This is a genomic window from Streptomyces sp. NBC_01463 (assembly GCA_036227345.1).
Classification (GTDB): domain Bacteria; phylum Actinomycetota; class Actinomycetes; order Streptomycetales; family Streptomycetaceae; genus Streptomyces.
Genome location: CP109468.1, coordinates 2,127,169 through 2,184,839, shown reverse-complemented (window position 1 = coordinate 2,184,839; position 57,671 = coordinate 2,127,169). Strand labels below are relative to the sequence as shown.

The window sequence follows — 57,671 nt, the reverse complement described above, 5'->3', positions numbered from 1 at the left end:
CGCCGGCTGGTCGGCTATCTCCTCCAGTCGTTCCGGGCCGACCGCACCGCACCGCTGCCCCCGCCCGCCCCACTGGAGCTGCACCGCATCCACCCGTCGCCGCCCGCCCGCTGAGACCTGGCACGAGGACGGGTGATGCGGAGGGGGCGGCGGGCGGCCGGCGCGCTCACGCCTCCAGGTAGCGCAGCACGGCCAGGATCCGCCGGTTGTAGCCCGTGGTGTGTGCCAGGCCCAGCTTGTCGAAGACCGTGTTCAGGTTCTTCTCGACCGCACTCAGCGAGATGTGCAGCTGCTGCGCGATGGCCGCGTTGGTGTGGCCCTGCGCCAGCGCCTCCAGGACGGTGCGCTCGCGCGGGGTCAGGCGCCCGAGCGGGTCGCCGTGCGCGCTGCGGATGACCAACTGCCGTACGACCTCCGGATCGAAGACCGCCCCGCCCGCGTGGATCCGCTCCAGCGAGTCGAGGAACTCCTCCACCTGCGCGACCCGGTCCTTGAGGAGATAGCCCACCCGTTCGGCGTTCGAGGCCAGCAACTGGGCCGCGTAGGCGCGCTCCACGTACTGCGACAGGACCAGCACCCCGATCTCCGGCCGCCGCCGGCGGATCTCCACCGCGGCGCGCAGGCCCTCGTCCTTGTGCGTGGGCGGCATCCGGATGTCGGTGACGACGATGTCCGGCGACTGCGCCGTCACCTCCGAAAGCAGCGCGTCGGCGTCCCCCACGGCAGCGAGGACCTCATGGCCCTCCTCGGTGAGGAGCCGGACGAGACCCTCCCTCAGCAGGGTCGAGTCCTCGGCGAGAATCACACGCACGGCAGCTCCGCGGTCACGGTGGTGGGGCCCCCGGCGGGGCTGTGGACGTCCAGCATGCCGTCGAGTGCGGCGACCCGGCCGCGCAGCCCCGTCAGCCCGCTGCCCTCCGGGTCCGCGCCGCCCGTGCCGTCGTCACGGACGAGCACGGTGAGGACGCCGCCGCGCCGCACGACGCGCACGAGGACGTCCCCGGCACCCGAGTGCTTGGCGGCATTGGTCACGGACTCCGACACGACGAAGTACGCGGCCGTCTCGACGGACCGCGGCAGTGGCCCGGACGCGTCGTACGACACCCGCACGGGCAGGGAGCACCGCTCCGCCACCCCGCCCAGCGCCTCACGCAGGCCCAGGCTGTCGAGCGCCGTCGGATAGACCCGCCAGGCCACCTCGCGCAGTTCGGCGAGGACCTCGCCGGACTCCTTGTGCGCCTGGGCCAGCAGTCCGTCCGACTGTGCGGGGTCGCGGGCGCGGCGGGCCCGGCCGAGCAGCATCGCGAGCGCCACGAGCCGCTGCTGCACCCCGTCGTGCAGATCGCGCTCGACGCGCCGCCGTTCGCTGTCCACCGCCCGCACCACCGCGGCACGGCTCGCGGCGAGTTCACCGATGCGCCGCTCCAGCAGCTCCCGCTCGCCGGGCCCGAAGCACGCGCGGGCGAGCCGGGCGTCCAGCGCGGCGAGCGACAACAGCCCCTGCACGTCGAGGAAGAGGAGCACGGAGCCGAGCACCACCTGGGTCAGCAGTTCCTGCCAGCTCAGCGTCGACCGGAGGACCCCGGCCGCGAGCAGCCCGGCCAGCACCAGACCGAAGACGAGCAGCCCGGCCACCACCGTGCACAGCAGTCCGGCACAGGTGCGGGAGGCCAGATAGCGCAGGACCTGCTGGTCGGATGCGCGGTGCTCGGGGAACCGGTCACCGAAGAAGAACGACCGCCGCCAACGCTCCACCTCCGTCAGCTTCCTGGCGCCCGTGACCAGGAGGGCCCGTGCCCCGGACCGGGTGCGCGGCCACAGCAGGAAGGCGCCCAGCAGCGCCGCGGCCACCGCGAAGCAGAGGAGTCCGGCCAGCGCGGTCAGGCAGCCGAGCAGGGTGCCCGCGATCGCGGACAGCCGCCCGGCGGATCCGCCGTCGGTGTCTGCCGGGTCGTCCCTCACGTGCACCGACCCTAGTGCGTGTTGCGGAGGTCCCGCCTGCTCGGCGGCGTCCGGCACGCACGCACCGGACGCCGCCGGGCCCGCCCTCCGGGCAGGCGGCGCTGCTTTCGGAACACGCCCTGGCCGCTGCCCCCGCACCCGGTCCGCCGTCATCGGCGCACCTCAGGGCGTACGGCGGTGCTGGGCCCGCCCGTTCGAGGACCGGACGCGGACGACGACGTACAGCGCGAGTGCCGCCAGGACCAGGATCAGGACGGCCTTGGAGAGGAACCCGACGTACGTCCCGACCGTGTCCCACCGGTCGCCGAGCCAGTAACCCGCCATCACCAGCACGGTGTTCCAGACCAGGCTGCCCACGGCCGTCAGCCCGAGGAACAGCGGCACCGGCATGCGCTCCAGGCCCGCGGGCACGGAGATCAGGCTCCGGAAGACCGGCACCATGCGTCCGAGCAGCACGGCCTTGGTGCCGTGCCGCGCGAACCACGCCTCGGTGCGCTCCAGATCGGCGGCCCCGACCAGGGGGAGCCGCGCCCACAGCGCGTGCATCCGCGCGCGGCCGAACAGCATCCCGATCCAGTACAGCGCCGCCGCCCCGGCGACCGAGCCCAGCGTGGTCCAGAACAGCGCGGACGCCAGGGAGATCACGCCCTGCCCCGCGGCGAACCCGGTCAGCGGCAGGATCACCTCGCTCGGCAGCGGCGGGAACAGGTTCTCCAGCGCGATGGCCAGACCGGCGCCCGGACCGCCCAGGGTGTCGACGAGACCGGCCGCCCAGCCGGCGACCCCGCCGGCGGGTTCCTGCGGAAGGGCGAGCAGCACGGCATCCATACGGGGTCTCCAGACCGGACGGCGGCCGCGGCACCGCACCACGACTCCCCGCTCACGCTAGGAATCCCGCAGCGGCGGGCGGTATGCGGATTGCCGCCCGGCGGGGTGCGGCGGCCCGTACGTCCGTACTGCGGTTTCCCGCAGGGTGCGGGCCTTCGGGCGTACCCGCGCGCTCGACCGGCGGCTCCGGAGCCCGGCCGAGTCACGTCCGAGTCATCCGATGAACCCTGTGCACCACCCTTCTCGCGGCGGGTTGGCGCCGCTACCATCGGGACGCGTATGGGAGCGCTCCCACATCCGTACCCGCCCCGTACCGCCGCTCTCGGCGGTCTCGTTCGGAGAGGACGTTTCCGTGCGCTCAAGCGCCAGACCCCTTGCCGCCCTGCTGGCAGCACTCACGCTCACCGCCGGTCTTTTCGCCACCGGCGCCCCGGCATCGGCGCGCGCCCATGAGGCCGCGCCCGCCGCCGAAGCATCCGATGTGTCCCTGGCCGCGGACACGTACGACTGGAAGAACGTCCGCATCGACGGCGGCGGTTTCGTCCCCGGCATCGTCTTCAACCGGTCGGAGAAGAACCTCGCCTACGCCAGGACCGACATCGGCGGCGCCTACCGCTGGGACCAGACGGGCAAGCAGTGGACCCCGCTGCTCGACTGGGTGGACTGGGACCACTGGGGCTGGTCAGGGGTGGTCAGCCTCGCCTCCGACTCGGTGGACCCCGACAACGTGTACGCCGCCGTGGGCACGTACACCAACAGCTGGGACCCCACCAACGGCGCGGTCCTGCGCTCATCGGACCGGGGCGCCAGCTGGAAGGCGAGCACGCTCCCGTTCAAGCTCGGCGGCAACATGCCGGGGCGCGGCATGGGGGAGCGGCTCGCGGTCGACCCGAACAGGAACTCCGTCCTGTACCTCGGTGCGCCCAGCGGCAACGGCCTGTGGCGGTCCACCGATTCGGGAGCGACCTGGTCGGAGGTGACGGCCTTCCCGAACCCGGGCGACTACGCCCAGGACCCGGCCGACACCAGCGGATACGGCAGCGACAACCAGGGCATCGTCTGGGTGACGTTCGACGAGCGCACCGGCAGCGCGGGCAGCGCCACCCAGGACATCTACGTCGGCGTCGCCGACAAGGAGAACACCGTCTACCGCTCGACCGACGGCGGCGTCACCTGGTCGCGGATCGCCGGCCAGCCGACCGGGTACCTGGCCCACAAGGGCGTGCTGGACGCGGACAACGGCTACCTCTATCTGACGCTGAGCGACACCGGCGGTCCGTACGACGGCGGCAAGGGCCGGATCTGGCGCTACACCACCGCGACCGGCGAGTGGAAGGACGTCAGTCCGGTCGCCGAGGCGGACACCTACTACGGATTCAGCGGACTGTCCGTGGACCGGCAGCATCCCGGCACCCTGATGGCGACGGCGTACAGCTCCTGGTGGCCGGACACCCAGATCTTCCGCTCCACGGACAGCGGGGCGACCTGGACACAGGCCTGGGACTACAGCAGTTACCCCAGCCGCACCAACCGCTTCACCCAGGACGTCTCCTCGGTGCCCTGGCTGACCTGGGGTGCCAACCCCTCGCCGCCGGAGACCACGCCCAAGCTGGGCTGGATGACGGAGGCACTGGAGATCGACCCGTTCGACTCGGACCGGATGATGTACGGGACCGGGGCGACCGTCTACGGCACCGAGAACCTCACCGACTGGGACTCCGGCAGCCAGTTCAGGATCACGCCGATGGTGAAGGGCCTTGAGGAGACGGCCGTCAACGACCTGGCGAGCCCGCCGTCCGGCGCCCCGCTGCTCAGCGCGCTCGGCGACATCGGGGGCTTCCGGCACACCGCTCTCGACGCCGTGCCGGGCATGATGTTCACCTCGCCCAATCTCACCTCGACGACCAGCCTCGACTTCGCCGAGGCGAGCCCCGGCACGGTCGTCCGGGTCGGCAGCGCCGACGCCGCCCCGCACATCGGCTTCTCCACGGACAACGGCGCCAACTGGTTCCAGGGTTCCGAACCCGCCGGAGTCACCGGCGGCGGCACCGTCGCCGCGGCGGCCGACGCCAGTGGCTTCGTGTGGAGCCCGGAGGGCGCGGGCGTGCATCACACCACGGGGTACGGGAGTTCATGGTCGGCTTCCACCGGGATACCGGCCGGGGCGACCGTCGAGTCCGACCGGAAGAACCCGAAGAAGTTCTACGGGTACAAGGCGGGCACCTTCTACGTCTCCACGGACGGCGGCGCCACCTTCACCGCGAAGGCGTCCAGCGGTCTGCCCGCCGAGGGCAACGTCCGCTTCAAGGCGGTGCCGGGCACCGAGGGCGATGTGTGGCTCGCGGGCGGCAGCGCGACCGGGGCCTACGGGCTCTGGCATTCCACCGATTCGGGCGCGACGTTCACCAGGCTGTCCGGGGTCGAGCAGGCGGACTCGGTCGGCTTCGGCAAGGCGGCCGCGGGAGCCTCGTACCAGACGCTGTTCGTCACCGCGAAGATCGGCGGCGTGCGTGGCGTCTTCCGGTCGACGGACGCGGGTGTCTCCTGGACCCGGATCAACGACGACGCGCACCAGTGGGGCTGGATCGGCGCCGCCATCACCGGTGACCCGCGGGTCTACGGGCGGGTGTACGTCTCGACCAACGGCCGCGGAATCATGTACGGCGACTCCTCGGACAGTGACGGCGGCGGTACGGACCCGGGCACCGATCCCGGTACGGACCCCGGCACCGATCCGGGGAACCCGCCCGGGGACGCGGTCTGTTCGGTGACGTACAAGGTCACCAACCAGTGGTCCGGCGGCTTCCAGGCCGATGTGACGCTCACCAACACCGGGACGGCGGCCCTGGACGGCTGGCGGCTCGGCTGGACGTTCCCGGACGGCCAGAAGGTGAGTCAGATGTGGAACGCGGCCGCCGCGCAGGACGGGGCGAAGGTGACGGCCTCCAGCATCGCGTGGAACGGCGCGGTGGCGCCCGGTGCCTCGGTGGGCTTCGGCTTCACCGGCACCCTGACGGGCGGCAACGCCGCACCATCGTCGTTCGCCCTGGGCGAGGAGGCGTGCACCACCGGCTGAGCCCGGGCGAGGGGAGGGGCGGGGCGTGCCGGGGGCCCGCCCCGCCCCTCCCCTCCCGGAGGTGGTGAACAACGGCTCACTGGCCCCGTACAGGTTCGTCGGCCATACTGCCCGCCGTGGAGCAGCGCATAGATCCGAACACTCAGCCCGCGTACGCCGCAGGGACAGACCCGGCGTACATCCCTGGTCTCACGGCCCCCCGAACCGCCGGCAAGGCGGAGGAGGGCCAGGAGGAGACCGAGGGGCCCGCACCCGAGGATGCCGCGCCCGACGACGCCGTGACGGAGGCCGTGTCCGAGGACGTGGAGTCCGACGGCGAGCCCGTCGCAGGCACGGCGGCGGACGACGAGGAGGACGAGAGCAGTCACAAGGACGAGGAGGTGGCCGAGGACGGACCCTCCTTCGAGGTGAGCGACCGGCGCGGCTCGATCTCCGCGGACCGCACGGGGATCCGGTTCACGCTGGACGACCAGGAGGCCGACTTCCACTGGGACGAGATCGGCGCCGTCGAGCTGAAGCCGGCCCGGTTCGGGCGGCGGTTCACGATCACGGTCCACATGTCGACCCGGCGCTGGTTCAACGCCGAGGTCGAGGCGGCCGCCAGGAGCAGCCTCAAGGAGTGGACCGAGGGCTTCGACGCGGTCCTGGACGCGTACTTCGAGGAGTCCTGACCCTGGACGGAACCCGCGGCGAGAGCTCGGTCGGCACCTCCCCCGAAACCCAAGTCGGCCCCGGGTAACCCCGGGGCCGCGGGCCCTGGCGCCAGCCTGCCCGGGGCTGCCGACGCTGCGATGAGCGACGCCGGCCGGGACGGGCACTGGGGCCGATCAAGGCGTCAGCGCCGGAGTCCGCCGCGCACCGTGCGTTCGGCGATCTCCACAGCCGGCTCAGGCGTCCGCGAGGACCACCGAACGGGTCAGGTGGCGCGGGCTGTCCGGGTCCAGGCCGCGGGCGGCGGCGCGGGCGATGGCCAGGCGCTGGACGCGGACCAGTTCGGCCAGCGGGTCCAGGCTGCTCTCGACCCAGCGGGCACCGGTGGCGAGGACCTGCTCGCGCAGCCCCTCGGGGGCCGCGCCGAACGTCCAGGTCGCGGTGCCGGTGGTGGCGATGCTGATGGGGCCGTGGCGGTACTCCATCGAGGCGTACGCCTCCGTCCAGGACAGCGAGGCCTCCTTCATCTTCAGCGCGGCCTCGTTGGCCAGACCGGCTGTCCAGCCGCGGCCGAGGAAGGTGAACTGGGTGCAGTCCACGAGGCCCTCGGGCAGCGGCTCGGCCAGCGCGGCCTCCGCGTCGCGGACCACGGCGTCGGTGTGCAGGCCGAGGTGGGCGCGCAGCAGTGTCAGCAGCGTGGTGGCGAACCGGGTCTGCACGACGGACTTCTCGTCCGCGAAGTCGATGACCACCACCGCGTCGGCGGCCGTCATCACCGGAGTGTCCGGATCTGCGGTGACGGCGACCGTGGGGGTGGTCCCGCGCAGCCGGCCGAGCAGTTCGAGCACCTCGGTCGTGGTGCCGGAGCGGGTCAGGGCGACCACGCGGTCGTAGCGGCGGCGGGAGGGGAACTCCGAGGCCGCGAAGGCGTCGGACTCGCCCTGCCCGGACTCCTCACGGAGCGAGGCGTATGCCTGAGCCATGTAGAACGAGGTGCCGCAGCCGACCACGGCGATGCGCTCGCCGGGGGCGGGCAGGACGTCGGCGTGGCGGGGAGCGAGCTCCGCGGCACGGCGCCAGCAGTCCGGCTGACTGGCGGTCTCGATCTCGACAAACGACACTTTTGCACTCCGTACTGGTGATGGGATGCTCGATTAAGTACGTTACTCGTGATGTACACGCATTATCAAGCATCCACCGTGCAGGTGGCTTGACTCGCCGTTGCCTTGTGCGACGCTTGCGCGTGTCCGGTGATCGCGCCCAAGGGGATGGGCGCTCGCAGACCGGACCTGTGAGGAGAATTCACTTGTCCAGGGACGCCCGGTGGAGCGCACTGCTGGAACTCGTCGGCAAACACGGCCGGGTGGACGTCGAGGACGCCGCCAGGACGCTGGACGTCTCGGCCGCGACCATCCGCCGGGACCTGGACCAGCTCGCCGAACAGCAGCTGCTCACCCGTACCCGGGGCGGCGCCGTCGCGCACGGGGTCAGCTACGAGCTGGCACTCCGCTACAAGACGGGGCGCAACGCCCCCGAGAAGCAGGCCATCGGCCGTGCCGTCGCCGAGCTGGTCGCGGTCGGCGAGGTGGTGGGGCTGACCGGCGGCACCACCATCACCGAGGTGGCGCGCTCGCTCGCGGTGCGGTCCGACCTGGTGGGTGAGGGCGCCGGCGGCGCGTCCGGCCAGCCGACCCTGACGGTGGTCACCAACGCCCTCAACATCGCCAACGAGCTGGTGATCCGGCCGCAGATCAAGATCGTGGTGACCGGCGGTGTGGCCAGGCCCCAGTCGTACGAGCTGACGGGCCCGCTGGCCAGCGGGGTGCTGGGCGAGATCACGCTGGACGTCGCCGTGCTGGGCGTCAACGCGATCGACACCGAACGCGGTGCGTACGTCCACCACGAGGGCGAGGCCAGCATCAACCGGCTGCTCGCCCAGCAGGCCCAGCGCGTGGTGGTGGCGGCCGACTCGTCGAAGATCGGCAAGCGGGCGTTCGCCAGGGTCTGCGATCTCGGCCTTGTCGACTTCCTGGTCACCGACCGGGGCATCACGGCCGACGCCACCGCGCGGTTCACGGAGGCGGGCGTCACGGTCGTCGCGGTCTGACCCGAGCCATCGGGGCCACCCGTGCCGAACGATCCGTACCGGGGCAAGAGAATGACGGAAGATGTTTGTTAGGGCCGGAAAACAAGCAACTCTTGCCATTTCGGTGCGCGGTCGTGAACTATGTGTATGCCGCTGCGATCTGACGGCAGTCGGCCGGGGGACCGCCGCGCCGGGATGCCGGTGCGGACAGCCCCGCCGGGCGGCTCCGTCCGCACCCCGTACAGACTGAAGGGACTCCCGTGTCAGACCTGCGACTCGGCGTCATCGGGCTCGGCCTGCGCCGTTCCATCGCCACGTCCGCCCACCACCCCGGGCAGGGATCGGCGATCACCGCCGTCTGCGACCTCGATCCCGAGGTGCGCCGGCGCGAGGCCGAGCACTTCGGCGCCGATGTCGCGGTCGAGGACTACAAGCTCCTCCTCGAACGGGACGACCTCGACGCGCTCGTCATCGCCACCCCGGACGACACCCACGAGGTCATCGCGGTCGACGCCCTCCGGGCCGGCAAGCCGGTCTTCGTGGAGAAGCCGCTCGGGATCACCGTCGAGAGCTGCGACACCATCCTGCGCACCGCGTACGAGACCGGCACCCGGCTCTACGTCGGCCACAACATGCGGCACATGGGCGTGGTGCGCCTGATGCGCGACATCATCGCCCGCGGCGACATCGGCGAGCCCAAGGCCGTCTGGGTGCGGCACTTCGTCGGCTACGGCGGTGACTACTACTTCAAGGACTGGCACGCCGACCGGACCCGGACCACCGGCCTGCTCCTGCAGAAGGCCGCGCACGACATCGACGTCCTGCACTGGCTGGCCGGCGGCTACACCCGGCGCGTCAACGCGCTGGGCGACCTGCTCGTCTACGGCGGACTGCCGCGCCGCGAGGCGGACACCCCGCGCCCCGACAACTGGCTGCGCGAGTTCGACTGGCCGCCGACGGCCCGCAAGGACCTGCACCACGTCGTCGACGTCGAGGACGTGTCGGTGATGAACATGCAGCTCGACAACGGCGTCGTGGCCGCCTACCAGCAGTGCCACTTCACCCCGGACTACTGGCGCAACTACACCGTCATCGGCACCGAGGGGCGGCTGGAGAACTTCGGCGACAGCCCCGGTGACGAGGTGAAGGTCTGGAACACCGGCCCCAGCGGCTACCGCGCCGACGCCGACATCACCTACCGGGTGCCGGAGGCGGGCGGTTCGCACGGCGGCGGTGACACCCGGGTCATGGCGGAGTTCTGCCGGTTCGTGCGCGACGGGGGCGTCACCGACACCTCACCGGTCGCCGCCCGGATGAGCGTCGCCGCGGGTGTGCTCGCGACCCGCTCGCTGCGTGAGGGCGGTGCGCCGTACGACGTGCCGGCCCTCGATCCCGAGATGGTGGCGTACTTCGAGCGCGGTCAGGTCCGCGCCTGAGGCCCAGACCGGGAGTTCCGGCCGCGGGCCGACGGTGGGAGTCACGAGTCGTCGGCCCGCGGTGGAAGTCCCGAGCCGTCCGGTCATCATGACGTCTGTTTCCGGCCATGCTCGGTGGGTAATCGGCCTCTGCCGGTTTGACGGCGGGCCGCCGCGCACCGGTGACAGGGGTGAGCTGGGGCGGGGTATTTCTGGGCAGATGTCCCGATGATTCCCCGCGGGGACCGGCCCGGCCGCTCTCGTACCGTCACCGGTCGGCCGACATTCGGCCGACCATAGGGCGATTTCACGCCAACGGAGGCCGGATATGACTGGGTTCGAACGCGCGGCCGGATCGCGGTCGGCATAATCGCGTCCATGTCGATCACCGGTGGGGACGTCGTTGACCTGGGCCGGGGCCTGTACGCATGGCTCCCGCCGAAACGGGGCTGGGGTCTGGCCAACTGCGGCCTGCTGGTCTCGCCCCGCGGCGCGCTCTGGATCGACACCCCGTACGACGTGGTGCTGGCCGGCCAGTTCCTGGCCGAGAGCTCGAAGCGGCTGCCCGACGGTGTCTCCGTCGACCGGGTGATCGTCACGCACGCCAACGGGGACCACTTCTGGGGTGCGGGGGTGCTCCCGGACGCGGAGATCATCGTGACCCGCGAGGCGGAGAAGCATATCCACTACGAGCCCACGCCCCAGCAGCAGCACGCGCTGGTCAACAACAGCGACCCGGCCACCGCGCTCGGTTCCTACCTCGGACGCCACTTCGGCCCCTTCGACTGGTCGCGGACCGAACCCGTCCGGCCCACCACCTACTTCAGCGGCGAGCTCGAACTGACCCTGGGGGACTACCCCGTCCGGATCACGTCCCTTCCCGCCGCGCACACCACCGGCGACCTGATGGTCCACCTGCCCGCGCAGGGCGTCGTGTTCAGCGGCGACATCATCTTCTCCTCCACCCCGCAGCAGCCGGGCGACCACCCGATCCACTGGGCGGGCCCGCTGAGCAACGTGATCGCGGCCTGCGAACAGGTCCTGGCCACCGGCGCCGAGACCGTCGTGCCCGGCCACGGACCGGTCCTGGACCGGGCCGGCGTCCGCGACCACATCGTCTACCTCGAATACGTACGGGAACGCGCCCACGCCTTCCACGCCGCCGGGGTGCCCGCCCCGGAGGCGGCCCGCCGGGTGATCGGCGAAGGCCGCCACCCCGAACTGGGCCTCCCCGAGCGGCTGGTCGTCACGATCGGCAGCGAGTACCGCAGCCTCGACGGTTCCGAACTCCCCAGCGTGGTCCAGGTCATGACCGAAGTCGCCGCGCTCGCGCACGAAGTGGAGCAGGCCCGTGCGACGACAGGCCTGGCGGACTGACCGCCCGGTCCCGCGCCGCCCCGGCCGCGGGACCGACCCGACGACAGAAACGCGGTAACGGCATGGCATGGATCGTGGCGATGGTCGCCGTCATGGCCGCCGTGGCAGCGACGGCACGCTCGTACCGGGCCGCCCGCTCGGAACAGCTGGCCGTGGCCCACGCCGAGCTGACCGAACGCCAGGCGAAGGCCGCCGAGGCCCGTACCGCGGCCCTGGTCGACGAGATCCGGCAACTCGCCCGCAAGCGCATCCCGGCCGCCGCGCTCGCCCTCTCCCACCCCAGCGCCCAGGTCCCCGGACTGCGCGAGGCGGCCGAGATCGACGGCGGCGCGGCCCGGCTGCTCACCGAGGCCGTGCAGGCCGCCCGTACCGCGGTCGTCGAGGAGCGGCAGCGCGTCGACGCGGCCGCGCGTGCGGCGATGCGCGGCACCTCCGCCAAGATCCAGTCCCTGCTCAACCAGTCCCAGCAGCTGCTGCACGAGCTCCAGCACGAGTACGACGACCCGCGCATCCTGCAACTGGACTTCCGCAACGAACTCGCGCTGCGCCGCACCCAGTCGACCGCCGTGCTCTGCGACGCCTGGCCGGGCCTGGCCCGGCAGAACTCGCCCCTCGTCGAGATCGTCCTGGGCGCCCAGTCCCGGGTCGCCGGCTACGAGCGGATCAAGGTGGCCAACCACCTGCGCGACGAGCGCCTCGCGCTCGCCGCCCGGGCCGCCGAACCCCTCGCCATCGCACTCGCCGAACTGCTCGCCAACGCCACCGCGTACTCGCACCCCGACACCGACGTGCAGGTGACCGTCCAGCAGAGCGGCGGCCGGGGCGCGTTCCTGGTAGTCGACGACGCGGGCATCGGCATGGACGACGACGCGCTGGAGCGCGCCCGCGCCCTGCTGGCCGGGCCCTCCGAAGTGCTCCTGACCGAGCTGGGCGACCCACCGCAGACCGGATTCGCGGTCGTCGGCCGGCTGGTGGTGCAGTACGGCTTCCACTGCCACATCGAGGCCTCGCCGTTCGGCGGCATGCGCACCATCCTGCGCGTCCCCGCCCACCTGCTGACCGTGCTGGAGGACGACCGCGGCCTCTCCGCCCTCGCCCCGGCACCCGTGGCGGCGCACCCCGCGCCCGAACGTCCGGCCGGCCCTCCCGCCGAGGAGGCGCAGCAGGAAGCGCCGCCCGCGGCGGAACCCTCCGGTCTGCCCAGCAGGCGCCGGCGCGCCCCGCGTCCCGTGCCGGCCGCCGCGGCCCCCGCAGCCCCGCCCGCGGGACAGGTGCCCCGTACACCCGAGCAGGCCGAGTCTTCCTGGGCGGCACTCCAGCAGGGCACCCTGATCGGCAGGAGCGTCGCCGGGCGGGCACCCGCACCGGATTCGGACGGCCACGACCACCTGGGAGACCAGGACGACCAAGGAGACGACGAGAAGTGAGCGCCCCCAGCCCCACCACCGGTGACCTCGCATGGGTGCTGACCCCGCTGCTGGAACTGCCCGGAGTCCAGCACGCCGTGGTCGCCACGGGCGACGGTCTCGTCGAGGGCGCCTCGCCCGGCCTCGACCGGGCGTCCGGCGAACGCGTCGCCGCGATGACGGCCACCCTGCATGCCGCGGCCCGCGCCTTCACCACCGCCTTCACCGACGCCGAGGCCCCGCAACTGGCCCAGACCGTCGTCGAGTCGGACCTGGGCTTCGCCATCGTCGTCCCGGCAGGGCGGAACACCACACTCGCCCTGTTCGCCGAACCCGGTGCCAAACTCGGCGACATCGCCTACCAGATGCAGGTGCAGGTCACCGCGCTGACGCGGGCGATGCACGCGCCCACCCGCCAACCGGACACCGCCGCCCGGCCATGACCCCCGGCCCAGGACGCCGTCTGATCCCCGCCTACCTCGTCACCGGCGGCCGCTCCCGGCCCGCCGGTCCCGCGCTCGACCGGCTCGCCGTGCTCGTACGCACCGAGGAGGCCCTGCCGCAGGACACCGGTTCGGAGCAGCGCAGGCTGTGCGAACTGCTGGAGCCGGGCGCGCTCACCGTCGTCGAGTGCGCGGCCCATCTGGACCTGCCGGTCAGCGCCACCGTATTCCTGGCCACGGATCTCGCGGCCGCCGGACTTCTGCTCACGCGACCACCGATACCCAGTGCCGGGGAGATCGACCGGTCGCTCGTCGAGAGGCTGCTCGTTGGACTCCGCTCCCTCCACTGACCGGACGGGCGTCGGCTATCTGCCGTCCGGTGCCCGGACCCTGATGAAGCTCGTCGTCACGGGTCCCTTCGGCGTGGGCAAGACGACCCTGATCCGCACCCTCTCGGAGATCCCCACCCTCCACACCGAAGAGGCGATGACCCAGTCCAGCACCCTGCTCGACGACACCGCCGGGCTCCCCGACAAGACCACGACCACGGTCGCCATCGACTTCGGACGGCTCACCGTCCTGGACGACCTCGTGCTCTACATGTTCGGCACACCCGGCCAGGAGCGGTTCCTGCCGCTGTGGGAGGACATCGCGCGCGGCGCGCTGGGCGCGCTCGTCCTCGTGGACACCCGCCGGCTCGCCGACTCCTTCGCCGTCATGGACATGGTCGAGGAGCAGGGACTGCCGTACGCCGTCGCCGTCAACCGCTTCCCCGACGCCCCCGCCCACAGCGACGAGGTGCTGCGCAAACACCTGGACCTCGACGCCGGTACCCCGCTGGTCCAGTGCGACGCGCGGGAGCGGCGCGGCAGCATCGACGCCCTGATCGCCCTGGCCGAGCACGTGCTGACCCGCATGCCGCAGCCCGAGGACCCGTCATGACACCGCATCCGCAGCCGCCGCAGCATCTCGCGCTGTACGGACCCGACTTCGCCGCCGACCCGCACGGCCACTACCGCAGCCTGCGCGCCCACGGCCCCCTCGCGCCGGTCCGGATCGCCCCCGGCATCGAGGCGATGCTCGTCACCGACTACCAGGCGGCCGTCGACCTGCTGCGGGACACCCACACCTTCAGCAAGGACCCGCGCACCTGGCAGGCGACGGTCCCCGCGGACTCGCCGGTGCTGCCGGTGCTCGGGCACCGCCCCACCGCGCTGTTCAGCGACGGCCCGGAGCACGCCCGCTACCGCGAGGCCATCAACGACACCCTGGCCCTGATCGAGCCGCACGTCCTGCGCGCCGAGGTGGCCCGGGTCGCCCAGCGGCTGATCGGCGATTTCGCCGCCACCGGCAGCGGCGACCTCATCTCCCAGTACGCCCGGCTGCTCCCGCTGCACGTCTTCGTCACCTGGTTCGGAGTCGACCCCGCGGACGGCAAGCGGATCGTCGACGGCGTCGGCGGCATGATGAACTCGGCCCAGGGCGCCGCTGCCGCGTACGCCGGCCTCGTCGACGTCGTCACGCGTCTGGTCGCCGACCGGCGGGCCCGGCCGCGCCGCGATCTGACCTCGTACTTCCTCGCGCACCCGGCCCGTCTCGACAACGACGAGACTGTGCGTCAGATCACGTTGCTGATGAGTGCGGGCCACGATCCGGCGACGAACCTGATCGGCAACGCGACCCTGCACATGCTCACCGACGAGCGGTACGCGGGCTCGCTGCACGGGGGCGCGATGACCGCTCACGAGGCGATCAACGAGGTCCTGTGGCAGGACCCGCCGATGGCCAATCTGGCCGCGCACTACCCGCGCCACGACACCGAGTTCCACGGGGTCCGGCTGCGCGCGGGACAGCTCGTCCTGGTCTCCTTCGGAGCGGCCAACACCCAGTCCGGACCTGCTACTTCGTCCACCGGGGTCCGGTCCGGGGGCAGTGCTCACCTGGCCTGGTCGGCCGGTCCCCACCGCTGCCCGGCGAAGCAGCCCGCGCTGCTGATCGCGATGACCGCCATCGAGCAGCTCACCAGTCAGCTGTGCGATGCGGAGCTTGCCGTTCCGGTGAGTGAACTGCTGTGGCGGCCCGGCCCGTTCCACCGTGCCCTGGTGCACCTTCCGGTACGTTTCACCCCCCTGGACACCACGGCGGCAGCGGCCCCGGAGCGCGGGCGTACGGGTGAGCCGGCGGCTTCGGTCGGCTCCTGAACCGTGTCGCTGGTAGGCCGAACGGGTGAGGGGCGAGAGAATTGCCCGATGAACAGTGAGCGCAGCCGGCGCAACGCCAACCGATGCACAGACGGGGTGGTCCGGTGAGCAGGTACGACAGGTATGACGTCACGGACGAGCAGTGGGAGGGACTGGCCCAGGTCGTGCCGTTGCGCAGCCGCAACGAGTGGCCTTCCCGGGTCGACCACCGCACGGTCCCGGACGAGCAGGAGAGCGCCGAGCAGCGGCGCATGGTGGTGCTGCGGGTGCAGGTCTTCGCGGACGCGCGCGAGGTCGCCGAGTACCTGGTCGCGCAGATTCCGGTGCTCCTCGACCTGACCGGGGCCGAGGGCGACGTGGCGAAGCGGATCCTGGACTTCACCAGCGGAGTCGTCTTCGGACTGGGCAGCGGGATGCACCGCGTCGACCGGAACGTCTTCCTGCTCTCTCCGATGGGCATGGAGGTCGAGGGTGTGACGGCGGCCGGGGTGCCCGGGGCGTAGTACCCGCGTGTTGCCCGCGTGGCGCCCGCGCGGCGCCCGCGCGGCGGGCTCCGCACGCCCCCGCGAGGGGGCCTCACCCGCAGAGGGGCCTCACCCGCGAGGGGGTCTCAATGGCGGTGGTAGACCTGGGGCCGTGACAGAACTCGATGTACGCGCACTCCAGCAACGGCTCGCCGCGTTCGCGGCCGCACGCGACTGGGGGCAGTACCACACCCCCAAGAACCTCGCGTCGGCGCTGAGCGTCGAGGCCGCCGAACTCGTGGAGATCTTCCAGTGGCTGACGCCGGAGCAGTCGGCGCGGGTCATGGCGGACCCCGCGACGGCGCACGCGGTCGAGGACGAGGTCGCGGACGTCCTCGCCTATCTGCTGCAGTTCTGCGAGGTACTCGGCATCGACGTGCTGGCCGCGCTGGCGGCCAAGATCGAGAGGAATGAGGGCCGCTTTCCGGTGCCGGAGCCGACGGATCCCCCCTTCCGTCACTCTTCGGAGTGATCGATTTGTTAACAGTCGATTGAGTGTCCACAGATTTCCGAAATCCCCTGGCCTTTCGGTACCACCACCCTCACTGTGGGTAATGGAAGAGGTGAGCGGGTTTTCGCGTCGAACGGGGGCAACGGATGGAAGCGGAGCGGCTTGTAGCAGTCATCCGGAGGGCACTGGCACAGAGCCGGGGCACGCCGGACATCATCGCCGAGGCCTGGCAGGCCCAGGCGCTGGCCCAGGCGGTCGGAAGCCGGCTTGCGGCGAGCGGCCCCAAGGAGTTACGCGGCGAGGCGAGCGGACTCAGCGAGATCGGCGGACGGAGCAACGGGGCGCTGGACCACCCCGCGGCCCGGGCAGGGGTGGCCCGGGCGGCACAGCTCTCCGAGGTGGCCGATCCGCGCGCGGCCCTCACCGGTCTCGGCGCGCTGCTCGGGGAGGTGGGGATAGCCCTGGTCGGAGTGGCGTGCGAGACCGACGAGCAGGGCCTGTACTGGCAGTGCATGGAGGCGATCGACGCCGCCGACGAGTCGACGGACCGGGTGCGCGGCATGCTCCGGCTGCTCGACGAGCGCGACCGGGAGCGCCGGCAGGATCTGGAGCGCGGCCGGGAGCGGGACGGCCCTCACGGGGTGCTCCACGGGCCGCTCGGACCGGTCGCCGACACCGGCTGAGCGCCCGGCGCCCGGGGCGTCCGGGCCGCGACGGCACGGGGAAGGGAGAGGGAGCCGAACGAGCGGCGCTCGGAGGTGCAGGATGGACGCATGGATCTTCGAATCTTCACCGAGCCCCAGCAAGGGGCGAGCTACGACACTCTGCTCACCGTCGCCAAGGCCGCCGAGGACCTCGGTTTCGACGCCTTCTACCGGTCCGACCACTATCTGCGCATGGGGCAGGGTGACGGGCTCCCCGGCCCGACGGACGCATGGATCACGCTGGCCGGGCTGGCGCGCGAGACCAAGCGGATCCGCCTCGGCACACTGATGACGGCGGGCACCTTCCGGCTCCCCGGTGTGCTGGCCATCCAGGTGGCCCAGGTCGACCAGATGTCCGGCGGCCGAGTCGAACTGGGCCTGGGAGCGGGCTGGTTCGAGCAGGAGCACAAGGCCTACGGCATTCCGTTCCCCAAGGAGAAGTTCGGCCGCCTCGAGGAGCAGCTGGCCATTGTCACGGGACTGTGGGCGACCGAGACCGGCAAGACGTTCAGTTACGACGGCACGTACTACCAGCTCACGGACTCGCCCGCGCTGCCCAAGCCCGCGCAGACCAAGGTGCCGGTCCTGATCGGCGGACACGGCGCGAAGCGGACGCCGAGGCTGGCAGCGCAGTACGCGGATGAGTTCAACATCCCCTTCGCGGGGCTGGAGGACAGCGAGAAGCAGTTCGCCCGGGTCAGGGCGGCGGCCACGGAGGCGGGCCGGCGGCCGGACGATCTGGTGTACTCCAACGCCCTGGTCGTCTGTGTCGGCAAGGACGACGCGGAGGTGGCGCGCCGCGCCGCCGTCATCGGACGGGACGTCGCGGAGCTGAAGGCGAACGGACTGGCCGGCTCGCCCGCCGAAGTGGTCGACAAGATCGGGCGGTTCGGTGCGATCGGGGCGTCGCGCATCTACCTCCAGGTCCTGGACCTGGACGACCTGGACCACCTGGAGCTGATCTCCTCGCAGGTCCAGTCCCAGCTGACCTGAGACCGGCCCGGAACCGCTGATCCGGGACCGGCCCACCCGAGGCCGGCCCGGGACCGGCCCACCCGAGGCCGGCCCGGTCCCGGCATACCCGAGACCGGTCCGGTCCCGGCTCACCCGGAGAGGAGTACTCGTGCTGTCCGCCCGCGATGACCACGAATCCGGCCGTCCCCCCGGCGCGGCCCCGTCCCGCCCCCTCGCCGAGGCGCTCGCGGCCGGCACGGTGCTGCTCGACGGGGGACTCTCCAACCAGTTGGAGGCGCAGGGCTGCGACCTGTCCGACGCGCTGTGGTCCGCCCGGCTGCTCGCGGACGGGCCGGCGCAGATCGAGGCCGCGCACACGGCGTACGTGCGGGCGGGTGCGCAGGTGCTCATCACCGCCAGTTATCAGGCGAGTTTCGAGGGGTTCGGCCGGCGCGGATTCGGGCGGGCGGAGGCGGCCGGGCTCTTCGCCCGCAGCGTGGAGCTGGCCCGCCGGGCGGCCGGGGCGGTGGACCGGGACGTGTGGGTCGCCGCCTCGGTCGGCCCGTACGGGGCGGTGACGGCGGACGGGGCGGAGTACCGGGGCCGCTACGGGCTTTCGGTCAGTGAGCTGGCGCGCTTCCACCGCCCCCGGATCGAGGCGCTGGCCGCCGCGGGGCCCGATGTGCTGGCGCTGGAGACGGTGCCGGACACGGACGAGGCTGAGGCGCTCCTGGGCGTGGCGCGGGAGTGCGGGCTGCCGGTCTGGCTCTCCTACACCGTGGCCGGCGGACGGACCGGGGCCGGGCAGCGGCTGGAGGAGGCGTTCGCCCTCGCCGCGGGGGACGCACACGTGGTCGCGACCGGGGTGAACTGCTGCGATCCGGCCGAGGTGGCCGAGGCGGTCCGGACCGCGGCCGCGGTGACGGGGAAGCCCGTCGTCGCGTACCCGAACAGCGGGGAGCGCTGGGACGCCGGGGCGCGGGCGTGGACCGGGGCCGTCACCTTCGACCCCGGCCTGGCACGGACCTGGCGGGGCGCCGGTGCGCGACTGGTCGGCGGCTGCTGCCGGGTCGGTCCGGCCACGGTCGCGGCCCTGGCCGCACAGCTGGGAGAAGGGCGGGACGACCGGCCCGGGAGGGCATGAAAATGCCTGGTGGGAGCGAGTGAACGCGACCATACTCGGGCCTGTGTTCCTGACGATCAGTACCACCGGCACCCCGGAGCGTCCCGCCACCGATCTCGGCTTCCTGCTGCACAAGCATCCCGAGAAGGCGCAGACGTTCTCCACCTCGCACGGCACCGCGCATGTCTTCTATCCCGAGGCGTCCGCGGAGCGGTGCACGGCCGCGCTGCTGCTGGAGGTGGATCCGGTGGCGCTGGTGCGGCGCGGCAAGGGCAAGGGCCGGGGCGGCGCCCCCGACGCGGCGCTCGCGCAGTACGTCAACGACCGCCCCTACGCGGCGTCCTCGCTGCTGTCCGTCGCGATGACCACCGTCTTCAAGTCCGCGCTGAGCGGCGCCTGCAAGGCGATGCCCGAGCGGGCGGCGGCGCCGATGCCGCTGCGGATCGACGTGCCCGCCCTGCCGGCCCGTGGTGGTGCCGAGCTGGTGCGGGCGCTGTTCGGGCCGCTCGGCTGGTCGCGGGTGGAGGCGGTGGCCGTACCGCTGGACGAGCGGTTCCCCGAGTGGGGGGACTCCCGGTACGTACGGCTGGTGCTGGAGGGCGAGTTGCGGCTCGCGGACGCGCTGCGTCAGCTGTACGTCCTGCTGCCCGTGCTCGACGACGCCAAGCACTACTGGGTGGCGCCCGACGAGGTGGACAAACTGCTGCGGGCCGGTGAGGGCTGGCTGGCCGCCCACCCCGAGCAGAAGCTGATCACCAGCCGGTATCTTTCCCGGCGCTGGGGACTGACCCGGCAGGCGATGCAGCGGCTGGAGCTGGTGCGGCTCGCCGAGTCCGACGACCTCGACGTCGAGAGCATCGACAACGCGGTCGACGAGACGGCTGACACCGAGGAGCGGCCGGTGCCGCTCGCGGAGCAGCGCAGGGCCGCGATCCTCGCGGCGCTGACCGCCTCCGGGGCGAGCCGGGTGCTCGACCTGGGCTGCGGTCAGGGGCAGTTGGTGCAGGCTCTGCTGAAGGACGTGCGCTTCACCGAGATCGTCGGCGTCGACGTCTCGATGCGCGCCCTGACGATCGCCTCGCGCCGGCTGAAGCTGGACCGGATGGGGGAGCGGCAGGCCTCACGGGTGACGCTTCGGCAGGGCTCGCTCACGTACACGGACAAGCAGCTCAAGGGGTACGACGCCGCGGTGCTGAGTGAGGTCGTCGAGCACCTCGACCTGCCGCGGCTGCCGGCCCTGGAGTACGCGGTGTTCGGCGCGGCCCGTCCGCGCACGGTGCTCGTGACCACGCCGAACGTCGAGTACAACGTCCGCTGGGAGACCCTCCCGGCCGGGCACTCCCGGCACGGCGACCACCGCTTCGAATGGACCCGGGCCGAATTCCGGGACTGGGCGGGGGAGGTGGCCGGCCGGCACGGGTACGGGGTGGAGTTCGTGCCCGTGGGACCGGACGACCCCGAGGTGGGACCGCCCACCCAGATGGCCGTGTTCACGATGAACGCGGCCGGTGACGACGACACGCACCACACGTCCGGTGCCCCGGGCGCATCCGGCGCATCCCGCACGTCCGACGCGCAGGCCGCGGCCGGCACGACCGAGAAGGAGGCGAAAGCCGCATGAGCACGACCAGTGACAGCACGCGTGACAGCGCCCGGAGCGGCCGCGTCCTGCCGGTGACCGACCTCTCCCTCGTCGTCCTCATCGGGGCGAGCGGCTCGGGCAAGTCCACCTTCGCCCGGAGCCACTTCAAGCCGACCGAGGTCATCTCCTCGGACTTCTGCCGGGGTCTCGTCGCCGACGACGAGAACGACCAGAGCGCCAGCCGGGACGCCTTCGACGTCCTGCACTACATCGCGGGCAGGCGCCTGGCGGCGGGACGGCTGACCGTCGTCGACGCCACCAACGTCCAGCCCGAGAGCCGCCGCCAGCTGGTGCAGCTGGCCCGGGAGCACGATGTGCTGCCCATCGCCATCGTCCTCGACCTGCCCGAAGAGGTCTGCCTCGCGCGCAACGCGGCCCGCCCGGACCGTGCCGACATGCCGCGGCACGTCGTCCAGCGCCACCGCCGCGAGCTGCGCCGCTCGCTGCGCGGCCTGGAGCGCGAGGGCTTCCGCAAGGTCCACATCCTGCGCACCGAGGAGGAGGCCGAGCACGCCGAAGTGGCCCTGGAGCGCCGCTACAACGACCTCCGCCACCTCACCGGCCCCTTCGACATCATCGGCGACATCCACGGCTGCGCCTCCGAGCTGGAGACCCTGCTCGGCAAGCTCGGCTACGTGGACGGCGCACACCCCGAAGGCCGTACCGCCGTCTTCGTGGGCGACCTCGTCGACCGCGGACCCGACAGCCCCGGCGTGCTGCGCCGCGTCATGTCCATGGTGGCGGACGGCCAGGCGCTCTGCGTGCCCGGCAACCACGAGAACAAGCTCGGCCGCTACCTCAAGGGCCGCAAGGTCCAGCACACCCACGGCCTCGCCGAGACGATCGAGCAGCTGGAGCGGGAGGACGCCAAGGACCCGGAGTTCCGGGAGCGGGTCAGGGAGTTCATCGACGGACTGGTCAGCCACTACGTGCTGGACGAGGGCAAGCTGGTCGTCTGCCACGCCGGCCTGCCCGAGAAGTACCACGGACGCACCTCCGGGCGGGTCCGCTCGCACGCGCTCTACGGCGACACGACGGGCGAGACCGACGAGTTCGGCCTGCCCGTGCGCTACCCGTGGGCGGAGGACTACCGCGGCCGCGCCACCGTCGTCTACGGCCACACGCCCGTCCCCACCACCTCCTGGATCAACAACACCATCTGCCTGGACACCGGAGCGGTGTTCGGCGGGAAGATGACCGCGCTGCGCTACCCCGAGCGCGAGCTCGTCGACGTACCGGCCGAGCAGGTCTGGTACGAGCCGGTGAAGCCGCTGTCCACCGAGGCCCCGGGCGGCCGGGAGGGCCGGCCGCTGGACCTCGCCGATGTGCAGGGCCGCCGGATCGTGGAGACCCGGCACATGGGCCGGGTCGCGGTGCGCGAGGAGAACGCGGCGGCGGCGCTGGAGGTCATGAGCCGGTTCGCCGTCGACCCCCGGCTGCTCGCCTACCTCCCGCCGACCATGGCACCGACCGCCACCTCGCAGGAGGAGGGCTACCTGGAGCACCCGGCCGAGGCGTTAGCGCAGTACCGGGCGGACGGTGTGGCCAGGGTCGTGTGCGAGGAGAAGCACATGGGCTCCCGGGCCGTGGCCCTCGTCTGCCGCGACGCGGACGTGGCGCGGGAACGCTTCGGGACCGGCGACACCGGGGAAGGCGGCCCGACGGGGGCGCTGCACACGCGCACCGGCCGGCCGTTCCTGGACGACCCCGCGCTCACCGAGGACGTGCTGGGCCGGCTGCGCGCGGCCGTCACCGCAGCCGGGCTGTGGGAGGAGTGGGACACCGACTGGGTGCTGCTCGACGCCGAGCTGATGCCCTGGTCGCTCAAGGCCGCCGGCCTGCTCCGCTCGCAGTACGCGGCGGTGGGTGCCGCGTCCGGCGCCGTCTTCCCCGCGGCCACCGGGGCGCTCGCCGCGGCGGCGGCCCGGGGCATCGACGTCGGCGCGCTCGCGGACCGGCAGCGCGGCCGGGCCGAGGACGCGGCCGCGTTCACCGAGGCCTACCGGCGCTACTGCTGGAGCACCGAGGGACTGGACGGGGTGCGCATGGCGCCGTTCCAGATCCTCGCGGTGCAGGGCCGTTCGCTCGCGTCCGTGCCCCACGACGAGCAGCTGGCCTGGCTGGACCGGCTGGTGGAGCACGACCCCACCGGTCTGCTCCAGGTCACCCGGCGGCTCGTCGTCGACCCCGCCGACGAGGCGTCGGTCCGCTCCGGCATCGACTGGTGGCTGGAGATGACCGGCCGCGGCGGCGAGGGCATGGTCGTCAAGCCGCTCGGCGCGCTCGTCAGGGACGGCAAGGACCGCCTCGTCCAGCCGGGCGTCAAGGTGCGCGGCCGGGAGTACCTGCGGATCATCTACGGCCCCGAGTACACCCGCCCGGAGAACCTGGAGCGGCTGCGCGGCCGCTTCCTCGGCCACAAGCGTTCGCTCGCCCTGCGCGAGTACGCCCTCGGTCTGGAGGCCCTGGACCGGCTGGCCGAGGGGGAGCCGCTGTGGCGGGTCCACGAGGCGGTGTTCGCGGTGCTGGCGCTGGAGTCGGAGCCGGTGGACCCGCGGCTGTAGTGACGCACCGGCGGGCGGGGACCGAGAAGGTCCCCGCCCGCCGACGGAACCGGCTGGCGATTCGCCGGGTGAACCGCGTCCCGCGCGGTGAGGATGAGGGCATGGGATTCCATGTCGACTCCGAGGCCGGGCGGCTGCGCCGCGTCATCCTGCACCGCCCCGATCTGGAACTGAAACGGCTCACTCCGAGCAACAAGGACGCACTGCTCTTCGACGACGTGCTGTGGGTGCGGCGCGCCCGCCAGGAGCACGACGGCTTCGCGGACGTGCTGCGCGACCGCGGGGTGGAGGTGCATCTCTTCGGTGACCTGCTCCAGGAGTCGCTGGAGATTCCCGTGGCCCGCCGGCTCGTCCTGGACCGGGTCTTCGCGGAGAAGGAGTACGGGCCGCTCGCCACCGAGCATCTGCGGGCCGCCTTCGAGGAACTGTCCGCCCCCGAGCTGTGCGAGGCCCTGGTCGGCGGGATGACCAAGCGGGAGTTCCTGGAGCGGTTCCGTGAACCGACCTCGGTGCGCTTCCACGTCATGGACCTGGACGACTTCCTGCTCGGTCCGCTGCCGAACCACCTCTTCACCCGTGACACCTCGGCCTGGATCTACGACGGCGTCTCCATCAACGCGATGCGCTGGCCCGCCCGGCAGCGCGAGACCGTGCACTTCGAGGCGATCTACCGGCACCATCCGCTGTTCACGGGACCCGACGCGGGAGCCTTCCACCACTGGTCGGAGGGCCAGGACGACTACCCCTCCACCATCGAGGGCGGCGACGTCCTCGTCATCGGCCGGGGCGCCGTTCTCATCGGGATGAGCGAGCGCACCACCCCGCAGGCGGTGGAGATGCTGGCGCGAGGGCTCTTCGACGCCGGGTCGGCCCGGTCGATCGTGGCGCTCGACATGCCCAAGAGCCGGGCGTTCATGCACCTGGACACCGTGATGACGATGGTCGACGGGGACACCTTCACCAAGTACGCGGGCCTGGGCATGCTGCGCTCGTACACCATCGAACCCGGCGACGGGCCGCGCGACCTCAAGGTCACCGACCATCCGCCCGAGCACATGCACCGTGCCATCGCCGAGGCACTGGGGCTGGACTCGATCCGGGTCCTGACCGCCACCCAGGACGTGCACGCGGCCGAGCGCGAGCAGTGGGACGACGGGTGCAACGTCCTCGCCGTCGAACCGGGCGTCGTCGTCGCCTACGAGCGCAACGCCACCACCAACGCGCACCTGCGCAAGGAGGGCATCGAGGTCATCGAGATCCGCGGCAGCGAACTGGGCCGCGGCCGGGGCGGCCCCCGCTGCATGAGCTGCCCGGTGGTCCGCGAACCGGTGTAGCGGGGGTGCGGGGGCGCAAGCGAACCCCGGAAGGCTCTGTATATCGATGCAATGCGTCGTATAGACTTCCAGGGTTATCGTATGCGTCCCCCCGCCCGACCCAGGAGCAGAACCATGGCCATAGACCTCGCAGGCCGCCACTTCGTCAAGGAGCTGGACCTCACGGCCGAGGAGTTCCGCGGCCTGATCGCCCTGGCCGCCGAGCTCAAGGCGGCCAAGAAGGCGGGGACCGAGGTCCAGCGGCTGCGCGGCAGGAACATCGCGCTGATCTTCGAGAAGACCTCGACCCGCACCCGCTGCGCCTTCGAGGTGGCCGCCGCCGACCAGGGCGCGTCGACCACGTACCTCGACCCCGCCGGCTCGCAGCTGGGGCACAAGGAGTCCGTGAAGGACACCGCCCGTGTCCTCGGCCGGATGTTCGACGGGATCGAGTACCGCGGTGACAGCCAGGAGGCCGTCGAGGAGCTCGCGGCCCACGCCGGCGTGCCCGTCTTCAACGGGCTGACCGACGACTGGCACCCCACCCAGATGCTCGCCGACGTCCTGACGATGGCCGAGCACAGCGGGAAGCCGCTGGACCGCATCGCCTTCGCCTACCTCGGCGACGCGCGCTTCAACACGGGCAACTCCTACCTCGTCACCGGCGCCCTGCTGGGCATGGACGTCCGGATCGTCGCGCCGAAGGCCTACTGGCCCGCCGAGTCCGTCGTCGCACAGGCCCAGAAGCTCGCCGCCGGCAGCGGGGCGACGGTCACGCTCACCGAGGACATCGCCGAGGGAGTCCGCGGAGCCGACTTCGTCGCCACCGACGTCTGGGTCTCGATGGGGGAGCCCAAGGAGATCTGGGACGAGCGCATCGCCGCGCTCGCGCCGTACGCCGTCACCATGGACGTCCTCAGGGCCAGCGGGAACGACGACGTGAAGTTCCTGCACTGCCTCCCGGCCTTCCACGACCTCGGCACCAAGGTGGCGCGCGACATCCACGCCCGGCACGGTCTGACCGAGCTGGAGGTCAGCGACGAGGTCTTCGAGTCCGGCCACTCCGTCGTCTTCGACGAGGCGGAGAACCGGATGCACACGATCAAGGCCGTGCTGGTGGCGACGATGGGGCGCTGACGCGGACATATCGCATGTTCATGCGGCCAATTGGGTGAACATGCGTACGGGGGCCTATTATGGTCGCCGTTGGTGGGGTTCGAGCTCGCACGCTCGAACCCCATTTTTCGTGTGCGCGACCGGCCCCCACGCCCTCGCCGCGCCCTCCCCCCACCTGCACCGCCAGAGATGAGAACACCGCCGTGAGCCCCCTGCGCCCGCCCGGCCCGCCGCACCGCGTCAAGGATCCCCACCAGCTCATCGCCGAGTCCGGAGCCGACCTGGAGGGTCATGGGCTCAGGCGCACCATGGGGCTCTTCCAGCTGGTGTGCTTCGGGGTCGGCGCCGTCGTCGGCACCGGAATCTTCGTCGGGCTGTCCGACAGCGTCGCCGAGGCCGGGCCGGCCGTCGTGCTGTCCTTCGTCCTCGCGGCGGTCACCTGCATCTTCACCGCGTTCTCGTTCGCCGAGCTGGGCAGCGCGATCCCGGTCTCCGGCAGCTCGTACTCCTTCGCCTACGCCACCCTCGGCGAACGCGCCGCCTTCCTCGTCGGCTGGTGCCTGCTCCTGGAGTACGGCGTCTCGGTCTCCGCGGTGGCGGTGGGCTGGAGCCAGTACGTCAACGAACTGCTCGACAGCCTGTTCGGGTGGCAGCTGCCGGACGCGCTCTCGGCCGGCCCCGGCGACGGCGGCGTGATCAATCTGCCCGCCGTCGTCGTGGTGATGATGGCCGCGACGCTGCTGGTGCGCGGCATCCGGGAGAGCGCCGGTGCCACCGCCGCGATGGCCGTCCTCAAGATCACCATCCTGATCATGTTCTGCGTCATCGCCTTCACGGCCTTCGAGCACGGCAACCTCACGCCGTTCGTGGCCCACGGTGCGGGCGGCGTCACCGCGGGGGCGTCGCTGGCGTTCTTCTCGTACATCGGCTTCGACGCCATCACGACAGCGGGCGAGGAGGTCAGGAACCCGCGGCGGAACATCCCGATCGCGATCATGATCTGCATCGGCCTGGTCACCCTGCTCTACTGCGCGGTCGCGCTCGCCGCGATCGGCGCCCTCGGCCCGGACGCCGTCTCCGACAAGCCCGCCGCCCTCTCGCTGATCGTCGACCAGGTCACCGGTTCCACCGTCGGCGGCGGGATCATCGCGTTCGGCGCGATCGTCGCCATCGCCTCGGTCGTCCTCGCCGTGATGTACGGACAGACCCGCATCCTGATGTCGATGTCCCGCGACGGCCTGATCCCGCGGGTCTTCGAGCGGGTCTCGCCGCGCACCGCGACACCCGTTGCCAACACCTGGATCGTCGCCGTCGTCTTCGCCGTCCCGGCGGCCTTCTCCTCGCTCGACGTGGTGGTCAGCCTGACCACGATCGGGACGCTCGCCACGATGGTCGCGGTCAACGTCGCCGTGATCGTGCTGCGCCGCCGCAACCCCGAGGTGAAGGGCCCCTTCCGGGTCCCGCTGTACCCGCTGAGCCCGGTCCTCGGTGTCGGCTTCTGCGTCTATCTGATGTACGGGACGGGCTGGTCGACCTGGGTGCAGTTCGCGGTGTTCCTGGCCGTCGGCGCGGGGGTGTACTCCTGCTACGGGCGTCGTCGGTCGCGGCTGGCGGGCCGGTCCGGAGCCTGAGGCGGCCGCCCGGTCAGGGGGTGGGCCCGGCGGGCGACGGCAGGGTGAACCACACCGCCTTGCCGCGCTCGGTCGTGCGGTGGCCGCAGGACGAGCTGAGGGTGCGGATCAGCAGCAGCCCCCGGCCGTGCTCCTGCCACGGATCGGGCTCGCAGCCCGGCTCCGGGCGGGACAGATCGCCCGGCGGGGCCGGATCGCCGTCGTGGACCTCCACCTGGCAGCCGTTCGGCAGGAGCTCCACCACCAGCTCGACGGGCTCGTCGCCGGGGGTGTGCTCCACGGCGTTGGCCACCAGCTCCGCGGTCAGCAGCTCGGCGGTGTAGCTGTCGGCCGGGGCTTCCGTGCCGGTGTCGATGTCGGCCAGCACCGTACGGATCAGCGCGCGGGCGATCGGCACCGCGGCCGCGGAGTGCGGCAGGGCGATACGCCAGGAGGCGGGTGCGGGGACATCGGGCGGCACGGCGGCGTTTCCGTTCGAGAGGGCGTGGACGGTCCCGGGCTCAATCTTTCGTGAGCTCAAGACTTCATGGTTTCAACCATACGAAGCCCCACGACACGGGCAAGGGCCTGCCGACCGGTACGAAGGGGACGTTCGTCACTACTGTCTTCCCCGCTCCTTATCGTGTACTCGTGACGGAAGTCACGTACGAGTGATAAATTCGGGGGTCAGGCAGCAGCCCGACGGCTGAAGGGGACCACCCTCCATGAGTCCGTTTCCCAGCTCCGCGCCCCGTACGGAGAACTGGCAGCATCTGCGGGTCACGACGCGCGACGGTGTCGCCACCGTCACCCTCGCCCGCCCCGAGAAGCTCAACGCGCTGACCTTCGGCGCCTACGCCGACCTGCGTGACCTGCTGGCCGAGCTCACGCGGGAGCGCTCGGTACGGGCCCTGGTGCTGGCCGGCGAGGGGCGCGGCTTCTGCTCCGGCGGCGATGTCGACGAGATCATCGGCGCCACCCTCGCGATGGACACCGCCCAGCTGCTGGACTTCAACCGGATGACGGGCCAGGTCGTACGGGCCCTGCGGGAGTGCCCGTTCCCCGTCGTCGCCGCCGTGCACGGGGTCGCCGCCGGAGCCGGTGCCGTCCTCGCCCTGGCCGCCGACTTCCGCATCGCCGACCCCTCCGCCCGGTTCGCCTTCCTCTTCACCCGCGTCGGGCTCTCCGGCGGGGACATGGGCGCGGCCTATCTGCTGCCCCGGGTCGTCGGCCTCGGCCACGCCACCCGGCTGCTGATGCTGGGCGAACCCGTCCGCGCCCCCGAGGCCGAGAGGATCGGACTCATCAGCGAACTGGCCGAGGAGGGCCGGGCCGACGAACAGGCCGCGGCGCTCGCCCGCCGCCTCGCGGACGGACCCGCGCTCGCCCTCGCCCAGACCAAGGCGCTGCTCACCGCCGAGCTCGACATGCCGCTGGCCGCCGCCGTGGAGATGGACGCCGCCACCCAGGCCCTGCTGATGCACGGCGAGGACTACGCCGAGTTCCACGCGGCGTTCACCGAGAAGCGCCCGCCGAAGTGGCAGGGCCGGTGATCCGGGTGGCACCCCCCGACAGCGAGACGCCCGCGCTCCGCCGGATCGCCGTCATCGGCGGCGGCCCCGGCGGGCTCTACGCCGCGGCACTCCTCAAACGGCTCGGCCCGGAGCGCGAGATCACCCTCTGGGAGCGCAACGCCCCCGACGACACCTTCGGCTTCGGCGTCGTCCTCTCCGACGAGACCCTCGGCGGCATCGAGCACGCCGACCCGGCCGTCCACGCCGCCCTCCAGCGCGAGTTCGTCCGCTGGGACGACATCGACATCGTCCACCGCGGCCACACCCAGACCTCCGGCGGTCACGGCTTCGCCGCGCTCGGCCGCCGCCGGCTCCTGGAGATCCTCCACGAACGCTGCGCCGGCCTGGGGGTGAGCCTCCGCTTCCGCGAACGGGCGCCGTCCGCCGCCGAACTCGCCGCCTCCCACGACCTGGTGATCGCCGCCGACGGGGTGCACAGCCTCACCCGCGACGCCCAGGCGGAGCACTTCGGCCCCCGCCTCACCACCCACCGCTGCCGCTACATCTGGCTCGCCGCCGACTTCGCCCTCGACGCCTTCCGCTTCGAGACCGCCGAGACCGCCTACGGCGTGATGCAACTGCACGCCTACCCGTACTCCCGCCCGTCGCCCTCCGCGCCGGACGGACCCGGCGCCTCGACCGTCATCGTCGAGATGCGCGAAGAGGTCTGGCGCGCGGCCGGATTCGACACCTGCGACCCGGCGGAGTCGACGCGGCACTGCGCCAAGATCTTCGCCGACGCCCTCGGCCACCGGCCGCTGCGCTCCCACAACTCCTCCTGGCTCACCTTCCGCACCGTCGTCAACGAACGCTGGTCGCACGGCAACACCGTCCTCATCGGCGACGCCGCCCACACCGCCCACTTCTCCATCGGCTCCGGCACCAAACTCGCCGTGGAGGACGCCCTCGCCCTCGCCGCCTGCATCGAGGAACAGCCCACCCTGCCCGCCGCCCTCGCCGCGTACGAGAACGAGCGCCGGCCCGTCGTCGAGTCGACCCAGCGCGCCGCGGCGGCCAGCCTGCGCTGGTTCGAGGAGCTGGGCACCTACGTCGACCAGCCGCCCCGCCAGTTCGCCTTCAACCTCCTCACCCGCAGCCGCCGCGTCACCCACGACAACCTGCGGCTGCGCGACGCCTCCTTCACCGCGGCCGTCGAGGACGAGTTCGGCTGCCCGCCGGGCACCCCGCCGATGTTCACCCCGCTGCGGCTGCGCGGACTGGAACTGCGCAACCGCGTCGTCGTCTCGCCCATGGACATGTACTCCGCCACCGACGGCGTCCCCGGCGACTTCCACCTCGTGCACCTCGGCGCCCGGGCGCTCGGCGGCGCCGGACTGGTCATGACGGAAATGGTCTGCGTCAGCCCCGAGGGCCGCATCACCCCCGGCTGCACCGGCCTCTACACCGCGGAACAGGTGGCCGCCTGGAGCAGGATCACCGGCTTCGTGCACACCGGCTCACCCGGCACCGCGATCGGGATCCAGCTCGGCCACTCCGGCCGCAAGGGCTCCACCCGGCTCATGTGGGACGGCATCGACCAGCCGCTCGACCGCGGCAACTGGCCGCTCACCGCCGCCTCCCCGATCCCGTACGCCGAAGGCGTCAACCAGACCCCGCACGCGCTGGACCGTGCCGGGATGGACGCCGTCCGCGAGCAGTTCGCGGCCGCCGCCGCCCGCGCCGACACCTGCGGGTTCGACCTCCTCGAACTTCACTGCGCCCACGGCTACCTGCTCTCCGGATTCCTCTCCCCGCTCACCAACCACCGCACCGACGCCTACGGCGGCACCCTGGCGAACCGGCTCCGCTTCCCGCTCGAGGTCTTCGACGCGGTCCGCGAACGGTGGCCCGACGACCGGCCGATGACCGTCCGGATCTCCGCGACCGACTGGGCCGAGGGCGGCACGACCGGTGAGGACGCCGTCGAGATCGCCCGCGCCTTCGTCGCACACGGCGCCGACGCCATCGACGTCTCCACCGGCCAGGTCGTCCCCTTCGAGCGGCCCGAGTACGGGCGCTCCTACCAGACCCCGTACGCCGACCGGATCCGCAACACCCTGTGCGTGCCCGTCATCGCGGTCGGCGCCATCTCCTCCTGGGACGACGTCAACTCACTGCTGCTCGCGGGCCGCGCCGACCTCTGCGCCCTGGCCCGCCCCCATCTCCACGACCCGCACTGGACGCTCCACGCGGCGGCCGCACAGGACTACACGGGACCGGGCGCGCCCTGGCCGCTCCCGTACCGCGCGGGCAGCCGCCCCCCGCCGACGGGCCGCACGGACGCACCGAAGCCCCGGCTCACCCTGGGCTGAGCGGCAGGCACTCGTGACACAGGCAGGGATCGGGGTGCGGGGCGGCGTGGTGGGTGTGGCGCGCGAGCCGCGCGGTGCGCTCCAGCCGCTCCGCCAGCTCCGCCGCCTCCTCACGCGTCCGCGGCGGCAGCCCGGCACACCGCCGGAGCACGGCCGGTGCGTACACCAACTGCGCCCGGAAGGTGTGCAGATGCCGGGTCCCGGTGTCGATGGTGATCCAGCGCCCGGTGTGCCGGCCATGACCCACCGCGGTCAGCTGTTCGTTCCCCATCCCGGGGTAGGTGTCCATGACGTAGACCTTCGCCCCGCCCCGGAACGCCTTCGTGCCCGGCCGGAACTCCTGCCCCAGATCCCCGTACCGCCGCCACCGCACCACGTTCGCCGCGACCAGCCACGCCGGTTCGGGCGGTTCATCCATCGCTCGCCTCCTCGGCCCGGACCAGCAGCCGGTCCGCGACCGGGCGATAACCGAGGCGCTTGTACACGCCGTTGCTCGTCGGGTTGGCGAGGTCGGTGAAGAGCAGCACCTCCTGCGCACCCGCCTCCCTGGCCGCGCGGCTGACCTCGGCGGTCACCGCCGCCGCGTAGCCGCGGCCGCGGTGCTCCGGCGGGGTGTAGACGGGGGCGACGCGCGCGGTGCCCGCGAGCCGCGGCGAGATGCCCGCCATCGACACGGGGACACCGTCGTTCTCCCAGAGCGTCAGCCGGCCCTCCGCCGTGCGCTCGTCGACCGCCCGTGCCTGACGTGCGCCGCGCGCACCCGGCCCCCCGATCTCGACCGCGAACGCGGCGAACCAGCCCAGCAGCAGCTCCCGGTCCGCGGGCGTCGCGGCCCTCGCCCGGCCCGCCGGGGCGGGGGACGGCGGGATCAGCTCGCCCAGCCGGTACAGCCGCTGCTCCTCGTCGACCCGGTGCCCCGGCCAGTGGGCCGCCACCGCCCGGGCCGTGGCCCGGTCCGCGTTGACGTCCGTGAGCCGGCGGGCGGCCATCAACGGGCCCACCGCCTCCGGGGCGAGCGCGTTCAGCGTCGCGGGATAGGGCGGTGTGTGCAACAGGGTGCCCGCGACCTCGCCGTCGGCACCGCGCCACCAGCCCATCACCGGGGGATGGTCACCGTAGGCGTGCGGCCCGTGCCGGCGCAGGGAGGCGGTGACGGTCAGCACGAGCGTGCTCTCGGCGGGGCTGGCGGCGAGCGAGGGGCCGGCCGCTTCGAGGAAGAGCTCGACGTCGTCCGTGAAGGTCCAGGTCATGCATCCGCATTCTGCCGGGAGCCGTGCTGCCGGGGCAGCTGGTTTACTGCCCGACGAACTCCGCCCCCGCGTCCCGCAACCGCTCGTGCAGCAGCCCGAACACCTCCGCCGACCTGCCGCCCGGCCACTTCTCCGGCAGCAGCTCCCGCGGCAGCCCCGGGTCCGCGTACGGCACCCGCCGCCAGGAGTCCAGCGCCGACAGGTAGTCGCGGTACGCCGCCTCCGGTTCCGGCGCCTCGTCGGGGCGGGACTCCCAGGACCGCAGTACCGGTTCGTGCCGCTCCAGGAAGTCGTCGTGCAGCCGGGCCACGGCCTCCAGGTCCCACCAGCGGGCCACAGATTCCCCGGTGGCCGCGAAGCCCAGGTGGTCGCCGCGGAACAGCTCCACGTACGGGGCGAGTTCCAGCCGCTCCAGGGTGTGCCTGGTCTCGTCGTACAGCCCGGCCGGTGCGATCCAGACACCGGGCGCCGCGGTGCCGAATCCCAGCCGGGACAGGCGTGATCGCAGCAGGTGCCGCTTGTGGCGTTCGGCCTCCGGCACGGAGAACACGGCGAGCACCCAGCCGTCCTCGATGCGCGGGTCCGGATGCCGGTAGATCCGCCGGTCCCCGTCGTCGAGCAGCTGCCGGGCATCGGCCGACAGGGCGTATCCGGCCGCCCCGCCCGCCGTACGCGCCGCGACGAGCAGCCCGCGCCGCTTCAGCCGCGACACGGACGACCGCACGGCCGGCGCCTCGACGCCGACGGCGCCCAGCAGCCGGATGAGCTCCGCCACCGGCATCGGGGCGTCGCCCCGGGTGCGGCCGTACGCACCGTAGAGGGTGACTATCAGCGAGCGGGGAGTGTGCGGTTCGACCATGTGATCATTCTCGGTCCGGTGTGCCCGCTCCCGCACCGTGTTCGTCCTCGCGGAGCCGGAACCGTTGCAGTTTTCCGGTGGCGGTACGGGGGAGCGTGGGCAGGAACGTGATGAGGCGGGGGCATTTGTGCGGGGCCAGTTCGGCGCGCATGAAGCCGCGCAGGGCTTCGGCCGTCAGGGTGGAGCCCTCGCGCCGCACCACGTACGCCGCCACGATCCGGCCGCGCAGCTCGTCCGCCCGGCCCACCACGGCGGCCTCCGCCACCTCGGGGTGGCGCAGCAGGGCGTCCTCGACCTCGGGGCCCGCGATGTTGTACCCGGACGAGATGATCATGTCGTCGGCGCGGGCCACGTAGCGGAAGTAGCCGTCCGCGTCGCGCACATAGGTGTCGCCGGTGAGGTTCCAGCCGTGCCGTACGTACTCCCGCTGCCGCCCGTCGGCGAGATAGCGGCAGCCGACCGGTCCGCGCACGGCCAGCAGCCCCGGCTCGCCGTCCGGCACCGGGGCGCCCTCCCCGTCCACCACCCGGGCCTGCCAGCCGGGGACCGGGAGCCCGGTGGTGCCGGGGCGGATCGCCTCGTCCGCGGCGGAGACGAAGATGTGCAGCAGCTCGGTGGCTCCGATGCCGTTGATGATCCGCAGGCCGGTCCGCTCGTACCAGGACCGCCAGGTCGCGACGGGCAGGTTCTCACCCGCCGACACACAGCGGCGCAGTGCGGAGAGATCGTGCCCTTCGAGCTGGTCGAGCATCACCCGGTAGGCGGTCGGCGCGGTGAACAGCACCGAGACCCGGTGGGCCGCCAGGGCGGGCAGCAGCTGCTTGGGGCCCGCCTGTTCCAGCAGCAGGGCCGAGGCGCCGGCCCGCAGCGGGAACACCACCAGGCCCCCCAGCCCGAAGGTGAAGCCGAGCGGCGGGCTGCCCGCGAACACGTCGTCGGGCACCGGCCGCAGCACGTGCCGCGAGAAGGTGTCGGCGATGGCCAGTACGTCGCGGTGCAGATGCATGCAGCCCTTGGGGCGTCCGGTGGTCCCCGAGGTGAAGGCGATCAGCGCGACATCGTCCGCCGCGGTGTCCACCGCGCGGTAGCGGCCGGGCCGGCCGGCCGCCAGCCGCAGCAGGTCGTCCGGTGCGTCACCGCCGTACGCCGTGGTCCGCAGCCCCGGCACCTCGGCCTTGACCAGGTCGTCGACCGACCGGACGTCGCACAGCGCGTGACTGATCCGGGCGATCGAGCAGATCGTGGCGAGTTCGGAGGCCCGCTGCTGGGCCAGTACGGTGACGGCGATCGCGCCGGCCTTCAGCACCGCCAGCCAGCAGGCCGCGAGGGTGGGCGTCGTGGGCCCGCGCAGCAGAACCCGGTTGCCCGGCACGACCCCCAGGTCCGTGGTGAGGACGTGGGCGATGCGGTCGCTCAGCTCCCGCAGCTCCCCGTAACTCAGCACCCCGCCGTCGGGCGTACGGAAGGCGGCCCGGTCCGGTCCGAAGCGCTCGGCCGTACGGTCCAGGAGCTCGGCGGCGCAGTTCAGCCGGTCCGGATAGTGCAGCTCGGGCAGGTCGAAGACCAGTTCCGGCCACTGGTCCGCGGGTGGCAGATGTTCCCTGGCAAAGCTGTCGATGTGCGCTGAGGTATTCGGGTCCATGAAGGATCGCCCCCTTGTCGCCCTTGGAGCGTATCGTTTGGGTGACGGTAGTCAACGGTCCGCGATAAAAGGAACGAGCACCGAGCGGGACGGCACACGCACGGTTTCCGACGGGACTTCGACCAGAGAGGCGCCGGTATGACGGCATTCTCACTCGATCCGGCACAGACCGCCTGGTGCGAGGAGCTGCGCACGCTGGCCGCCGAGCGGCTGCGCCCGCTCGCCGGCAAGGGCGAGCCCGGGCACGTCAACCGCCCGCTGGTCGCCGCGCTCGGCGAGCTCGGCCTGCTGGACCGGATGCTGGGCTCCGGCGCGCTCGACCTCTGCCTGCTGCGCGAGTCGCTCGCCCGCGGCTGCACGGAGGCGGAGACCGCGCTTGCGCTCCAGGGCCTCGGGACGTATCCCGTGGTGCAGGCGGGCACCCCCGCCCACCGCGAGCGCTGGCTCCCCGAGGTCCGCGCGGGCCGCGCCGTCGCCGCGTTCGCGCTGAGCGAGCCGGGGGCGGGGTCCGACGCGGCGGCCCTCGCCCTGGAAGCCGTCCACGCGCCCGGCGGCTGGCGGCTGAGCGGCGGGAAGTGCTGGATCTCCAACGCCCCGGAGGCCGACTTCTACACCGTCTTCGCCCGGACGACACAGGGCGCCGGAGCCCGCGGCGTCACAGCGTTCCTGGTCCCCGCCGACCGCCCCGGGCTGACCGGCACCGCCCTGGACATGCTCTCCCCGCACCCGATCGGCGCCCTGGACTTCGACGGCGTCCCGGTCACCCCCGACGACGTGCTGGGCGAACCGGACCGTGGCTTCCGGGTCGCCATGAACACCCTCAACCTGTTCCGGCCCAGCGTCGGTGCCTTCGCCGTCGGCATGGCCCGCGCGGCCCTCGATGCCACCGTGGCGCACACCGCCACCCGCACCGCGTTCGGCGGGCCGCTCGCGGAGCTGCAGGCCGTCTCCCACCAGGTCGCGGAGATGGCGACGCGCACGGAGGCCGCCCGGCTCCTGGTGTACGCGGCCGCCGCCGCGTACGACGCGGGGGAGCCCGGCGTCCCGCGGCGGGCGGCCATGGCCAAGCTGTACGCCACCGAGACCGCGCAGTACGTCGTGGACACCGCCGTCCAGCTGCACGGCGCCCGCGCCCTGCGCCGCGGCCACCTCCTCGAACACCTCTACCGCGAGGTCCGCGCCCCACGGATCTACGAGGGCGCCAGCGAGGTCCAGCGCACCATCATCGCCAAGGAGCTGTACGCGAACCGGGAGCCGTCCGCATGAGCCCGATCCACCGGATCAACCCCGCCGAACTCTCACCGCCCGCGGGCTTCTCGCACGCGGTGACCGTCACCGGGGGCCATCTGGTCTTCCTGGCCGGACAGACCGCGCTCGACGGGCGCGGCGACGTCGTCGGGAGCACGCTTCCCGAGCAGTTCGCGACAGCCCTGGGCAATCTGCTCACCGCCCTGCGCGCGGCGGGTGGTTCCCCGCAGGACCTGGCCCGGGTCACGGTCTACGCCACCGACGTCGCCGACTACCGGGCCAACGTCGCCGAACTGGGCCGGATCTGGCGGCAGCTGGCGGGCCGCGACTACCCGGCGATGGCCGTCATCGGGGTGGTGCGCCTCTGGGACGAACAGGCGCTCGTCGAGATCGACGGAGTGGCGGTCCTGCCCTGAGCGTGCCGCGCGGCCCGGACCGCGCGGCACGCCCGGCGGATCAGTAGGGCTTCACCAGCACGTGCGCCGCACCCGGGATGCCGACCTTCAGCAGCTCGTCCTCCTCGGGCGTCGTCTCGCCGCCCGTCTCCTGCTTGAGCACGGCACGCGACATCGCCTGCACCCACATGGCGCGGGGCCGGCGCCGCTCCTCCCAGAGGCCGAGGGCGGCCGGGACGTCCGCACCGGCGTCCAGGGACTCGGCGAGCACCAGTGCGTCCTCCACCGCCATCGCCGCGCCCTGCGCGATGTGCGGGGTGCACGCGTGCGCGGCGTCACCGGCCAGCACCACCCGGCCGACGTGCCACGGCTCCTCGACGGTCACCTGCGAGATCCGCGAGTACACCACCGCGTCCGGGCCGGTGACCGTGGCGAGCGCCTCGGCGACCGGTCCCGAGAACATCGGCAGCCGCTCCTTGAGCTGCTCGTGGGCCTTCTCGGGGTCGGGCCTGAAGTCCTCGGACTCGGCGAACACCGCCCCCAGGTACATCAGTTCGTCCGTGATCGGGGTCAGCAGCGCCTTGGCGGCCTGGCCCGCGGTACTCATCACGACCCCCTTGACCTGCTCCTGACGGGGCACGGTGACCCGCCAGTTGGCGAAGCCGGTGTACTCGGGGGCGTAGCGGTCGCCGTACAGCCGGGTGCGCAGCGGCGAGCCGATGCCGTCGAAGCCGACGACGAGGTCCCAGCGGCCGGCCGAGCCGTCGGACAGGGTGACGTCCACGCCCGCGCCGTCGTCCTTGAGCTCGGTGATGGTCGAGCCGAAGCGGATCGTCGCACCGGCCGCCGTGGCCGCGGCGCCGAGCACCTGCGCGAGCGCGGGGCGCGGGATGCCGTTGTTGGAGGGCGCGTCGCCCATCCGGGGCTGCGGTATGGCCGCCAGGGTGTTGCCGGCCGGGTCCGCGATGGTCAGGACCTCCCACTCGAAGCCCGCGTCGAGGCAGTCGTCGAGCACCCCGATCTCACGCATGACGTGCAGGGCGTTGGACGGCTGGATGATGCCGACGCCCAGGGCGTCCAGCTCGTCGCGGAGTTCGGCGACCTCGACGGTGTGGCCGCGCCGGGCCAGGGCGGTGGCGAGCGTCAGCCCGCCGATACCGCCGCCGTGGATCAGGACGCGCAGGGATGTTGCCATGTCGGAACTCTCCAGAACGGGAAAAGTCGGGGGAAGGGTCAGCCGGCCGCGACGGGCAGGCTCATCAGGTGGTCCACCAGGGCCAGCAGCACGTCACGGCCGAACGGCCGCTCCCGTACGTCGCCGACCAGCAGGGGGACGTGCGGGTCGAGGTCGAGAGCGGCCCTGATCTCGTCCGCGGTGCGGGTGTTGTGGCCGTGGAAGCAGTTGATCGCCACGACGAACGGGATGTCCCGGCTCTCGAAGAAGTCGATCGAGGCGAAGCTGGTCTCCAGCCGCCGGGTGTCGGCGATCACGACGCCGCCGAGGGCCCCGTTGACCAGGTCGTTCCACATGAACCAGAAGCGCTCCTGGCCCGGGGTGCCGAACAGGTAGACGACGAGCTCCGGACTGACCGTGATCCGGCCGAAGTCCAGGGCCACGGTGGTCGTGTCCTTCTGCCCGACGCCGGCCAGGTCGTCGACACCGATGCTGGCCCTGGTCAGGAACTCCTCGGTGCGCAGGGGCGCGACCTCGCTCACGGCGCCCACGAGGGTGGTCTTGCCGACGCCGAAGCCGCCGGCGATCAATATCTTTACGGCGGCGGGGGCCGCCTGACTGATGGTCATCTTGGCTCAGAGTCTCCCGAGTCCGTCGCGAAGGGCGGCCAGCATTCCCCTGTCGGCGCCGCCCGCCGCCCGTGCCACCGACAGTGGGGCACGGGCGAGCAGCAGGCCGTGGGCGACCAGGTCCGCCAGCAGGATCTTGGTCACCGACACCGGGAGGTCGAGGTCGGCGGAGACCTCGGCGACCGCGGCGGGACGCCGGCAGCGGTCCAGGATCATCCGGTGCTCCGGCTGGAGCCTGCCCGGATGGACCGGTGCGCCGCGTTCGTCCCGCGGGTCGTGTGCGGTCGTCAGCACGGTGATGAGGGTGAAGTCGTCCCGCTCGGGTGCGGTCCGGCCACGGGTGATGGTGTACGGGCGCACCATGGTGCCCGCCCCGTCCTCCTCCGTCTCCTCGTCCTCCCAGGGCGGGGTCACGCGCGCGGCCCGTCCCCGCCGCCGAAGGCGTCGAAGTCGCCCCGCACCGGGGTGCTGAGCTTCTGGCCGACCTGCTGGACCAGGTTGTGCATCGCCAGCGACATGATCTCGGCGTCCACCTCCTGGGAGGCGACGACGGCCAGGTGGGTGCCCTGGCCCGCCGAGATGATGAAGAGCCACAGCTCCGACAGCTCGACGATCACCTGGTGCACGCCGCCGCCGTTGAACAGCTGGCCCACACCGCGGGCCAGGGACTGCTGGCCGGTGCAGATGGCGGCCAGCCGCTCGGCGTCGGACCGCTCCACGGTGCGCGAGTGGCTCACCACCAGACCGTCGTCGGACAGCAGTACGGCGTTCAGGGTCTCGGCCACCGAGTCCACCAGGCCGTCGAGCAGCCAGTCGAGGTCCTGGTGGGTGGCGGTTGTGCGTGTCATGGCCGTTCTTCTCTCGTAGGGAGGGGGGCGGGAGGACCGGGCTGCGTCGGCGGCTCGTCGGTCGCGCGGGCGGCGCGGGACCGACGCTGGAAGGCTCCGATGGCGGCGCCGGCGCGGCGGGGTGCCGGCCGGGGCAGCGGGTTCTCGGACCGGCTCGGCTGCTGAGGCGCGGCAGGCCCGGAGGCCGGGTCGAGCCGCAGTTCGTCCGCGAGGCTGGCCTGTCGCACCCGTCGTGGCAACGGGGGTTCCGCCGCGGGCGCGGCCGGCAGCGCGGGCCGTCCCGGCCCGCCCCCCTGGCCGGTCGTGCCCGCGGCCGGCGGAGCCGGATGGTCGGGTTCGGCCACCGGCAGCCGGCCGGGGCGCCCGGCGGCCGGTTCCGGCTGCCGGGGTCCGGGAACCGGGAAACCGGCCCGGTCGGGGAGGGCCGCCGGATACGTGCCCGGGTACGCCTGGGGCGGAGCCGGGTACGACTCCTCGGGCACCGGGTACTGCTGCGGCACCGGGTACTGGCCCTCGGCCTTCATGTAGGGCTGTTCGGTCTCGCCGTACACGTCCGGACGGGCCCCGCCGTACAGGGGCGCGGGCACGGGGTGGCCGTACGCGGCGCCCGGTGCGGTGTCGGCGTACGGGGTGTACGGGTGCTCCAGGTCGCCGAACGGGTCGTCGGCGGCGGGGGCCGGCAGCGGCGGCTCCTCCCGGTCGGGGAAGGGCTCCTCCGCCACCGTGTAGGGCTCACCGGTGGTCTCGAACGGTGCGCCCGACGTGTGCAGTGCCGTGACCCCGGCGAGTGCCTGACCGCGGCCCCGGCTGGGCAGCGCGTCACCGTCGCGGGTCGGGGCGGGCTCCGGGGCCGGTGCGGCGCCCTCGGCCTCGGGGGACGGTACGGCCACCGGACCGGCGTGCGGGCCGGGGACGGTGAGCGCGTCGGGGACGAGCACGACGACCCGGGTGCCGCCGAAGGCGGAGTGCCGGAACTCGACCCGCAGACCGTGCTGGTCGGCGAGGCGCGCGATCACGTACAGACCGAGCCGGATGTCGTCGGAGTGCGCCAGCACGTCCATCCGGGGCGGCCGGCTCATCAGCTCGTTGGCCTCGGCGAGCTGTTCCTCCTCCATGCCGAGCCCGCGGTCCTCGACCTCGATGGCCAGGCCCCGGCTCACCCGGGCCGCCCTGACCTCGACGGGGCTGGGCGGCCTGGAGAAGCTGAGGGCGTTCTCGATCAGCTCCGCCAGCACGTGCGAGACCGGGCCGACGGCGCGCTCGGAGAGCCACGGGGCGCCGTCCAGGTCCAGCACCACCCGGCGGTAGTCCTGCACCTCGCCCTGGGCGGAGCGCATGACGTCCAGCAGCGGTACGGGCTTGCGCCAGCGCCGGTGCGGCGAGCCGCCCGCGAGGATCACCAGGTTCTCCTCGTAGCGCCGCAGCCGCGCGGTGAGGTGGTCGAGGTCGAAGAGGCCGTCCAGCACCTCGGGGTCCTCGTGCTTGCGCTCCAGCTCGTCCAGCTTCTTGAGCTGCTGGCCGATCAGCTGCTGGGTGCGGCGCGCGATGCGCTGCAGCAGCCGCTCGAACCCGCGGTGCTGGTCGGCCTGTTTGACTGCTGCCTGGAGGGCGCTGGTGCGCGCCAGGTCGAGTGCGTTGCCGAGCTGGGTCAGCTCGTCGGTCCGGCCGGTCGTGCCGTCGTCGCCGATGGCACGGGCCTCGGCCTCGACGTCGATGCGCTCGCCCTTGCCGAGCCGCTCGACGACGTCGGGCAGCGCCTTCTCCAGCTCCTCGGCCCGCTCCTGGAGCCGGCCGATGCGGCGGCGCAGGTTGCGGGTGAGACGCCAGGTGATCAAGATGACCGCGATGACGGCGGCGAGGCCGATGACCGTGGTGAGGACCACCCTGATCAGCAGCGAGATGATGCTGTCCTTGCCCTCGGCGACCACCAGATCGGTGCGGTGCTCCATCAGCTTCACCAGCTGGGGAGTGAGATCGTCCATCGCTCCGCGCCAGGTCGACTCCTCGGCGCCGAGCGTGACGAAGCCGGCTCCGTCCGGATCGGCGGGCCGCAGCACCCGGTTCTCCACCTGGGTCTTGGTCTTCCAGGCCGAACTGGCGGCGATCTCGTCCCACATGGCCTTCTCGTCCGCGGGAAGGTAGGGGGCGATCTTCGTCGCGTACTGGAAGGACTGGCCGGAAACGGCCTGTCTGACCTGCTGGAGGTCCTCCGTGCTGAGCTTCCCCTTCGGCCAGCCGCGCGCCAGCAGGGCGTCCGACCGGGAGATCATCTCCTTGGCCCAGAACAGGTCGACGAGCGGCTGCGAGAGCGTGGTGATCTCGCCGTTGTCGACGTGGCTGAGTGCGGTGAAGAGCTGTAGGTCGACGGCGATCAGGTCCGTGTAGTAGCGGTACACGGCCTTCTGCTGGTCGTTGTCGCCCTCGTCGACGAGGGCGCGCTGGGCCGGGAGTTGGGTGATCGCCGTACGGGCCCTGACGACCGCGTCCCGGACCTCGCCTGGGGCGTCGTCGGTGGCGATGTCGGAGAGGGACTGGAAGCTGGTGATCGCTTCGTCGGTCAGTTTGCGCTGCTTGCGGAGCGCGTCGGTGGCACCTCCGTCGCGGGCCAGAGCCTCGGCGCTCAGCCGCCGCTCCTCCTGCAGGTTGTAGTACACGATGTTGGACGGCTGGCCGGCCTTCTGGGCCAACTGCCCCTGGGCTGCCTGTCTCTGGAAGTCGAGCAGAGTCTGACCACTGGTGACGGCCCAGAGGGCGGCCAGTGCGACACCGGGGACGATGGCCAGTACGAGCAGGGCCGTCCTCAGCGACATGGTGGTCGAGTCGGTCCGCCGTGACGCGCGCGTGCGCAGGGCATGCTCCTTGACGTGGTGCCAGTCTCACGACTGGTCAAATCAGTTGAGAACTTCGACAGATAGATATTAGTCACACTGCAAATAAAGAAAGGAATCGGGCTCACGTGTTCAGCACTGATCACGCACACCTTCACCATCAACGCGCGGAGCTGTCCGGAAAGTGACGTTACGGCGGCGCTCCCGAGTCGCGCACGGGCCGGTTCGGCGAGACGCTGAGGATGTCCGTACGCAGTCATGTGCCGCACCGGGGAGGTCCCCGTGGTCCCCGAACCGCCTCCGGGTCCCGCGGTCACGTCGTGCGACGGCGACGGCCTCACCGTCGAATACGACGTGCACCGCGAACTGCACGCCGCCGAGTGCGTCCGCGGTGCGCCCGCCGCATCCGGCCCCCGGCGCCCCGGTGTCCCGTACGGCGACACCCCGGCCGCCGCGGTCGGTGAGGCCGCCCGGCACTGCTCGCGGCCCGCAACGGATCGCACTGCGCGGCAGCGGGCGCGGCGCGCCGGACGAGTGAAGCGCGGCTGGGGATATATCTGTATTTAGTGCCCCTTGCCCGTTCTGAAACCTCCCGTACCGCACCACCCGGTGCCACGCCCCGTCGTCCGGCGACAGCCCGGGCGGGCGCGCCCCGGACGCCCTCCCGGGACGGGCGCGGGGCGCTGCGCGAGGCCCCATGACCGCGCTCGTCCTCTGCCACTTCGTCCTCGCCGCGTGCGCGCGCCCGCTCGTGCGCAGGCTGGGCACCCGCGCCTTCGTCGTCCTCGCGCTGCCCCCCGCCGCCACCACCTGCTGGGCGTTCGCCCAGTGGGACACGGTGGCCTCCGGCGCCTCGGTCACCTGGTCGTGGACCTGGATCCCCGCGTACGACGTCACCGTCGGGCTGCGCCTGGACGCGCTCGCCGAACTCATGGTGCTGCTCGCGGCCGGCGTCGGCACGCTCGTCCTGCTCTACTGCGCCTCGTACTTCACCGACGGCACCCCGCAACTCGCCGGATTCGCCGGGAACCTGCTCGCCTTCACCGGCGCCATGCTCGCCCTCGTCCTCACCGACGACCTGATCGCGCTCTATGTGTTCTGGGAGCTGACCACGGTCTTCTCCTACCTGCTGATCGGCTACGACAGCGAACAGCGGCACAGCCGCCGCTCGGCACTCCAGGCGCTCACCGTCACCACGTTCGGCGGACTCGCGATGCTGGTCGGCTTCCTGATCATCGGTCAGGCGGCGGGCACCTACCGGATCTCCGCGATCCTCGCCGATCCGCCGCCCACGAGCCTCGCGGTCTCCGTGGCCGTGGTCCTGATCCTGTGTGGCGCCCTGTCGAAGTCGGCGATCTGGCCGTTCAGCCTCTGGCTCCCGAACGCGATGGCCGCTCCCACCCCCGTCAGCGCCTATCTGCACGCCGCCGCCATGGTCAAGGCCGGTGTCTACCTGGTCGCCCGGCTCGCCCCCGGCTTCGCCGACGTACCCGTCTGGCGGCCCGTCGTGCTGGTCCTCGGCGCCGCGACCATGCTGCTCGGCGGCTGGCGGGCCCTGCGGCTCAACGACCTGAAACTCGTCCTCGCCTACGGCACCGTCAGCCAGCTCGGCTTCCTCACCCTGCTCGCCGGCGTGGGCAACCGCGACGCCGCCCTGGCCGCCGCCGTGATGATCCTCGGCCACGCCCTGTTCAAGGCACCGCTGTTCCTCGTCACCGGCATCGTCGACCACGCGGCCGGCACCCGCGACCTGCGCAGACTCTCCGGCGTCGGCCGGGCGCTGCCGTACGTCTGCGCGGTCGCCGTCACCGCCGCCGCGTCCATGGCCGCCCTGCCGCCGCTGCTCGGCTTCGCCGCGAAGGAGGCCGCCTTCGACGCACTGCTGCACGGCGACACCGCGGACCGCTGGGCGCTGGGCCTCACGGCGGCCGGGTCGATGCTGACCGTCGCGTACACCGCACGGTTCGTCTGGGGCGCGTTCTGGCGCAAGCCCCGTGTCGCCGACACCCCCGTCCACCGGGTCGGCCCGGCCTTCCTCGCCCCGCCCGCCGTGCTCGCGGCCTGCGGACTGGTGCTGGGCCCCGGCGTCGGGTGGACCGACCGGCTGCTCAGCGCGTACGCCGACACCTTCCCCGCCTCCGCCCACCCCTACCACCTCGCCCTCTGGCACGGCTGGGGCACCGCTCTGCTGCTCTCGGCCGTCGCCACGGCGGGCGGTGCGGTCCTCTTCGCCGCGCGCGGGGAAGTCACCCGGATCTCCCGGCGGATCGCCTGGCCGACCGCGGACAACGTCTTCGGCCATCTGCTGCTCGGCCTCGAACGGCTCTCCCTCCAGACCACCGGCTTCGTCCAGCGCGGCTCCCTCTCCGTCTACCTCGCCACCACCCTGCTCGTGATGCTCACCGGCCAGCTCGCGGTGCTCGGCGTGGACCGGCCCTGGCGCGGGGCCGCGGCCCCGCGCCTGTGGGACGTACCGCTGCAGGGCGCCGTCGCCCTGCTCACCTGCGCGGCGGCGCTGCTCTGTCTGACCGTCAGACGCCGGATGAAGGCCGTGGTGCTGGCCGGACTCACCGGCTACGGGACCGCGCTGCTCTTCGTCGTCCAGGGCGGACCGGACCTGGCGCTCACGCAGTTCTGCGTGGAGACCGTGTCGATGATCGTGTTCGTGCTGGTCCTGCGCCGGATGCCGGTGCACTTCCAGGAGTCGGTCAGCAGCTGGCGGCGTGCCGTGCGCATCCCGGTGGCACTGGCCGCGGCGGCCACGCTGAGCGTGGTGGTGTGGGTCGCGGCCGCCGCGCGCACCGCGGCGCCCGCCGGCGCCGCCATGGTCGAGGAGACCGCGCACCACGGCCTCAAGGACGTGGTCGCCACGATCCTCGTCGACCTGCGGGCCTGGGACACGATGGGGGAGTCCGCCGTCCTGGCCGCCGCCGCGATCGGCGTGACGAGCCTGATCTACCTGCACCGCCGGGCCGAGGGGGCCGGCGCACCGGCGGAGACCCGGGGACACACCGCCTGGTCGGTGACCACGACCCCGCTCACGGGCCTGCCGCACGGCGACGAGGGGGCCCCCGAGCGCGGCTGGCTGGCGGCCGGCGACACGCTCGCGCCCGAGCACCGCTCCATCGTCTTCGAGGTCGTGGCACGGCTGCTGTTCCACCCGATCCTGGTGCTCTCGGTGTATCTGCTGTTCTGCGCCGAGAACATGCCGGGCGGCGGATTCGTCGCCGGACTGGTCGCGGGGGTCGCGCTGATCACCCGCTACCTGGCGGGCGGCCGCTTCGAACTCGCCGAGGCCGCGCCCCTGCAGCCCGGACTCTTCACCGGCCTCGGCCTGTTCCTCTCCACCGGAGTGGCACTGCTCGGCCTCGCCGACGGAACGGTCCTGCACGCCTGGACCTACCACGGACACCTCCCGCTGATCGGCGACTTCCACTTCGGTACGCCGGTGATCTTCGACTGCGGGGTCTATCTCCTGGTCCTGGGCGTGGTCCTGGACATCGTGCGGGCCCTCGGCGCCAAGATCGACCGGCAGATCGAACGGGCCGCGGCGGCCGACCGGGCGGCGGCCGGACAGACAGGCGGAGCCCCGCCCGGACCCGCCACCGGACCGGCGCCCGAGACGGGAGGCACCGCCCCGTGACCGTCAGCGCCTCGCTCCTCGCCACCGCCGCGGTCCTGTGCGCGGTCGGCGGCATCCTCATGCTCACCCGGCCCCTCACCAGGATCCTGCTGGGCGCGGTGATCGCGGGGAACGGCATCAACCTGCTCGTCCTGTCCGCCACCGGCTCGGCCGGCCGTGAGCCTCTCCTCTACGGCGTCGACCTGGCCCGGGTCACCGACCCGCTGCCCCAGGCCATCGCCCTCACCGCGATCGTCATCACACTCGCCACCACCGCGTTCCTGCTCGCCATGGCCTACCGCAGCCACCAGCTGACCGGCACCGACGAGGTCCACGACGACCAGGAGGACCGGCGCATCGTGCTGCGCGCCGAGGTGCTGGGGGAGCGCGACGAACTGCGCGAGCGCTACCGGTCCGCATCCGACCGCACCGCCGAGGAACGCCGCCGTTACCGCGAGGAGCGCCGCCGTCTGCGGGCCAGACTCCGCGCCGACCGGGCCCTCCAGGCCCGCGGCCGGGACGCGACCGGCGACCTGTGGCACGACGTCCTGGGCGCGGACCCGGAGGACTACGCGGCGGCCCGGCCCACCGAACCGGGAACACCCGACGCACCCGACGCACCCGGACCCACTGACCCCGAAGCACCCGACGACCCGAACCGAGGAGACACCGGGTGAACGCACTCGTCCCGCTGCCGGTGCTGCTGCCCCTCTGCGCCACCGGCCTGAGCCTCGCCTTCGGCACCCGGCTCAAACAGTTCCAGCGCTTCATCAGCGTCGCCGTGCTCACCGCCGTACTCGGCCTCTCGGTCACCCTGATGATCGAGGCGGACATCGAAGGACCGCTCACCGTCCACCTCGGCGACTTCGCGCCGCCGCTCGGCATCACCCTGGTCGCCGACCGCCTCTCCGGACTGATGCTGACGGTCTCATCGGCCGTCACCCTGTGCGTCCTCGTCTACTCGCTCGGCCAGGGCATGGCCGACCGGGACGAGGAGACACCGGTGGCGGTCTTCCACCCCGCCTACCTGATCCTGGTCGCCGGCGTCTCGTGCACCTTCCTCGCCGGTGACCTGGTCAACCTGTACGTCGGCTTCGAGATCATGCTGGTCGCCAGCTTCGTCCTGCTCACGCTCGGCGGCACCGGTCCCCGGGTCCGGGCCGGCTCCACGTACGTGATCATCTCCCTGTTCTCCTCGATGCTCTTCCTCACCGCCATCGCCATGACGTACGCGGCCACCGGCACCGCCAACTTCGCCCAGCTGGCCGGCCGCCTCGCCGAACTCCCGCTGGGCGTCCAGACCCTGATCCAGGCGATGCTGCTGACCGTCTTCGCCATCAAGGCCGCCGTGTTCCCGCTCGCCGCCTGGCTCCCCGACTCCTACCCGACCGCGCCGGCCCCCGTGACCGCGGTCTTCGCCGGACTGCTCACCAAGGTCGGCGTCTACTGCATGCTGCGCACCGAGACCCTGCTCTTCCCCGGCAACCGGCTCGGCGACCTGCTGATGGCGGCCGCCCTCGCCTCGATGGTCGTCGGCATCCTGGGCGCCGTCGCCCAGACCGACCTGAAGCGGCTGCTCTCCTTCACCCTGATCAGCCACATCGGCTACATGGTGTTCGGCATCGGCCTCGCCACCAGGGAGGCGTACGGCGGCGCGATCGTCTACGTCGTCCACCACATCACCGTCCAGACGACGCTGTTCCTGGTGGCCGGGCTGATCGAACGGCGCGGCGGCACCACCGAGCTGACCCGGCTCGGCGGCATCGCCAAGGCCGCCCCGCTGCTCGCCGTCCTCTTCTTCGTCCCCGCGATGAACCTGGCCGGCATCCCGCCGCTCTCCGGATTCATCGGCAAGCTCGGACTCATGCGGGCCGGTGTCGCCGACGGCGGCGTCTGGGCCTGGATCCTCGTCATCGGATCGACGGCGACCAGCCTGCTCACCCTGTACGTGATGGCCAAGGTCTGGAACCTCGCGTTCTGGCGGGCCGCGCCTCCCGGCCAGGCCGCGGACGGCACGGTCCTGGAGTCCGACGACGACAGCGACGACGACGACAGCGACGAGGGCCCCGACCGGATGCCGGGCACCGGCGACGAGGGAGTCCGGCTGCGCCACGAGCCGGCCGGGCGCGCGGTCGCGGCCACCCTCCACGGCCGCGCCGTCACCACCACGACCAGGCTGCCGCACCTGATGACCTGGGCCACCGCGGCCACGGTCGCGCTCGGCCTCGCCTTCACCGTGTTCGCCGGACCACTGACCTCGTACACCGACCGCTCGGCCGCCGAACTCATCGCGCGCGTCCCCTACATCGAGGCGGTGCTCGGCCGGTGAAACGCCTGATCACGTTCCCCTACCGGAACAAGAACCTGCCCCCCTTCAGCGTGGAGTTCGGCAGTCGCCGGCCGCGCGTGCTCGACCTCCCGCTGATCGCCTGGCTCACCGTCATCTGGGTGCTGCTCTGGTCCAGCCTGAACTGGGCCAACGTACTGACCGGCGCCCTGGTCGCGGTCGCCGTCTGTCTGGCGTTCCCCCTGCCCCAGGTCGATCTGGGGCTGCGCCTGCACCCCTGGGGCATCCTGCGGCTGGCCGCCTATCTCCTCTACGACATGTACACCTCGGGCGTGAAGGTCACCCGGCAGATCTTCGGGGACCACCCGCACCGGGCCGCGGTCATCGCCGTGCCGCTGCGCTGCCGCTCGGACCTGATGCTCACGGCGACCGCCGTCGCCGTGTCGAACGTGCCGGGCGGGTCGGTCGTCGAGGTGCGCCGCGCCACCGCCACCGTCTTCGTGCACGTCCTCGACGCGGACCGGCCCGCCGAACTGGACGCCGCCCGGCGCTCCGTGTGGCGCCTGGAGGAGCTGACCGTACGGGCCTTCGGCACCCGCGACGAGATCGACCGGGTCGCCGGACCGCTGCCGCCCGCACCGCACACCGGCGAGCGGCCCGGAGAACGGGAGGAGGGCTCATGAGCGCGCCGGAGACCGTCGACCGGGTGCTGCTCACCGCGGCCGTCGTCCTGATCGTCCTCGCCGGGGCGGGGCTGCTGACCCGGATCTGGCGCGGGCCCTCGATGCTGGACCGGGCGATCTCCCTGGACGTCTGCGCGGCGCTCATCATCGCCGGGCTGGGCGCCAAGTCGGCCTTCGCCCGGGACCCGTTCTACTTCCCGATCATGCTGGTGCTGGCCTTCCTCGGCTTCACCGGTTCGGTCGGCATCGCACGCTTCATCGCGGTACGCGACCGGCCGCCGGGCCGCCCGCCGGCCGGCGGCGAGCAGCGGACCGACGAGGAGGCACCATGAGTCTCTGGCTCCAGATCGTCGACACGGCGGGCGCGGTCCTGCTGTTGACCGGGGCGGCGATCTGCCTGCTCGGCGTGATCGGCATGCTGCGGCTGCCGGACGTCCTGTCCCGCAGCCACGCGGCGACCAAGCCGCAGTCCCTCGGCATGCTGCTCGTGCTGGCCGGGGTCGCACTCCGGCTGCGCAGCGGCATGGACCTCGCGACGCTGGCGCTGATCGGCTTCTTCCAGCTGATGACCGGTCCGGTGGCCGCGCACCTGGTCGCGCGCTCCGCGTACCGGACCGGCCAGATCGACCACGGCGAGCTGCTCTTCGACGAACTGGACGAACAGCTCACCGAGGAGGGCTGACCGCGCCGGCCCGTTGAGCCCCTCCCGGGCCGGTCAGAACTCCTGGCGTGCGGCGCTGCGGCCGGCCGCGGACAGGAGCGAACCGATCGCGATCCCGATGACGAGGTACAGCGCGGCCGAGCCGATCCTGGCGTCCAGCGGGGCGGACGTGGTGAAGGGCAGCAGCACCATCACGGCGGTGGCGAGCGTGACGATCCAGACGAAGAACGTGCCCGGCTGCGGTGTCGCCAGCATCAGCAGGTGCAGCAGCGCCGTGGCCACCAGGGCGGCGAGCGCCGCCCCCATGGCCAGCACCCCCGTCGACGCGTCACCCATCGCCCCGTCACCCTCGGGCGCGAAGACCGGGATCCCCAGCACACCCCGGATCAGCAGCAGCCCGACGACGGCGGTGAGCGCGGCGACGAGCGCGGTCATGGCGCCGCCCGCCCACAGCCGCCCGGCATCGACACGGGGCCGCCGGTGCGGGGGCGTGTGCTGCGACGGGACGTACCCGGTCTGCCGGGTCTGCTGCGTCCGCCACTCGTAACCGTCCTGTGGGTCCATGACCGGACCTCTCCCCTCGATCGACCGAATTCCGATCGTCGGACGGCCCCCGGGCGACGGCGACCGGGCGCGGGCCGTACGGGTGACGCCCCGTCGGCTGCCGGCCCGGCCGGATCGCTACGGCCGCCGGTCGTCGGCCCCGGCCGTCAGCAGCGCCTCGATCGTGCCTTCCTGGAGCGGATGCGGGGACTGGGCGCCGAGCCGTGCGTACAGCCGGTGCCAGGCGGCTTCGTCGTCCACCGGCAGGTGCTCGTGGACCAGCTCCGCCACCTTCGCCACCGCCTTGGCCACCGCCCGCGGGGCGTCCGTCCGATGGCGGGCGTCGCCGAGGTACTGCAGGACGCACGGGCCCTGTCCGGCGACGGATATCAGGTCGTCGGCGGTGACCGAGCCCTCCTCCAGCATCCGGTCCAGCTGGTCGATGGCGCCGTCAGGCGTGCTCCCGTAGCTGATCCCGGACCGCAGGATCCCGCGCGCGACCACCGGGTCCTCGCTCCGGCACACGGTCCGGTGGCGGCGGTCACGCGCTGCCGCCCCGGCATGCCGGGCCAGCACCTCCCGGGGAGTCGACATGCGGTTGACGATCTGGGGCCAGTGCTCGAAGGGCTCGCGGGCGTGTTCCGACTCCAGCTCCGGCCAGTCGGTCTCCCAGTCGTCGAAGAGCCGCATCAGCTGCGCCGTGTCCGTGGGACCCGAGCTCCGGCCCACCCGGCGCAGCCGGGCGGCCAGCTTCGGCGTGGTGAACTCCCGCTGCGCACGCGCACGGAGCGCGGCCCCGGGGTCGGAGGCCGTCAGCGCCTTGGTGCAGATACGGGTGACGGCGGGGGAGACCCGGCCGGTGGCCAGGAGCGCGGTCAGCCGGGCCGGACCGCCCGCCCGCAGCAGCGCCAGGCAGCCCGTCAGGTGTTCCTGGGCCTTGAACCTCTTCTGGCCGGGCCCGCCGAACGCCGCCTCGATCAGTTCCGGTTCACGCGCCTGGAGGCATTCGTGATGGACGAGGGAGGAGATCTCCGCCGCCCGCGGGGCGAGATCCACCGCGGGGTCGGTGAGGGCCTCCCGCCGCTGATCCGGACCCACGCCGGCCCAGGTGTTCACCACCCTCAGATGGATCTCCTGATCCTTCGGCGCCAGCAGGGGCAGGGCGGTCCGCTCGTCCATGTCCACGCTGCGGGCCAGGACGAGCAGCGCGTCGCGGTCGCCGACGGCCACGAGATGACGCAGCACCCCCGGCGGGGTGCCGTGGCGCACGGCGACCACGTACTGGGCGAGCAGCACGCCCGTGCCGGCGGGCAGCGCGGGCATGACGAGCCCGAGGACGGCACTGTCGGCCCGCCGCAGCACCTCACCGGCCGGCCACCACCACGTCGCGTCGAACAGTTCGTCCGCCGCCGTCCGGTTGCGGCTGCGGCGCGAGAACATCCACTCGTTCTCCAGCTCACGGGCCGGCAGCAGCGAGCCGGGATCGGGCTCGACGGACCCGGCCAGTTCGACCAGTTGGGGCCAGGTGATGTCCGGCCGGTCCGATGCGGGGCGGCACGTCCGCTCCGCCGCCGTCAGAAGCCGGAGCCAGGCCCGCCGGTCGGTGCCCAGCGCGTCGGCCAGCAGGGTCCGCAGCGCGTCCTCGAAGGCGTGACGGACGCGGCTCGGCTGCCACCGCACCCGGACCGGCATCGACAGACGGGCCGGCAGCACCTCCAGGATGTCGGCGGCCGTGACGACGCCGCCCAGGTAGAACGGGGACAGCCAGGTGGCGATGTTCGAGGCACTGCGGTGGCGCGGCAGGCCGCGGCTCGCGGCGTCCGTGTCGCCGCGCAGCCGCTCCAGGACCTCCGCCCGGCCGGACACCGGCACCGGGCGGGGGCCGCGCGGCGCGTTCTCGGGAAATCCGCAGTCCAGCCAGGACGCGACCAGCCAGTCCGGGCACCCCGTCGCCCGCGGCCAGTGGGTGCTGTGTGTGCCGCCGAGGAACCGGACGACCTCCGGATCCCGGGGTGCCGGGGCCGGCACCCCGCTCCCGTCCGCCGCCAGGCGCCGCAAGAGATCGATGGCGGCCACGGCGGAGCGCTCGACCGCACTGAACGGGGCCCAGTGCACGCCGCGGCTCCGATCGGTGAGCCCGGCCTCCGACGCCGGCGCCGGGCCGTCGCCTCCCGGCCCTGCCGCTGCTGGTTCCGTCGCCCCTGTGATCACCATGAGGAAAGTTCAGCACACGGCTCTGACAACGAAGCGCCGCACGGTCCGGACGGCAGGTCAAAGGCCCTAGGTACCACGGATGTTGGAGAGGCCGAGGCCCAGGCCTCTGCCGTGCCGGTGCGCCAGTCCGTCCTCCATCACCCGGGCGAGCAGGGCGAGGGCCTCCACCACCTTCGTCCGGTCCTCACCGAGCCCGGACAGCAGTTCGGCCTCGGTGGTGACCTGGCGCGGGAAGATCTGGTCGATCGCCCGCTTCCCCGAATCGGTGATCGTCACGAGCGCGGCGCGCCGGTCGGCGGGGTTCGGAGTGCGTTCGATGTGACCGCGCTTCTCCAGCTTGGCCAGCGTCTTGCTGACCCCGGCACGTGACATTCCCATGTTGTCGGCCAGCCGGCGGGCGATGGCCGGCTCCGTCGCGTACCGCAGCGGAATGAGCAGGTCGGCCTCGGGTGCGGTGAGCGGAGCGCCCTCGTAGAGCGGCTCCACCGCGCGCTCGAAGAGCGCGGACACCTGCTTGACGAGGGCCACGACCTCCATGGCGGAGGCGTCGAGCCCGGCATTGTGGCGGACCCAGTCGTCGCGGACACCATCGGGATGGGACTGCACCAGCACTCCTTTGTTAACCAGTGAACCATCGGTTACCTTTTCCTCATGCTATCTCCTTCCTCCGCCTCCGACGAGGCGGCGTCCCGGGCTGCCCGGGCCCGGCCGGCCCCGTCCGCCCCGCCCGTGTCGCCGGGGCAGGTCTCCGCCCTGATCGCCGTGCTGGGTGCGCTGACCGCCGTGGCCCCGCTCGCCACCGACATGTACGTGCCCGGTTTCCCCTCCATGGGGGAAACGCTGCACGCGAGCAGTTCGGCCGTGCAGCTCACCCTGACCGCGTTCCTGGTCGGCATGGTGGTGGGCCAGCTGCTGATCGGCCCGATGAGCGACGGCTGGGGCCGTCGCCGGCTCCTGCTCTCCGGAGCGGCGGGCTTCGTCCTCTTCTCCCTGCTGTGTGCCGTCGCGCCGAACGTCGAACTGCTCACCGCGGCCCGCTTCCTCCAGGGATTCGCGGGCGCGGCCGGCATGGTGCTCGCCCGCGCGGTGATCACCGACTGCTTCCGCGGAGCGGACGTACCCCGCTACTTCGCGCTGCTCTCCCAGATCCTCGGCATCGCGCCGATCGCCGCCCCCGTCGTCGGTGGCGCGGTCCTGTCGCTGTCGACCTGGCGTGCCGTCTTCGTCGTCCTCGCAGTCCTCGGCGCGCTGCTGCTGATCGCCGTACTGAAGAAGGTCCCCGAGACGCTGCCGCCCGAACGCCGGCACAGCGGAGGCCTCGTGGGCACCTTCCGCACCATGGGCACGCTGCTCGGCCACCGCGCCTTCATGGGGTACGTCCTCGTGCTCGGCTTCACCTCGGCGGCACTGTTCGCCTACATCAGCGGCTCCAGCTTCGTCTTCCAGAACGTGCACGGCGTATCGGCCACCGGCTACTCGCTGATCTTCGCGTCGAACGCCGTGGGCATGCTGATCGCCGGAGTCACCTTCGCGCGGCTCTCCGTACGGGTCCGGCTGAACACGCTCCTGATCGCGGGGCTCGCCGTCTCGGGCACCGGGGCCGTCGCGCTGCTGGTCCTGCCCGCGCTGACGGGGGAGCACCTGGCCGTCACCTGGATCTGCCTCTTCGTCGCCATCTCCGGCATCGCGGTGATCTTCCCCTCGACGATGAGCATCGGCCAGAACCTGGGCCGCGGCGCACCGGGTGCGGCGTCGGCGCTCATCGGCGGCCTCCAGTTCCTCTTCGGCGCCGTGGCCTCACCGCTCGTCGGCCTCTTCGGCGAGGACAGCGCGACCCCCATGGCGGCCGTCATCGTCATCTCGCTGGCCCTGGCGGGCGTCGCCCTGGTCCTGCTCGCCCGGCCCTGGCTGAGCCACGGCGAGGTCACCGCCGAACCGGCCGGGAGCGGCAAGCACTGAAGGACCGCGGCGGCTCCGGCACCCCGTCGCGCGGTCACACCGTGCCCTGTCCGTGACCACGGGCCTCCCGTACGCTCTGCCGGACGACCGACGAGGGCGCGCGGGAGGAACCGGTGGACGACAGCCGCATGAGGGCACGGGAGTCGGGCATCCCCCTGACCGGCGAACCCGGTCCGTGGAACGCGATCACGGACGTCCCCGGTGTCGAGGTCGGGTACGTGACCCTGTGCGAGGGCGACGACGTACGCACCGGAGTGACCGCGCTCCTGCCGCGCGGCCGGGACGGCGTGGGCACCCCGTGCGCGGCCGGCTGGCACTCGTTCAACGGCAACGGCGAGATGACCGGCACCGCCTGGATCGAGGAGAGCGGCGCGCTCGCGGTGCCGGTGCTCATCACCAACACCTACGCGGTCGGCCCGGTGCACCGCGGTGTCATCGAGTGGGTACGGGCCAACTGCCGCGGCATGGCGCCCGAATGGCTGCTGCCCGTGGTCACCGAGACCTGGGACGGCCACCTCAACGACATCCACGGCACGGCCGTGGAGCCCCGCCACGCGGCGGACGCCATCGAGGCGGCCGCCACCGGTCCGGTCGAGGAGGGCTGCGTCGGCGGCGGTACGGGCATGCGCTGCTACGGCTTCAAGGGCGGCTCGGGCACGGCCTCGCGGGTGGTGGAGTACGGCGAGGACCGCTATACCGTCGGCGCCTTCGTGCAGGCCAACTTCGGCGCACGGCGCGAACTGGTGGTGGCCGGCGTGCCGGTGGGCCGCGAACTGCCCGTCGCGCCCGCCCCGGTGCCCGAAGGTGAACCCCAAGTCCCGCCCGGGGCGGGCTCGGTGATCGTCGTCGTGGCCACCGACGCACCCCTGCTGCCCGGCCAGTGCAAGGCGCTGGCCCGGCGGGCCACCCTCGGCCTCGCCCGCACCGGCACCACCGGGAGCCATTTCTCCGGCGACATCTTCCTGGCCTTTTCCACCGCCAACGCGGGCGCCCTGACCAGCACCTTCCCGGAGAACGACGGCAGCGCCCCGTACGAGTCGCTGCGCTTCGTGCCGTGGGGGCGGATGGACGCCTTCTACGGCGCGGTGGTCGAGTCGGTGGAGGAGGCCGTCCTCAATGTGCTCACCGGCGCGCACTCGATGACCGGCCGGGCCGGCCACCACGTCCCGGCGCTGCCCCTGGACCGGGTCGCCGGACTGCTCGCCGCACGAGGCGTGGTGGCGTAGGACGGCCGGCGGTCCGGTGCGATCCGTCAGCGGCGGAGCCGGGCGTTGAGCCGGGCGGCCTCGCGTGTCAGGTGGTCGCGCTCGGCGACGTTGGACGCCTGGTGGGCCGCCTCGGCGTACAGCCGGGCCGCCCTCGGCAGGTCGCCGTCGCGCTCGTGGAGGTACGCCGCCACCGCGGTGTGGCGCGGCAGCGCGGGGTCGACCGCGGCGAGCGCCGCCAGGCCGGCGCGCGGCCCGTCGGCCTCCCCGACGGCGACCGCGCGGTTGAGCCGGACGACCGGGCTGTCGGTCAGGCGGGCGAGCTCGTCGTACCACTCGACGATCTGCACCCAGTCGGTCTCCCCGGTGCTGCGCGCGTCGGCGTGGAGTGCCGCGATGGCTGCCTGGGCCTGGAACTCGCCCAGCCGGTCACGGGCCAGGGCCGCCTGGAGGATGCCGATCCCCTCGGCGATCGACACGGTGTCCCACCGGCCGCGGTCCTGCTCGGCGAGCGGCACCAGACTGCCGTCGGGCGCGGTCCGCGCCGCGCGCCGGGCGTGGTGGAGCAGCATCAGCGCGAGCAGCCCCGCCACCTCGGGATGGTCGATCGCGGCCGCGAGCTGCCGGGTGAGCCGGATGGCCTCGGCGGCGAGGTCGACGTCGCCGGAGTAGCCCTCGTTGAAGACCAGATAGAGGACGCGCAGCACGGTCGAGACATCGCCCGGCCGGTCGAACCGCACGTCGGAGACGGTCCGCTTGGCCCGGCTGATGCGCTGCGCCATGGTCGGCTCGGGCACCAGATAGGCCGCCGCGATCTGGCGGGTGGTGAGCCCGCCGACGGCGCGCAGGGTGAGTGCGACCGCGGACGACGGCGTCAGCGACGGGTGCGCGCACAGGAAGTACAGCTGGAGGGTGTCGTCCGCGGCGGGCGCGGGGCCGGGCAGCGGTTCCTCCTCCACCCGGTCCTCACGCCGCCGGCGTGCGGTGTCGGCGCGGGTCGCGTCGAGGAACTTGCGCCACGCCACGGTGACCAGCCAGGCCTTGGGGTCGCGGGGCTGTTCGGCGGGCCGGACGCGGAACGCCTCGACGAGAGCGTCCTGCACGGCGTCCTCGGCCGCCGCGAAATCCGCACCGCGGCGGACGAGGATCCCGAGCACGCTCGGCGTGAGGCTCCGCAGGAGAGCCTCGTTCATCGGTGGGGGCACTCCTCGACGGTGGGCGACGGGGCCAGGAACGGGCGCAGCTCCAGCCACTCGTGGATCGGCTTGCCGCCCGCCCCCGGGGCGGCCGACAGCTCCCCGGCCAGTTCGACGGCGCGCTCATGGCTGTCCACGTCGATGATCATCCAGCCGGCGATGACGTCCTTGGTCTCGGCGAACGGCCCGTCGGTCACCGGCGGCCGCCCCTCGCCGTCGTAGCGGACCCACTCGCCCTCCGGGGCCAGTGCCTGGCCGCCGACGAACTCGCCGGACTCCTCCAGTCGGGCCGCGAAGTCGTTCATGTACTGCAGGTGGGCCGTGATCTCCTCCGGCGTCCACTGGTCCATGGGGGTGTCGTTGACCGCTGCCGGGGCGCCGCGGTAGTGCTTGAGAAGCAGGTACTTCGCCATGGTGGTCCTCCTCGCCGGTGCGGCCCTTGCGGCCGCGTTCAGTACGGGGACGGAGCCGGTCACCGGTTCTCGACATCGTCGCCCGCTCTTCTTCAGTTCTTTCTTCGGCTTCTTCCTCGGTGCCTTCCCGGCCCTCCGTCGACGAGCTTAGGAGCCACCGGCGGAGCCGGTGCCGGGGACCAGCCGGGGGACGAGCCGTACGTACGCGATCATGCCGATGACCTCGACGAGGGTCTGCGTCACCACGACGGCGGCGGCCGCCGACAGCCGGTCGGGCAGCGCGAGGGCCAGCGGCAGCACGACCAGGGAGTTACGGGTCGCCCCGGTGAAGACGACCGCCCGGGAGGCGGCGGTGTCCAGCCGGAACAGCCGGGCGACGGCCTTGCCGGCGAAGGCCATGACGACCAGGAAGGCGGCGTAGAACGGGAGGACCGCCGCGATGCCGCCCAGCCCGTCGCCGAGCCCGGGGACCTGGGAGGCGACCACGACGAACAGCGTGGCGGCCATCAGCGGGACCATCGCGGTGCTCGCGGCGTCGGCGGCCCGCCGCCCGGCCGGACGGCGGGCCGCCCACGCCTGGACCGCCCAGGCCAGCGCCAGCGGGACGACGATCAGCACGGCGAACGCCTCGGCGAACGGACCGGCCCCGACGACGCCGGCCAGGTCCGCCCCCATGAACAGGT

The 57,671-nt window shown here is 72.6% G+C and carries 53 protein-coding genes (2 of these 53 only partly in view); 33 read left to right on the top strand and 20 right to left on the bottom strand.

All coding sequences use genetic code 11. The annotated features are described in order from the left end of the window. Positions 1-114: the end of a TetR/AcrR family transcriptional regulator gene (locus OG521_09490; protein WUW21007.1), read on the top strand. The gene continues 555 nt to the left of window position 1, outside the view; only the last 114 of its 669 coding nucleotides appear in the window; its start codon lies beyond the left edge, outside the window; the stop codon is at positions 112-114. A gap of 52 nt (positions 115-166) precedes the next feature. Here OG521_09490 and OG521_09485 read toward each other — a convergent pair whose 3' ends face one another. The 3 genes from OG521_09485 to OG521_09475 all read right to left on the bottom strand — a co-directional run bounded on the left by OG521_09485 (position 167) and on the right by OG521_09475 (position 2,790). Then, a complete protein-coding gene (locus OG521_09485; GenBank protein ID WUW21006.1) occupies positions 167-811 on the bottom strand; it encodes a response regulator transcription factor in 645 nt (214 codons plus the stop codon). Next, positions 802-1,962: a histidine kinase gene (locus OG521_09480; GenBank protein ID WUW21005.1), complete on the bottom strand. Its 1,161-nt coding sequence runs from the start codon at positions 1,960-1,962 to the stop codon at positions 802-804. The genes OG521_09485 and OG521_09480 overlap by 10 nt, the downstream gene beginning before the upstream one ends. 162 nt (positions 1,963-2,124) lie before the next feature. Beyond that, entirely contained in the window at positions 2,125-2,790 is a 666-nt protein-coding gene (locus tag OG521_09475; GenBank protein ID WUW21004.1) for a DedA family protein, read from the bottom strand. Between the two features lie 385 nt (positions 2,791-3,175). Here OG521_09475 and OG521_09470 point away from each other — a divergent pair, with 385 nt between their 5' ends. Then, the gene (locus tag OG521_09470; GenBank protein WUW26626.1) at positions 3,176-5,866 is read left to right on the top strand and encodes a cellulose binding domain-containing protein; all 2,691 of its coding nucleotides are present in this window, start codon (positions 3,176-3,178) and stop codon (positions 5,864-5,866) included. Positions 5,867-5,982: 116 nt separating this feature from the next. Then, complete coding sequence (locus OG521_09465) at positions 5,983-6,537, top strand: hypothetical protein (protein WUW21003.1); 555 nt, start codon at positions 5,983-5,985, stop codon at positions 6,535-6,537. A 216-nt stretch (positions 6,538-6,753) separates the two neighbouring features. Here OG521_09465 and OG521_09460 read toward each other — a convergent pair whose 3' ends face one another. After that, complete coding sequence (locus tag OG521_09460; GenBank protein ID WUW21002.1) at positions 6,754-7,638, bottom strand: SIS domain-containing protein; 885 nt, start codon at positions 7,636-7,638, stop codon at positions 6,754-6,756. A 185-nt stretch (positions 7,639-7,823) separates the two neighbouring features. On the opposite strand from OG521_09460, the gene OG521_09455 reads away from it, so the two are divergent. From OG521_09455 to OG521_09370, 18 genes are all read left to right on the top strand, one after another. Next, positions 7,824-8,624, top strand: a complete 801-nt coding sequence (locus OG521_09455) for a DeoR/GlpR family DNA-binding transcription regulator (GenBank protein WUW21001.1) — start codon at positions 7,824-7,826, stop codon at positions 8,622-8,624. A gap of 239 nt (positions 8,625-8,863) precedes the next feature. Continuing rightward, positions 8,864-10,039 (top strand): Gfo/Idh/MocA family oxidoreductase, encoded by a 1,176-nt coding sequence (locus tag OG521_09450; GenBank protein ID WUW21000.1) that lies wholly within the window; start codon positions 8,864-8,866, stop codon positions 10,037-10,039. Positions 10,040-10,396: 357 nt separating this feature from the next. Beyond that, positions 10,397-11,395: an MBL fold metallo-hydrolase gene (locus OG521_09445; GenBank protein WUW20999.1), complete on the top strand. Its 999-nt coding sequence runs from the start codon at positions 10,397-10,399 to the stop codon at positions 11,393-11,395. A gap of 62 nt (positions 11,396-11,457) precedes the next feature. After that, the gene (locus OG521_09440) at positions 11,458-12,822 is read left to right on the top strand and encodes an ATP-binding protein (GenBank protein WUW20998.1); all 1,365 of its coding nucleotides are present in this window, start codon (positions 11,458-11,460) and stop codon (positions 12,820-12,822) included. Beyond that, the gene (locus OG521_09435) at positions 12,819-13,244 is read left to right on the top strand and encodes a roadblock/LC7 domain-containing protein (GenBank protein ID WUW20997.1); all 426 of its coding nucleotides are present in this window, start codon (positions 12,819-12,821) and stop codon (positions 13,242-13,244) included. The genes OG521_09440 and OG521_09435 overlap by 4 nt, the downstream gene beginning before the upstream one ends. Next, on the top strand, positions 13,241-13,594 hold the full coding sequence (locus OG521_09430) for a DUF742 domain-containing protein (GenBank protein WUW20996.1): 354 nt from the start codon (positions 13,241-13,243) through the stop codon (positions 13,592-13,594). Before OG521_09435 ends, OG521_09430 begins: the two co-directional genes overlap by 4 nt. Beyond that, complete coding sequence (locus OG521_09425) at positions 13,572-14,186, top strand: ATP/GTP-binding protein (protein WUW20995.1); 615 nt, start codon at positions 13,572-13,574, stop codon at positions 14,184-14,186. Before OG521_09430 ends, OG521_09425 begins: the two co-directional genes overlap by 23 nt. Then, complete coding sequence (locus OG521_09420; GenBank protein ID WUW20994.1) at positions 14,183-15,445, top strand: cytochrome P450; 1,263 nt, start codon at positions 14,183-14,185, stop codon at positions 15,443-15,445. Before OG521_09425 ends, OG521_09420 begins: the two co-directional genes overlap by 4 nt. Before the next feature lie 104 nt (positions 15,446-15,549). Beyond that, positions 15,550-15,948, top strand: a complete 399-nt coding sequence (sepF, locus tag OG521_09415; GenBank protein WUW20993.1) for a cell division protein SepF — start codon at positions 15,550-15,552, stop codon at positions 15,946-15,948. Positions 15,949-16,081: 133 nt separating this feature from the next. After that, on the top strand, positions 16,082-16,441 hold the full coding sequence (locus tag OG521_09410) for a nucleotide pyrophosphohydrolase (GenBank protein ID WUW20992.1): 360 nt from the start codon (positions 16,082-16,084) through the stop codon (positions 16,439-16,441). A gap of 125 nt (positions 16,442-16,566) precedes the next feature. Continuing rightward, positions 16,567-17,103 (top strand): DUF6099 family protein, encoded by a 537-nt coding sequence (locus tag OG521_09405; GenBank protein ID WUW20991.1) that lies wholly within the window; start codon positions 16,567-16,569, stop codon positions 17,101-17,103. Positions 17,104-17,193: 90 nt separating this feature from the next. After that, entirely contained in the window at positions 17,194-18,117 is a 924-nt protein-coding gene (locus tag OG521_09400; GenBank protein ID WUW20990.1) for an LLM class F420-dependent oxidoreductase, read from the top strand. A 133-nt stretch (positions 18,118-18,250) separates the two neighbouring features. Continuing rightward, positions 18,251-19,222: a homocysteine S-methyltransferase gene (gene mmuM, locus OG521_09395; GenBank protein WUW26625.1), complete on the top strand. Its 972-nt coding sequence runs from the start codon at positions 18,251-18,253 to the stop codon at positions 19,220-19,222. A 43-nt stretch (positions 19,223-19,265) separates the two neighbouring features. Beyond that, complete coding sequence (locus OG521_09390; GenBank protein WUW20989.1) at positions 19,266-20,822, top strand: 3' terminal RNA ribose 2'-O-methyltransferase Hen1; 1,557 nt, start codon at positions 19,266-19,268, stop codon at positions 20,820-20,822. Further along, positions 20,819-23,407: a polynucleotide kinase-phosphatase gene (locus tag OG521_09385; protein ID WUW20988.1), complete on the top strand. Its 2,589-nt coding sequence runs from the start codon at positions 20,819-20,821 to the stop codon at positions 23,405-23,407. The genes OG521_09390 and OG521_09385 overlap by 4 nt, the downstream gene beginning before the upstream one ends. Before the next feature lie 101 nt (positions 23,408-23,508). Next, complete coding sequence (locus OG521_09380; protein WUW20987.1) at positions 23,509-24,741, top strand: arginine deiminase; 1,233 nt, start codon at positions 23,509-23,511, stop codon at positions 24,739-24,741. 114 nt (positions 24,742-24,855) lie between these two features. Next, entirely contained in the window at positions 24,856-25,857 is a 1,002-nt protein-coding gene (gene argF, locus OG521_09375) for an ornithine carbamoyltransferase (protein WUW20986.1), read from the top strand. A 182-nt stretch (positions 25,858-26,039) separates the two neighbouring features. Continuing rightward, the gene (locus OG521_09370) at positions 26,040-27,467 is read left to right on the top strand and encodes an amino acid permease (GenBank protein ID WUW20985.1); all 1,428 of its coding nucleotides are present in this window, start codon (positions 26,040-26,042) and stop codon (positions 27,465-27,467) included. 13 nt (positions 27,468-27,480) lie between these two features. On the opposite strand, the gene OG521_09365 is transcribed toward OG521_09370, so the two are convergent. Then, complete coding sequence (locus tag OG521_09365) at positions 27,481-27,927, bottom strand: ATP-binding protein (GenBank protein ID WUW26624.1); 447 nt, start codon at positions 27,925-27,927, stop codon at positions 27,481-27,483. A 244-nt stretch (positions 27,928-28,171) separates the two neighbouring features. Here OG521_09365 and OG521_09360 point away from each other — a divergent pair, with 244 nt between their 5' ends. Together OG521_09360 and OG521_09355 are read left to right on the top strand one after the other, a co-directional pair. Further along, positions 28,172-28,999: an enoyl-CoA hydratase family protein gene (locus OG521_09360; GenBank protein ID WUW20984.1), complete on the top strand. Its 828-nt coding sequence runs from the start codon at positions 28,172-28,174 to the stop codon at positions 28,997-28,999. 5 nt (positions 29,000-29,004) lie between these two features. Next, positions 29,005-31,332: a bifunctional salicylyl-CoA 5-hydroxylase/oxidoreductase gene (locus tag OG521_09355; protein ID WUW20983.1), complete on the top strand. Its 2,328-nt coding sequence runs from the start codon at positions 29,005-29,007 to the stop codon at positions 31,330-31,332. Here OG521_09355 and OG521_09350 read toward each other — a convergent pair. Genes OG521_09350 through OG521_09335 form a run of 4 tightly spaced genes read right to left on the bottom strand, consistent with a single transcriptional unit; the run spans position 31,319 to position 35,083 of the window. Then, positions 31,319-31,750 carry a hypothetical protein gene (locus OG521_09350; protein ID WUW20982.1) on the bottom strand — a complete coding sequence of 144 codons (432 nt, stop codon included), beginning with the start codon at positions 31,748-31,750 and terminating at the stop codon, positions 31,319-31,321. The two genes, OG521_09355 and OG521_09350, sit on opposite strands and share 14 nt — an antisense overlap. After that, the gene (locus tag OG521_09345) at positions 31,743-32,582 is read right to left on the bottom strand and encodes a GNAT family N-acetyltransferase (GenBank protein WUW20981.1); all 840 of its coding nucleotides are present in this window, start codon (positions 32,580-32,582) and stop codon (positions 31,743-31,745) included. Before OG521_09345 ends, OG521_09350 begins: the two co-directional genes overlap by 8 nt. A gap of 43 nt (positions 32,583-32,625) precedes the next feature. Continuing rightward, positions 32,626-33,441 (bottom strand): PaaX family transcriptional regulator, encoded by an 816-nt coding sequence (locus tag OG521_09340; protein WUW20980.1) that lies wholly within the window; start codon positions 33,439-33,441, stop codon positions 32,626-32,628. A 4-nt stretch (positions 33,442-33,445) separates the two neighbouring features. Next, positions 33,446-35,083, bottom strand: coding sequence for an AMP-binding protein (locus tag OG521_09335; GenBank protein ID WUW20979.1), 1,638 nt, complete (start codon positions 35,081-35,083; stop codon positions 33,446-33,448). A 138-nt stretch (positions 35,084-35,221) separates the two neighbouring features. Between OG521_09335 and OG521_09330 the strand changes: the two genes are divergently transcribed. Both OG521_09330 and OG521_09325 read left to right on the top strand, forming a co-directional pair. Further along, positions 35,222-36,349 (top strand): acyl-CoA dehydrogenase family protein, encoded by a 1,128-nt coding sequence (locus OG521_09330; GenBank protein ID WUW20978.1) that lies wholly within the window; start codon positions 35,222-35,224, stop codon positions 36,347-36,349. Then, entirely contained in the window at positions 36,346-36,747 is a 402-nt protein-coding gene (locus OG521_09325) for a RidA family protein (protein WUW20977.1), read from the top strand. Before OG521_09330 ends, OG521_09325 begins: the two co-directional genes overlap by 4 nt. Positions 36,748-36,787: 40 nt before the next feature. Here OG521_09325 and OG521_09320 read toward each other — a convergent pair whose 3' ends face one another. The 5 genes from OG521_09320 to OG521_09300 are packed head-to-tail and all read right to left on the bottom strand — an operon-like array spanning position 36,788 to position 42,187. Continuing rightward, complete coding sequence (locus OG521_09320) at positions 36,788-37,921, bottom strand: FAD-dependent monooxygenase (protein ID WUW20976.1); 1,134 nt, start codon at positions 37,919-37,921, stop codon at positions 36,788-36,790. A 38-nt stretch (positions 37,922-37,959) separates the two neighbouring features. Continuing rightward, entirely contained in the window at positions 37,960-38,529 is a 570-nt protein-coding gene (locus OG521_09315; protein ID WUW20975.1) for an ATP/GTP-binding protein, read from the bottom strand. 6 nt (positions 38,530-38,535) lie between these two features. Beyond that, positions 38,536-38,892, bottom strand: coding sequence for a DUF742 domain-containing protein (locus OG521_09310; protein WUW26623.1), 357 nt, complete (start codon positions 38,890-38,892; stop codon positions 38,536-38,538). Positions 38,893-38,939: 47 nt separating this feature from the next. After that, complete coding sequence (locus OG521_09305) at positions 38,940-39,377, bottom strand: roadblock/LC7 domain-containing protein (GenBank protein WUW20974.1); 438 nt, start codon at positions 39,375-39,377, stop codon at positions 38,940-38,942. After that, positions 39,374-42,187: a nitrate- and nitrite sensing domain-containing protein gene (locus OG521_09300; GenBank protein ID WUW20973.1), complete on the bottom strand. Its 2,814-nt coding sequence runs from the start codon at positions 42,185-42,187 to the stop codon at positions 39,374-39,376. Before OG521_09300 ends, OG521_09305 begins: the two co-directional genes overlap by 4 nt. A 715-nt stretch (positions 42,188-42,902) precedes the next feature. Here OG521_09300 and OG521_09295 point away from each other — a divergent pair. Genes OG521_09295 through mnhG form a run of 6 tightly spaced genes read left to right on the top strand, consistent with a single transcriptional unit; the run spans position 42,903 to position 49,479 of the window. Further along, positions 42,903-45,848 carry a Na+/H+ antiporter subunit A gene (locus OG521_09295; GenBank protein ID WUW20972.1) on the top strand — a complete coding sequence of 982 codons (2,946 nt, stop codon included), beginning with the start codon at positions 42,903-42,905 and terminating at the stop codon, positions 45,846-45,848. Beyond that, entirely contained in the window at positions 45,845-46,504 is a 660-nt protein-coding gene (locus OG521_09290) for a Na(+)/H(+) antiporter subunit C (protein WUW20971.1), read from the top strand. Before OG521_09295 ends, OG521_09290 begins: the two co-directional genes overlap by 4 nt. Then, positions 46,501-48,156, top strand: coding sequence for a Na+/H+ antiporter subunit D (locus OG521_09285; GenBank protein ID WUW20970.1), 1,656 nt, complete (start codon positions 46,501-46,503; stop codon positions 48,154-48,156). The genes OG521_09290 and OG521_09285 overlap by 4 nt, the downstream gene beginning before the upstream one ends. Further along, entirely contained in the window at positions 48,153-48,797 is a 645-nt protein-coding gene (locus tag OG521_09280; GenBank protein WUW20969.1) for a Na+/H+ antiporter subunit E, read from the top strand. Before OG521_09285 ends, OG521_09280 begins: the two co-directional genes overlap by 4 nt. Then, positions 48,794-49,129, top strand: coding sequence for a monovalent cation/H+ antiporter complex subunit F (locus tag OG521_09275; protein WUW20968.1), 336 nt, complete (start codon positions 48,794-48,796; stop codon positions 49,127-49,129). The genes OG521_09280 and OG521_09275 overlap by 4 nt, the downstream gene beginning before the upstream one ends. Continuing rightward, positions 49,126-49,479, top strand: a complete 354-nt coding sequence (gene mnhG / locus OG521_09270) for a monovalent cation/H(+) antiporter subunit G (protein ID WUW20967.1) — start codon at positions 49,126-49,128, stop codon at positions 49,477-49,479. The genes OG521_09275 and mnhG overlap by 4 nt, the downstream gene beginning before the upstream one ends. 33 nt (positions 49,480-49,512) lie before the next feature. On the opposite strand, the gene OG521_09265 is transcribed toward mnhG, so the two are convergent. From OG521_09265 to OG521_09255, 3 genes are all read right to left on the bottom strand, one after another. Beyond that, positions 49,513-50,022 carry a DUF6069 family protein gene (locus tag OG521_09265; GenBank protein WUW20966.1) on the bottom strand — a complete coding sequence of 170 codons (510 nt, stop codon included), beginning with the start codon at positions 50,020-50,022 and terminating at the stop codon, positions 49,513-49,515. Between the two features lie 117 nt (positions 50,023-50,139). Continuing rightward, positions 50,140-52,116, bottom strand: a complete 1,977-nt coding sequence (locus OG521_09260) for a hypothetical protein (protein ID WUW20965.1) — start codon at positions 52,114-52,116, stop codon at positions 50,140-50,142. A gap of 165 nt (positions 52,117-52,281) precedes the next feature. After that, a complete protein-coding gene (locus OG521_09255; protein WUW20964.1) occupies positions 52,282-52,821 on the bottom strand; it encodes a MarR family transcriptional regulator in 540 nt (179 codons plus the stop codon). A 45-nt stretch (positions 52,822-52,866) separates the two neighbouring features. Here OG521_09255 and OG521_09250 point away from each other — a divergent pair, with 45 nt between their 5' ends. Beyond that, positions 52,867-54,174 (top strand): multidrug effflux MFS transporter, encoded by a 1,308-nt coding sequence (locus OG521_09250; protein WUW20963.1) that lies wholly within the window; start codon positions 52,867-52,869, stop codon positions 54,172-54,174. 113 nt (positions 54,175-54,287) lie between these two features. Beyond that, entirely contained in the window at positions 54,288-55,400 is a 1,113-nt protein-coding gene (locus OG521_09245) for a P1 family peptidase (GenBank protein ID WUW20962.1), read from the top strand. A 26-nt stretch (positions 55,401-55,426) separates the two neighbouring features. Here the strand turns inward: OG521_09245 and OG521_09240 are convergent, their stop codons facing one another. The 3 genes from OG521_09240 to OG521_09230 all read right to left on the bottom strand — a co-directional run. Then, positions 55,427-56,572 (bottom strand): RNA polymerase subunit sigma-24, encoded by a 1,146-nt coding sequence (locus OG521_09240; protein ID WUW20961.1) that lies wholly within the window; start codon positions 56,570-56,572, stop codon positions 55,427-55,429. Continuing rightward, positions 56,569-56,988 (bottom strand): YciI family protein, encoded by a 420-nt coding sequence (locus OG521_09235; GenBank protein WUW20960.1) that lies wholly within the window; start codon positions 56,986-56,988, stop codon positions 56,569-56,571. Before OG521_09235 ends, OG521_09240 begins: the two co-directional genes overlap by 4 nt. 147 nt (positions 56,989-57,135) lie before the next feature. Further along, on the bottom strand, positions 57,136-57,671 hold the 3' portion of the coding sequence (locus OG521_09230; protein ID WUW20959.1) for a bile acid:sodium symporter. It continues 457 nt past the right edge of the window; 536 of the gene's 993 nt are visible here — the last part of the coding sequence; its start codon lies beyond the right edge, outside the window — the gene reads right to left on this strand; the stop codon is at positions 57,136-57,138.

Bases quoted from the DNA above. Each gene is read 5' to 3' on its own strand.
- OG521_09385 (WUW20988.1), top strand. From the start codon at position 20,819: ATGAGCACGACCAGTGACAGCACGCGTGACAGCGCCCGGAGCGGCCGC.
- OG521_09250 (WUW20963.1), top strand. From the start codon at position 52,867: ATGCTATCTCCTTCCTCCGCCTCCGACGAGGCGGCGTCCCGGGCTGCC.
- OG521_09240 (WUW20961.1), bottom strand. From the start codon at position 56,572: ATGAACGAGGCTCTCCTGCGGAGCCTCACGCCGAGCGTGCTCGGGATC.
- OG521_09430 (WUW20996.1), top strand. From the start codon at position 13,241: ATGACCCCCGGCCCAGGACGCCGTCTGATCCCCGCCTACCTCGTCACC.
- OG521_09475 (WUW21004.1), bottom strand. From the start codon at position 2,790: ATGGATGCCGTGCTGCTCGCCCTTCCGCAGGAACCCGCCGGCGGGGTC.
- OG521_09300 (WUW20973.1), bottom strand. From the start codon at position 42,187: ATGTCGCTGAGGACGGCCCTGCTCGTACTGGCCATCGTCCCCGGTGTC.
- OG521_09325 (WUW20977.1), top strand. From the start codon at position 36,346: ATGAGCCCGATCCACCGGATCAACCCCGCCGAACTCTCACCGCCCGCG.
- OG521_09335 (WUW20979.1), bottom strand. From the start codon at position 35,083: ATGGACCCGAATACCTCAGCGCACATCGACAGCTTTGCCAGGGAACAT.
- OG521_09330 (WUW20978.1), top strand. From the start codon at position 35,222: ATGACGGCATTCTCACTCGATCCGGCACAGACCGCCTGGTGCGAGGAG.
- OG521_09265 (WUW20966.1), bottom strand. From the start codon at position 50,022: ATGGACCCACAGGACGGTTACGAGTGGCGGACGCAGCAGACCCGGCAG.
- OG521_09360 (WUW20984.1), top strand. From the start codon at position 28,172: ATGAGTCCGTTTCCCAGCTCCGCGCCCCGTACGGAGAACTGGCAGCAT.
- OG521_09350 (WUW20982.1), bottom strand. From the start codon at position 31,750: ATGGATGAACCGCCCGAACCGGCGTGGCTGGTCGCGGCGAACGTGGTG.
- OG521_09345 (WUW20981.1), bottom strand. From the start codon at position 32,582: ATGACCTGGACCTTCACGGACGACGTCGAGCTCTTCCTCGAAGCGGCC.
- OG521_09275 (WUW20968.1), top strand. From the start codon at position 48,794: ATGAGCGCGCCGGAGACCGTCGACCGGGTGCTGCTCACCGCGGCCGTC.
- OG521_09315 (WUW20975.1), bottom strand. From the start codon at position 38,529: ATGACCATCAGTCAGGCGGCCCCCGCCGCCGTAAAGATATTGATCGCC.
- OG521_09380 (WUW20987.1), top strand. From the start codon at position 23,509: ATGGGATTCCATGTCGACTCCGAGGCCGGGCGGCTGCGCCGCGTCATC.
- mnhG (WUW20967.1), top strand. From the start codon at position 49,126: ATGAGTCTCTGGCTCCAGATCGTCGACACGGCGGGCGCGGTCCTGCTG.
- OG521_09420 (WUW20994.1), top strand. From the start codon at position 14,183: ATGACACCGCATCCGCAGCCGCCGCAGCATCTCGCGCTGTACGGACCC.
- OG521_09295 (WUW20972.1), top strand. From the start codon at position 42,903: ATGACCGCGCTCGTCCTCTGCCACTTCGTCCTCGCCGCGTGCGCGCGC.
- OG521_09400 (WUW20990.1), top strand. From the start codon at position 17,194: ATGGATCTTCGAATCTTCACCGAGCCCCAGCAAGGGGCGAGCTACGAC.
- OG521_09305 (WUW20974.1), bottom strand. From the start codon at position 39,377: ATGACACGCACAACCGCCACCCACCAGGACCTCGACTGGCTGCTCGAC.
- OG521_09445 (WUW20999.1), top strand. From the start codon at position 10,397: ATGTCGATCACCGGTGGGGACGTCGTTGACCTGGGCCGGGGCCTGTAC.
- OG521_09310 (WUW26623.1), bottom strand. From the start codon at position 38,892: ATGGTGCGCCCGTACACCATCACCCGTGGCCGGACCGCACCCGAGCGG.
- OG521_09405 (WUW20991.1), top strand. From the start codon at position 16,567: ATGGAAGCGGAGCGGCTTGTAGCAGTCATCCGGAGGGCACTGGCACAG.
- OG521_09440 (WUW20998.1), top strand. From the start codon at position 11,458: ATGGCATGGATCGTGGCGATGGTCGCCGTCATGGCCGCCGTGGCAGCG.
- OG521_09320 (WUW20976.1), bottom strand. From the start codon at position 37,921: ATGGCAACATCCCTGCGCGTCCTGATCCACGGCGGCGGTATCGGCGGG.
- argF (WUW20986.1), top strand. From the start codon at position 24,856: ATGGCCATAGACCTCGCAGGCCGCCACTTCGTCAAGGAGCTGGACCTC.
- OG521_09340 (WUW20980.1), bottom strand. From the start codon at position 33,441: ATGGTCGAACCGCACACTCCCCGCTCGCTGATAGTCACCCTCTACGGT.
- OG521_09235 (WUW20960.1), bottom strand. From the start codon at position 56,988: ATGGCGAAGTACCTGCTTCTCAAGCACTACCGCGGCGCCCCGGCAGCG.